Origin of the sequence: Thiomonas sp. FB-6 (assembly GCF_000377645.1) — a bacterium.
In the GTDB taxonomy this organism is placed as follows: domain Bacteria; phylum Pseudomonadota; class Gammaproteobacteria; order Burkholderiales; family Burkholderiaceae_C; genus Thiomonas_A.
On the sequence record NZ_KB898471.1, the window covers coordinates 714610 to 771986 of the forward strand.

Annotated in this window: 46 protein-coding genes and 1 tRNA gene (2 of these 47 only partly in view); 28 read left to right on the top strand and 19 right to left on the bottom strand. The window is 72.2% G+C overall.

What is annotated here, in order from left to right; translation table 11 throughout:
• The 5 genes from D466_RS0103380 to D466_RS0103400 all read right to left on the bottom strand — a co-directional run.
• Window positions 1-1276, bottom strand: partial view of an adenosylcobalamin-dependent ribonucleoside-diphosphate reductase gene (locus tag D466_RS0103380; RefSeq protein ID WP_018912294.1) — the 5' portion only. Its footprint begins 1154 nt before the window's first position; 1276 of the gene's 2430 nt are visible here — the first part of the coding sequence; its start codon is at window positions 1274-1276; its stop codon lies off the left edge, out of view.
• 66 nt (window positions 1277-1342) lie between these two features.
• The gene (gene rmuC, locus D466_RS0103385) at window positions 1343-2779 is read right to left on the bottom strand and encodes a DNA recombination protein RmuC (protein WP_051083659.1); all 1437 of its coding nucleotides are present in this window, start codon (window positions 2777-2779) and stop codon (window positions 1343-1345) included.
• Entirely contained in the window at window positions 2776-3768 is a 993-nt protein-coding gene (locus D466_RS0103390; RefSeq protein WP_026284839.1) for a D-glycerate dehydrogenase, read from the bottom strand. Before D466_RS0103390 ends, rmuC begins: the two co-directional genes overlap by 4 nt.
• Window positions 3769-3770: 2 nt before the next feature.
• Window positions 3771-4964 carry a nicotinate phosphoribosyltransferase gene (gene pncB / locus D466_RS0103395; protein WP_018912297.1) on the bottom strand — a complete coding sequence of 398 codons (1194 nt, stop codon included), beginning with the start codon at window positions 4962-4964 and terminating at the stop codon, window positions 3771-3773.
• Window positions 4961-5665 carry a nitroreductase gene (locus D466_RS0103400; RefSeq protein ID WP_018912298.1) on the bottom strand — a complete coding sequence of 235 codons (705 nt, stop codon included), beginning with the start codon at window positions 5663-5665 and terminating at the stop codon, window positions 4961-4963. Before D466_RS0103400 ends, pncB begins: the two co-directional genes overlap by 4 nt.
• A gap of 235 nt (window positions 5666-5900) precedes the next feature.
• Between D466_RS0103400 and D466_RS20415 the strand changes: the two genes are divergently transcribed.
• Both D466_RS20415 and D466_RS0103410 read left to right on the top strand, forming a co-directional pair.
• Entirely contained in the window at window positions 5901-8057 is a 2157-nt protein-coding gene (locus D466_RS20415) for a bifunctional diguanylate cyclase/phosphodiesterase (RefSeq protein WP_196803404.1), read from the top strand.
• A gap of 329 nt (window positions 8058-8386) precedes the next feature.
• On the top strand, window positions 8387-8947 hold the full coding sequence (locus D466_RS0103410; protein ID WP_018912300.1) for a TIGR01841 family phasin: 561 nt from the start codon (window positions 8387-8389) through the stop codon (window positions 8945-8947).
• Between the two features lie 172 nt (window positions 8948-9119).
• Here the strand turns inward: D466_RS0103410 and D466_RS20420 are convergent, their stop codons facing one another.
• On the bottom strand, window positions 9120-9917 hold the full coding sequence (locus D466_RS20420) for an alpha/beta fold hydrolase (protein ID WP_018912301.1): 798 nt from the start codon (window positions 9915-9917) through the stop codon (window positions 9120-9122).
• Window positions 9918-10022: 105 nt separating this feature from the next.
• Here D466_RS20420 and D466_RS0103420 point away from each other — a divergent pair, with 105 nt between their 5' ends.
• From D466_RS0103420 to mtgA, 6 genes are all read left to right on the top strand, one after another.
• A complete protein-coding gene (locus D466_RS0103420; protein WP_018912302.1) occupies window positions 10023-10481 on the top strand; it encodes a CBS domain-containing protein in 459 nt (152 codons plus the stop codon).
• Between the two features lie 156 nt (window positions 10482-10637).
• Window positions 10638-11276: a YqiA/YcfP family alpha/beta fold hydrolase gene (locus D466_RS0103425; protein WP_018912303.1), complete on the top strand. Its 639-nt coding sequence runs from the start codon at window positions 10638-10640 to the stop codon at window positions 11274-11276.
• Between the two features lie 70 nt (window positions 11277-11346).
• Entirely contained in the window at window positions 11347-13467 is a 2121-nt protein-coding gene (locus D466_RS0103430) for an RNB domain-containing ribonuclease (RefSeq protein ID WP_156003982.1), read from the top strand.
• Window positions 13468-13491: 24 nt separating this feature from the next.
• Entirely contained in the window at window positions 13492-14436 is a 945-nt protein-coding gene (locus tag D466_RS20425; protein ID WP_018912305.1) for an energy transducer TonB, read from the top strand.
• Window positions 14433-15299, top strand: coding sequence for a shikimate dehydrogenase (aroE, locus tag D466_RS0103440; RefSeq protein WP_026284841.1), 867 nt, complete (start codon window positions 14433-14435; stop codon window positions 15297-15299). Before D466_RS20425 ends, aroE begins: the two co-directional genes overlap by 4 nt.
• Window positions 15300-15316: 17 nt before the next feature.
• Entirely contained in the window at window positions 15317-16054 is a 738-nt protein-coding gene (gene mtgA / locus D466_RS0103445) for a monofunctional biosynthetic peptidoglycan transglycosylase (protein WP_051083660.1), read from the top strand.
• Window positions 16055-16056: 2 nt separating this feature from the next.
• Here mtgA and hemL read toward each other — a convergent pair whose 3' ends face one another.
• Together hemL and D466_RS0103455 are read right to left on the bottom strand one after the other, a co-directional pair.
• Complete coding sequence (gene hemL / locus D466_RS0103450; protein WP_018912308.1) at window positions 16057-17352, bottom strand: glutamate-1-semialdehyde 2,1-aminomutase; 1296 nt, start codon at window positions 17350-17352, stop codon at window positions 16057-16059.
• An 87-nt stretch (window positions 17353-17439) separates the two neighbouring features.
• Window positions 17440-18306 (bottom strand): bifunctional hydroxymethylpyrimidine kinase/phosphomethylpyrimidine kinase, encoded by an 867-nt coding sequence (locus D466_RS0103455; protein WP_156003939.1) that lies wholly within the window; start codon window positions 18304-18306, stop codon window positions 17440-17442.
• A gap of 187 nt (window positions 18307-18493) precedes the next feature.
• Here D466_RS0103455 and D466_RS0103460 point away from each other — a divergent pair, with 187 nt between their 5' ends.
• Genes D466_RS0103460 through D466_RS20430 form a run of 6 tightly spaced genes read left to right on the top strand, consistent with a single transcriptional unit; the run spans window position 18494 to window position 28823 of the window.
• Window positions 18494-18646 (top strand): rubredoxin, encoded by a 153-nt coding sequence (locus D466_RS0103460; protein WP_018912310.1) that lies wholly within the window; start codon window positions 18494-18496, stop codon window positions 18644-18646.
• Between the two features lie 34 nt (window positions 18647-18680).
• Complete coding sequence (locus D466_RS0103465) at window positions 18681-19112, top strand: PleD family two-component system response regulator (protein ID WP_018912311.1); 432 nt, start codon at window positions 18681-18683, stop codon at window positions 19110-19112.
• Window positions 19109-19474: a PleD family two-component system response regulator gene (locus D466_RS0103470; protein WP_018912312.1), complete on the top strand. Its 366-nt coding sequence runs from the start codon at window positions 19109-19111 to the stop codon at window positions 19472-19474. Before D466_RS0103465 ends, D466_RS0103470 begins: the two co-directional genes overlap by 4 nt.
• A gap of 12 nt (window positions 19475-19486) precedes the next feature.
• Window positions 19487-20008: a chemotaxis protein CheW gene (locus D466_RS0103475; RefSeq protein ID WP_018912313.1), complete on the top strand. Its 522-nt coding sequence runs from the start codon at window positions 19487-19489 to the stop codon at window positions 20006-20008.
• A 54-nt stretch (window positions 20009-20062) separates the two neighbouring features.
• Complete coding sequence (locus D466_RS0103480) at window positions 20063-22249, top strand: methyl-accepting chemotaxis protein (protein ID WP_018912314.1); 2187 nt, start codon at window positions 20063-20065, stop codon at window positions 22247-22249.
• Between the two features lie 55 nt (window positions 22250-22304).
• Complete coding sequence (locus tag D466_RS20430) at window positions 22305-28823, top strand: Hpt domain-containing protein (RefSeq protein ID WP_018912315.1); 6519 nt, start codon at window positions 22305-22307, stop codon at window positions 28821-28823.
• Between the two features lie 192 nt (window positions 28824-29015).
• On the opposite strand, the gene D466_RS0103490 is transcribed toward D466_RS20430, so the two are convergent.
• Complete coding sequence (locus D466_RS0103490; protein ID WP_018912316.1) at window positions 29016-30581, bottom strand: deoxyribodipyrimidine photo-lyase; 1566 nt, start codon at window positions 30579-30581, stop codon at window positions 29016-29018.
• 53 nt (window positions 30582-30634) lie between these two features.
• Here D466_RS0103490 and D466_RS0103495 point away from each other — a divergent pair, with 53 nt between their 5' ends.
• Genes D466_RS0103495 through D466_RS0103520 form a run of 6 tightly spaced genes read left to right on the top strand, consistent with a single transcriptional unit; the run spans window position 30635 to window position 35187 of the window.
• Window positions 30635-31210 (top strand): YqgE/AlgH family protein, encoded by a 576-nt coding sequence (locus tag D466_RS0103495; protein WP_018912317.1) that lies wholly within the window; start codon window positions 30635-30637, stop codon window positions 31208-31210.
• Complete coding sequence (ruvX, locus tag D466_RS0103500; RefSeq protein WP_038164808.1) at window positions 31203-31634, top strand: Holliday junction resolvase RuvX; 432 nt, start codon at window positions 31203-31205, stop codon at window positions 31632-31634. The genes D466_RS0103495 and ruvX overlap by 8 nt, the downstream gene beginning before the upstream one ends.
• Window positions 31631-32158: a bifunctional pyr operon transcriptional regulator/uracil phosphoribosyltransferase PyrR gene (pyrR, locus tag D466_RS0103505; protein ID WP_018912319.1), complete on the top strand. Its 528-nt coding sequence runs from the start codon at window positions 31631-31633 to the stop codon at window positions 32156-32158. Before ruvX ends, pyrR begins: the two co-directional genes overlap by 4 nt.
• On the top strand, window positions 32158-33114 hold the full coding sequence (locus D466_RS0103510) for an aspartate carbamoyltransferase catalytic subunit (protein ID WP_018912320.1): 957 nt from the start codon (window positions 32158-32160) through the stop codon (window positions 33112-33114). Before pyrR ends, D466_RS0103510 begins: the two co-directional genes overlap by 1 nt.
• Window positions 33115-33122: 8 nt before the next feature.
• Window positions 33123-34421, top strand: a complete 1299-nt coding sequence (locus D466_RS0103515; RefSeq protein ID WP_018912321.1) for a dihydroorotase — start codon at window positions 33123-33125, stop codon at window positions 34419-34421.
• A 22-nt stretch (window positions 34422-34443) separates the two neighbouring features.
• Entirely contained in the window at window positions 34444-35187 is a 744-nt protein-coding gene (locus tag D466_RS0103520; protein ID WP_018912322.1) for a 1-acyl-sn-glycerol-3-phosphate acyltransferase, read from the top strand.
• A gap of 31 nt (window positions 35188-35218) precedes the next feature.
• Here the strand turns inward: D466_RS0103520 and D466_RS0103525 are convergent, their stop codons facing one another.
• Window positions 35219-37537, bottom strand: a complete 2319-nt coding sequence (locus tag D466_RS0103525) for a heavy metal translocating P-type ATPase (protein ID WP_018912323.1) — start codon at window positions 37535-37537, stop codon at window positions 35219-35221.
• A 228-nt stretch (window positions 37538-37765) separates the two neighbouring features.
• Here D466_RS0103525 and D466_RS0103530 point away from each other — a divergent pair.
• The 5 genes from D466_RS0103530 to D466_RS0103550 all read left to right on the top strand — a co-directional run bounded on the left by D466_RS0103530 (window position 37766) and on the right by D466_RS0103550 (window position 42869).
• Window positions 37766-37840: transfer RNA gene (locus D466_RS0103530), tRNA-Arg, on the top strand.
• Window positions 37841-37957: 117 nt separating this feature from the next.
• Window positions 37958-38944 (top strand): sulfurtransferase, encoded by a 987-nt coding sequence (locus D466_RS0103535; RefSeq protein WP_018912324.1) that lies wholly within the window; start codon window positions 37958-37960, stop codon window positions 38942-38944.
• 186 nt (window positions 38945-39130) lie between these two features.
• Window positions 39131-39940 (top strand): SDR family NAD(P)-dependent oxidoreductase, encoded by an 810-nt coding sequence (locus D466_RS0103540; RefSeq protein ID WP_018912325.1) that lies wholly within the window; start codon window positions 39131-39133, stop codon window positions 39938-39940.
• Window positions 39941-39999: 59 nt separating this feature from the next.
• Complete coding sequence (locus D466_RS0103545; RefSeq protein WP_018912326.1) at window positions 40000-41019, top strand: TRAP transporter substrate-binding protein; 1020 nt, start codon at window positions 40000-40002, stop codon at window positions 41017-41019.
• Window positions 41016-42869, top strand: a complete 1854-nt coding sequence (locus D466_RS0103550; RefSeq protein ID WP_018912327.1) for a TRAP transporter large permease subunit — start codon at window positions 41016-41018, stop codon at window positions 42867-42869. Before D466_RS0103545 ends, D466_RS0103550 begins: the two co-directional genes overlap by 4 nt.
• Before the next feature lie 54 nt (window positions 42870-42923).
• Here D466_RS0103550 and D466_RS0103555 read toward each other — a convergent pair whose 3' ends face one another.
• The 3 genes from D466_RS0103555 to D466_RS0103565 form a co-directional block, all read right to left on the bottom strand.
• On the bottom strand, window positions 42924-46079 hold the full coding sequence (locus D466_RS0103555; protein WP_018912328.1) for an efflux RND transporter permease subunit: 3156 nt from the start codon (window positions 46077-46079) through the stop codon (window positions 42924-42926).
• 10 nt (window positions 46080-46089) lie between these two features.
• Window positions 46090-47250 carry an efflux RND transporter periplasmic adaptor subunit gene (locus D466_RS0103560; RefSeq protein ID WP_018912329.1) on the bottom strand — a complete coding sequence of 387 codons (1161 nt, stop codon included), beginning with the start codon at window positions 47248-47250 and terminating at the stop codon, window positions 46090-46092.
• A 120-nt stretch (window positions 47251-47370) separates the two neighbouring features.
• On the bottom strand, window positions 47371-48192 hold the full coding sequence (locus D466_RS0103565; protein WP_018912330.1) for a helix-turn-helix transcriptional regulator: 822 nt from the start codon (window positions 48190-48192) through the stop codon (window positions 47371-47373).
• A gap of 115 nt (window positions 48193-48307) precedes the next feature.
• On the opposite strand from D466_RS0103565, the gene D466_RS0103570 reads away from it, so the two are divergent.
• The 3 genes from D466_RS0103570 to D466_RS0103580 all read left to right on the top strand — a co-directional run bounded on the left by D466_RS0103570 (window position 48308) and on the right by D466_RS0103580 (window position 51247).
• Window positions 48308-49078 (top strand): class I SAM-dependent methyltransferase, encoded by a 771-nt coding sequence (locus tag D466_RS0103570; RefSeq protein ID WP_018912331.1) that lies wholly within the window; start codon window positions 48308-48310, stop codon window positions 49076-49078.
• 107 nt (window positions 49079-49185) lie between these two features.
• Window positions 49186-50307, top strand: a complete 1122-nt coding sequence (locus D466_RS0103575) for an alkene reductase (RefSeq protein ID WP_026284845.1) — start codon at window positions 49186-49188, stop codon at window positions 50305-50307.
• 37 nt (window positions 50308-50344) lie between these two features.
• On the top strand, window positions 50345-51247 hold the full coding sequence (locus D466_RS0103580; protein WP_018912333.1) for an NAD(P)-dependent oxidoreductase: 903 nt from the start codon (window positions 50345-50347) through the stop codon (window positions 51245-51247).
• A gap of 39 nt (window positions 51248-51286) precedes the next feature.
• On the opposite strand, the gene D466_RS0103585 is transcribed toward D466_RS0103580, so the two are convergent.
• The 6 genes from D466_RS0103585 to mpl all read right to left on the bottom strand — a co-directional run.
• Window positions 51287-52714, bottom strand: a complete 1428-nt coding sequence (locus D466_RS0103585; RefSeq protein ID WP_026284846.1) for a DUF3300 domain-containing protein — start codon at window positions 52712-52714, stop codon at window positions 51287-51289.
• A 91-nt stretch (window positions 52715-52805) separates the two neighbouring features.
• The gene (locus tag D466_RS0103590; protein ID WP_018912334.1) at window positions 52806-53573 is read right to left on the bottom strand and encodes a ferritin-like domain-containing protein; all 768 of its coding nucleotides are present in this window, start codon (window positions 53571-53573) and stop codon (window positions 52806-52808) included.
• Between the two features lie 56 nt (window positions 53574-53629).
• Entirely contained in the window at window positions 53630-54802 is a 1173-nt protein-coding gene (locus D466_RS0103595) for a hypothetical protein (protein WP_018912335.1), read from the bottom strand.
• 59 nt (window positions 54803-54861) lie between these two features.
• Window positions 54862-55326, bottom strand: coding sequence for a CBS domain-containing protein (locus tag D466_RS0103600; protein WP_018912336.1), 465 nt, complete (start codon window positions 55324-55326; stop codon window positions 54862-54864).
• A 216-nt stretch (window positions 55327-55542) separates the two neighbouring features.
• Window positions 55543-56640: a chorismate synthase gene (aroC, locus tag D466_RS0103605; RefSeq protein WP_026284847.1), complete on the bottom strand. Its 1098-nt coding sequence runs from the start codon at window positions 56638-56640 to the stop codon at window positions 55543-55545.
• A gap of 62 nt (window positions 56641-56702) precedes the next feature.
• On the bottom strand, window positions 56703-57377 hold the final stretch of the coding sequence (gene mpl, locus D466_RS0103610) for a UDP-N-acetylmuramate:L-alanyl-gamma-D-glutamyl-meso-diaminopimelate ligase (protein ID WP_026284848.1). It continues 774 nt past the right edge of the window; only the last 675 of its 1449 coding nucleotides appear in the window; its start codon lies beyond the right edge, outside the window; the stop codon is at window positions 56703-56705.

Consider the following 57377-nt stretch of genomic DNA (forward strand, 5'->3'; position numbering starts at 1 on the left):
CCTGCGGCAGGCGGCTGGCGAAGCCGCCGGCCAGGTAGGCGTCGGCGTCGAACCTGGGAAAGGCACCCTTTTCCCGCGCGAGATCCACCGAGGCCTCGTAGGCGGCGTCGCGCAGGTTGCGCGCCATCTCGGCGGCGAAGGCGCGGGCCTGCGCGCTGTCGTAGCGCAGGCCGAGTTCGATGCAGGCGTCGCCCAGGCCCAGGAAACCCAGGCCCACGCGGCGCTTGTCGCGCGCCTCGGCGGCCTGCTGGGGCAGCGGCCAGAAGGTGATGTCGAGCACGTTGTCGAGCATGCGCACGGCGGTGCGCGCCACCTCGCGCATGCCGGCCATGTCGAAGCGCGCGCCGGGCTCGAAGGGGTCGACGACGAAACGGGTCAGGTCCAGCGAGCCCAGGCAGCAGCAGCCGTAGTCGGGCAGGAATTCCTCGGCGCAGGGGTTGGTGGCCTCGAAGGTCTCGCAGTAATGCAGGTTGTTGTCGCGGTTGGCGGCGTCCAGGAACAGGATGCCGGGCTCGGCGTGGTCGTAGGTGCACTGCATGATCTGTTCCCACAGCGCGCGCGCGCGCACCGTGCGGTAGACCCACAGGCCGTCGTCGCGCCGGCGGGCGCCGCGGGCGATCTGCTCGTCGCCGGGGCGCGCGCGGTGCACCAGTTCCACCTCGGCGTCGTCGCGCACGGCCTGCATGAAAGCGTCGCCCACGCCGACCGAGAGGTTGAAGTTGCGGAAGGCGCCGCCGTCCTTGGCGTGGATGAAGGCCTCGATGTCGGGGTGGTCGATGCGCAGCACGCCCATCTGCGCACCGCGGCGCGCGCCGGCCGACTCCACCGTCTGGCAGGAGGCGTCGAACACGCGCATGAAGGACAGCGGGCCGCTGGCGCGGCTCTGGGTGGCGCCCACCAGCGCGCCGGCCGGGCGGATGCGGCTGAAGTCGTAGCCCACGCCCCCGCCGCGGCGCATGGTCTCGGCGGCCTCGGCGAGCGCGCGGTAGATGCCGGGCTTGCCCTCGCTGTCCTCGGATACCGAATCGCCCACCGGCTGCACGAAACAATTGATCAGCGTGGCCTGGATGCCGCTGCCGGCGGCCGACATGATGCGCCCGGCGGGAATGAAGCCGCGTTGCATGGCGTCGAGGAAACGCGCCTGCGCGGCGGCGGGGTCGGGCTCCAACGCGGCCAGTGCGCGCGCGACGCGCTGCTGGATATCCTCGGCGTTGCGCTCGCCGTCCTTGGCGTATTTCTCCGCCAGAACGTCGAGGCTGATGTCTTGTGCCTGCATGGGGGCTCCTGCGTTGCGGGAATGGCGATTCCCTGGGTAGCCCGGGACGGGCTCCCATGCCCCCTTTTATAGCTCGGCTTCCCCGTCCTCGGGGTTGACCGGGGGCAAACCAAGCACGGTCTGCGCCTGCTCCACGGGCAGCGCCTCCACCGCCTTGAGCTGGCGGCCCATGACCCGGGTGCGGGTCTCGGCGGCGCCCAGGGTGCTGCCGGCCTCGTCCAGCTTCTTGCGCACCTTGGCCAGCACGTCGCCGAACTTGCCGAATTCGGTCTTCACCGCCCCCAGCACCTTCCACACCTCGGTGGAGCGCTGCTGCAACGCCAGGGTGCGGAAACCCATCTGCAGGCTGTTCAGCAAGGCCAGCAGCGTGGTCGGCCCGGCCAGCATCACGCGCTGCTCGCGCTGCAGCACTTCCACCAGGCCGGGGCGGCGCAGGGCCTCGGCGTACAGGCCCTCGGTGGGCAGGAACAGGATCGCGAAGTCCGTCGTGTAGGGCGCCGCCACGTACTTGGCGCGGATGGTCTTCGCCTCCTCGCGCAGGCGCAGCTCCAGCGCCTTGGCGGCCGCCTCGGCCGCCGCCTTGTCGGCGCTTTCCTGGGCTTCGAGCAGGCGTTCGTAGTCCTCGCGCGGGAACTTGGCGTCGATGGGCAGCCACAGCGGGCCCTCGCCGTCGCCGGGCAGGCGGATGGCGTATTCCACGCGCGCGCCGCTGCCCGGCACGGTCTCCACGTTCACGCCGTACTGCTCGGGGGTGAACACCTGGTCGATCAGCCCGGCCAGCTGGATCTCGCCGAACATGCCGCGAGACTTCACGTTGGAGAACACGCGCTGCAGGTCGCCCACGCCTTGCGCCAGCTTGCGCATCTCGCCCAGGCCGCTGTGCACCTGCTCCAGGCGCTCGGCCACCTGCCGGAAGCTCTCGCCCAGGCGCTGCTCCAGCGTGGCGTGCAGCTTCTCGTCCACGGTCTGGCGCATCTGCTCGAGCTTTTTCTCGTTGTCGCCCTGCAGCTCGCGCAGGCGCTGCTCCACCGTGGCGCGCAACTCGCCCTGGCGCTGCTCGGAGCTCGCGCGCAGCGCCTCGAAACGCTCGCCCAGCTGCTGCTGCAGGCTCTGCAGGGCCTGGGTGTTGCCCTGGTTCAACGCGGCCACCTGCTGCACCAGGGTGTCGGCGACTCCCTTCTGCAGGCTGTGCAACTGCTGCACCACGGCGCCGAGCTGGTCGTTGCCGGTGCGCGCCGCCTCGGCCTGCTGGGTCAGCAGGGTCTGCTGGAAACGGGCGAACTGGTCGGCCTGCTCGCTGCGCAGGCTCTGGCCGCTGCCCTGCACGGCGGCGCGCAATTCGCGCTCCAGGCGCTCCAGCGCCGGCCCCAGGGTGTCGTCCTGCCCGCGCTGCGCCTCGGCCAGGCGGCGCAGGCGAGCGAGCAGCACGGCCCCGCCGGCCACCAGCACCGCCAGCAGCAGCACCACCAGCCACAGGGCCAGGGTTTCCAGGCTCAACGTCATGCTCCCGGCGCGGGCACGGGGGTCAGCGCGGCGCCGCCGCCCAGCACCGCCAGCAGGTTGTCCACCGCCAGGCGCACCATGGCCCGCCGTGTGGGCAGCGAGGCGCTGGCGATGTGCGGGGTGATCAGCAGGCGCGGCGCATCCAGCAGCACCGGGTTGGGCGTGGGCTCGCCCTCGAACACGTCCAGTCCGGCGGCGCCCAGGTGCCCGGAGTGCAGCGCCGCGGCCAGCGCCGGCTCGTCCACCAGGCCGCCGCGGCCGATGTTCACCAGCGTGGAGCCGGGGCGCATGTGCGCGAGTTCGGCCGCGCCGATCAGGTGCCGCGCCTCGGCGCTGTAGGGCAGCGCCAGCAGCACGTGGTCGCTCTGGCGCAGCAACTCGTCCAGGCCGCGGTATTCGGCGCCGCTCTCGCGCTCCAGCGCGGGGTCGAGCCGGCGCCGGTTGTGGTACAGGATGCGCACGCCTAAGCCCAGCGCCGCGCGGCGCGCCACCGCGCGCCCGATGCGCCCCATGCCCACGATGCCCAGCGTGCTGCCGTGCAGGTCGGCGCCGGCGAACAGCTCGGCGCTCCAGCGCTTCCACAACCCCTCGCGCAGGTAGCGCTCGGCGGCGCCGATCTGGCGCACGGCGCCCAGCAGCAGGGCCATGCCGAAGTCGGCGGTGGTCTCGTCCAGCACGTCGGGGGCGTGGGTGACCACCACGCCACGCGCGGCGCAGGCCGGCACGTCGACATGGTCGTAGCCCACCGTCATGGTGGCCACCACGCGCAGCTCCGGGCAGGCGTCGAGCAGCGCGCCGTCGATGCGCTCGCTGCCGGTGATCAGCGCGCCCTGCTTGTCGCGCAGCCAGGCGCGCAGCTGCTGCGGCGTGGCGCTGTCGTCGCTCTCGTTGTACTGCAGCTCGCAGGCCTCGCGCAGCGGTTGCAGCACGTCGTCGAACAGCTTGCGCGCCACCAGCACGCGGGGGCGTCGGCTCGGATCGTGGGTCATGGTCAGGGAGTCGGAGCGGAAATCTGGAACACCTCGCGCAGGTAGGCGAGGTAGGCCGGGTCGTCGCACATGTTCTTGCCCGGGTCGTCGGTGATCTTGGCCACCGGCTGGCCGTTGCAGCGCACCATCTTGATCACCATCTGCGGCGCCGCGTGGCCGACGTCGTGCATCAGGTGGGTGCCGATGCCGAAGGCCAGGCCCACGCGTTCGTGGAATCGCCGGTACAGGGCCTCCACCTTGTCGGTGGTCAGGGAGTCGCTGTACACCAGGGTCTTGCCGCGCGGGTCGACGCGGTGGCGGCTGTAATGCGCGATCATCTGCTCGGTCCACGCGAAGGGGTCGCCGGAGTCGTGGCGCGCGCCGTCGAACAGCTTGCAGAAATACAGGTCGAAATCCCGCAGGAAGGCCTGCAGGCCGTACACGTCGGCCAGCGCGATCCCCAGGTCCCCGCGGTACTCGCGCGCCCAGGTCTCGAAGCCGAACACCTGGGTGTCGCGCAGGCGCGGGCCCAGCGCCTGGCAGGCCTGCAGGTACTCGTGGGCCATGGTGCCCAGCGGCACCAGGTCCATCTCGCGCGCCAGCGCCACGTTGCTGGTGCCCGCCAGCTGCTCGCCCAGGCCGTGGCGCAAGCGCTCCAGCACGCGGCGCTGCCAGTCCCCCGAGTAGCGCCGCCGCGTGCCGTAGTCGGCGATGCGGCAGCCCTCCAGGCCGGGCTGGCGCAATTGCGCGATCTTGCCGTCCAGGCGGCTCATCGCCGCGCGCTGGTCGGCGTGCGCGTGCACGTGGGTGGCCCACACCTCGCCGACGATGGCCAGCACCGGCACCTCGAACAGGATGGTGTGCAGCCAGGGGCCGCGGATGGTGATGTCGATCTCGCCGCGCGCGCGGGCCTGCGGGTCGTCCGCCGGGCGCGCGTGGATGCGCGAGCGGTTGAGCCGGAACAGTTCCAGGAAGTCGATGAAGTCGCTCTTGATGAACCGCAGGCCCCGCAGGTAATCCAGCTCCTGCGGCGTGAAGCGCAGGCTGCACAGCGCGTCGAGCTCGGCGTCGATGCGCGGCAGCAACGGCGCCAGCTCGACGCCCGGCGTGCGGCAACGAAAGCGGTACTCGACCTCGGCGGCCGGAAAGTGATGCAGGACCACCTGCATCATGGTGAATTTGTACAGATCCGTGTCGAGCAGCGAATCGATGATCATCGGTCGACGAAGGTGGTGAACTCGGCCACGTCGGCACGCTGCGTATGCAGGGTGTTCTCCACCGCCTCGGGGTCGGCCCAGCCCAGCGACATGCCGCACACCACCTGCTGCGTGGGCCGCAGGCCCAGTTCCTCCTCGATGATGCGGTGGAACTGCGTGAAGGCCGCCTGCGGGCAGGTGTCCAGCCCGCGAGCGCGCGCGGCGACCATGATGTTCTGCAGGAACATGCCGTAGTCCAGCCAGCTGCCCTGCTCCATCACGCGGTCGATGCTGAACAGCAGGCCCACCGGGGCGTCGAAAAACAGGAAATTGCGCCGGTGCTGCGCATGCATGCCCGCCTTGTCGGTCTTGGCGATGCCCAGCAGTCCGTACAGGTCCCAGCCCACCTTGCGCCTGCGCTCCAGGTAAGGGCTTTGCCACTGGCGCGGGTAGTAGGCGTACTCCTCGGTGTGGGCAGCCGCCTGCGCCGGGTCGTCGTAGGCCTGGACGATGCGCCGGCTCATGCGCTGCAGCGCCTCGCCGCTGAGCACGTGCACCTGCCAGGGCTGGGTGTTGGTGCCCGAAGGGGCTCGCGCGGCCACGCGCAGGATCTGTTCGAGGACGTCGCGCGGCACGGGGCGCGGCAGGAAGCGGCGGATCGAGCGACGCGAGGTGATGGCCGCGTCCACCGCCTGGACGCTGGGGTCGGAGGCTGCTGACATGATGGACCCGAAGTGTAGGGCGAGGGGCGCCCCCGCGCCCGCCGGGTTCCCGCGGGCGGCGCCCCCGGCGCCCGCACCGCGACGGGGCGGGACGCACCCGCGGGCGGCACCCGCGCGGTCCCGCGCCCCGGCACGGTGCGCACGGCCATGGAGCGCGTGCCGCGGGATCCCGGCGCCGATGGGAAGCCTCTGGCATGCGCCTTGCTGCTGCGAAGGTGTCAACCCTGGGCCTTCGATGCGACACCTGGATTCCCCTCTTCTTCCCGGCGGGCCTGCCGCCGCGCAGGCCCAGGTGGGCACCGAAGTCATCCGGCGCCTGGCCGCGCAGCGCGACCTGGAGCGCTTTTTCGAGCTGGCGGCGGCGGAGGCGGCGCGCGTGTTGCACGCCGACGGCGCGGCGATGATCGAGATCGACGGGCCGGCGCACCTGCGCTACCGCTTTTTCCAGGGGCTGCCGGAGGATTACAGGCGCCTGGCCGCCGGCTACCGCTTCGAGATGGCCGACGGCACCGCGGGCCTGGCCTTGCGTTGCGGCGAGCCGGTGTTCACCGCGGATTACCCGGCCAGCGACCATGCGATGCCGGATTTCGTGCGTTGCGGCCTTCGCGCCAACCTGATCGTGCCGGTGGGCCCGCCCGAGGACCGCCGGGGAGTCATCGCGCTGGCCTGGTTCGGACGGGCGCCGGCGCGCGCGCCCGACGCCGAACAGCTGGCCGTGGTGGCCATGGTGGCCGACCTGATGTACTGGGCGCTGCACCGCCAGCACCTGGAGCACAGCCTGCAGCAGCAGGCGCGGCACGACGCGCTGACCGGGCTTCCCAACCGGCGCTACCTGCTGGGCCAGCTCGAGACCATGCTGCGCCACCAGAGCCCGGGGGCTCCGCTGGCGGTGGCCTGGCTGGACCTGGACGGCTTCAAGCCGGTCAACGACCAGCACGGCCACGAACAGGGCGACGCGGTGCTGGGCATGTTCGCCGAACGCCTGCGCGGCGCGGTGCGCGAGAACGACTTCGTGGCGCGCCTGGGGGGCGACGAGTTCGCCGTGGTGTTCGCCGAGGTGCACGGCGAGCCCGAACTGCACGCCCTGCTGGACCGGCTCGGCGAGCGCCTGAACCGCCCCTACCGGCTGCGCGAGGGCCTGGTCGCGGAATGCCCGGCGAGCATCGGGGCCGCCTGGGCGGGGGCCGGATCGCTGGACGCCGAGGCGCTGTTGCGCGACGCCGACCGCGCCATGTACCTGGCCAAGGGGCGCCACCGCCCCGGCCAGGCGGCCTGGCGCGTGTTCTCGGTACCCCCGCCCGCGCCCGGCACGGACGGCGGCGCGCAGCTGCCGGGCGAACTGGAACTGCATTACCAGCCGGTGTTCGACCTGGACCGCCGCCGCGTGCTGCGCCTGGAAAGCCTGGCCCGGCTGCGCCGCGACGGCGAGTTGCTGGCCCCGGCGGAATTCCTGGGCCAGCTGGACCGGCGCCAGCACCGGCAGTTGCTGCACGGCGTGCTCGACGCCAGCCTGCACCAGCTGGCGCAATGGGAGCTGCAGGGCCTGGGCGACCTGGGCGTATCGGTCAACGTGGAGCCGCACTCGCTGGGCGAGGCGGACCTGGCGCAGCGCGTGGCCGAGCGCCTGCAGCACCACGGCCTGCACCCCAGCCGGCTGACGCTGGAAATCCTCGAGCGCGGCGAGCTGCTCAGCCGCGACGCCGCGCTGCGCCAGCTCACGCTGCTGCGCGCCATGGGCGTGCGCCTGGCCGTCGACGACCTGGGCGCCGGACATTCCAGCCTGCTGCGCCTGCGCAGCCTGCCCATGGACGAGATCAAGCTCGACCAGGCCTTCGTGCGCGACATCGCGCGCAACCTGCAGGACATCGCCTTCGTGCGCAGCGTGCGCGAGCTGGCGCACGGGCTGCACGTGGAACTGGTGGCCGAGGGCGCCGAGAACGCCGAGATCCTGGAAATCCTGCGCGCCCTGGGCATCCGCCAGGTCCAGGGCTGGGGCATCGCGCGCGCGGTACCGGCGAGGGACCTTCCGCAGCTGGTGGCACGCCTGAGCCGCTGGCAACCGCCGCGGGTGGACAGCCCGCTGGCGCTGGCCTACACCCGGCACCTGAACCTGGATTCGCACATCCTGGGGCTGCTGCACAACGCACCGGCCCAGCTGCGCGCCTTCCACCCCGGCGAGCCGATGCCGGCCGAGCTCGACCTGGCCTTGCGCGAAGTGCCCGCCGCGCGCGAGCTGTACCGCCAGCAACGCGTGCTGCTGGCCGACATGGCGCGCCACCACGAACTCGACCTGCGCCTGCCCATGCGCCGCTACCGCCAGCTCGGCGAGCGCCTGCGCGAACTGCTGGCGCTGGCCGCGCGCATGGGCCCGCGCACGTCCGAAGCGGCTTGATGCGGCACAACATGTCCCTGCGCGCAGGGGCACGCGCCGCTGCCCGGCCGTGGTTCAATGACAGCCTTGTCCGGGCTCCGAAGCCCCTTCATAACTTGTTGTCATGAAAGGATTTTTTCCTGGGGCCAAAAATTTGTTGCGCCGCACCAAAAAACTTCTTGACAGCCGGCCATCCCGGCCTAGAATTCGTCTTGTGCGCTGCACAAAAAGCTTCCCGGACCGAAGGCGTGAATGTCACGGCACGGACTTGTTGGTAGAGCACGATCGAGCAAGGCTGGGCTCAACTCCGGCCTCCTTGGAATCCATAACGAACGCCCCCTTTGGAGCCGATGATGATGACCCCCGAACAAATGATCGCCGCGCAAAAATCCCAACTGGAAGCCCTGTTCGCCCTGTCGGGCAAGGCGGTGGACGGTTTCGAGCGCATGGTTGAACTCAACCTGCAGACCCTGAAGACCGCGCTGCACGAGGGCTCGGAAGCCACGCTGGCCGCGCTGTCGGTCAAGGACCTGCAAGAATTCAGCTCGCTGCAGCCCAACCTGGCGCAGCCGCTGACCGAGAAGGCCCTGGCCTACGCGCAGCACGTGTATGAAATCGCCTCCGGCACCCAGGCCGAGTTCGCCAAGGCGGTGGAAGCCAACGCCAGCGAAATGAACAAGAAGGTCCAGGCCCTGGTCGAGACCGCCACCAAGAACGCGCCGGCCGGCACCGAGACCGCCGTGGCCATGTTCAAGACCGCGATGAGCGCCGCGAACAACGCCTACGACTCGCTGCACAAGGCCAGCAAGCAGGCCGCCGAAGTCGTGGAAGCCAACATCAACACCGTGACCAGCACCGCCATGAAGGCGGCGCAGACCAACGGCGGCAGCCGCGCCAAGCGCGCCGCCTGAGCCCGGGTCACGCAAACCAGGCCGCGCAGACGGCCGTACCCTTTGTCTCCTCGGTACTTTCCCAAGTACCTTCAGCAGGCCGATCGGCAACGATCGGCCTCTTTTTTTGTCCCTGCGAAGCCTGTTGCCCGGGCCTGGCGCCGCCGGGACCCAGGCAGCGGGACGCCACTCCTCAGGACCGCCCGAGCAACTCCAGCAGCGCCTGCGCCAGCTCCCGCGGGCGCTCCTGCATCAGCGCGTGGCCGGCGTCGAGCAGGCTCAGGCCGGCCTGGGGCAGCGCCTGGCGCAGTTCCTCGGTGGCGCGCACCGGGGTCATGCGGTCGGACTCGCCCAGCACCAGGTGCACCGGCATGCGCAGGCGCCGGGCCATCTCCAGCCCGTGCGCGTAGGCGTTGCAGGCGCCCAGGTCGGTGGCCAGCAGGTCGCCGGCCGGCCAGCGCGCCTGCACCGAGCGCATGAGCTGCAGGCTGGCCTCCACCAGTGCCGGATCGGGCGGCTCGGCGCGCGAACCCTTGTGGGACCACAGGGCCATGTCCCGCATGGCCGAGTCCGGGTCGCTGCGCGCGCGCTCCAGCAGCACCGGCGACACCGGCATGGGCACCGCGGTGCCCACCAGCGCCACGTGGCTGACGCGCTGCGGCGCCAGCGCCGCCACGTGCAGGGCGACCAGCGAACCCATGCTGTGGCCGCCCAGCGCGCAGCGGTCGATGCCCAGCGCGTCCAGCAGTTCCAGCAGCCAGGAGGCCAGCTCCGGCACCCCCGCGCAGGGCGGCCCGGCGCTGGCCGAGTGGCCGGGCAGGTCGGGCGCATGGACGGCGTGTCCGGCGCGCGCGAGGGCGCCCGCCACCGGCAGCCAGGCGCGGTGGTCCTGGCAGGCGCCGTGCAGCAGCACAACCGGAGCTTGCTCGGCCCCGGACGCGGCGGGCAGGCAATGCACATGCACTTCGCGCGAATCGACCAGACATTGCATGGGGAAAACTCCAGTTGGCCCGGCGGACCCGACGCGGCCGCGTGGAATCCTGCCGATGCCTGGACTATATTGGCTCCATGCGGTTGACACCGAACGGAGACGACGATGCAAGTCAGTGACATTTTGCGCATCAAGGGCACCGCGCTGTTCACGGTGTCGTCGAGCACGCCGCTGCACGAGGCCGCGCGCACGATGGCCCTGCACGACGTGGGCTCTCTGGTGGTCATGGACGATGGACGCCTGGCCGGCATGCTCACCTTTCGGGAGGTGCTGGGCGCGATGTCCTCGGACCACGGCGCACGCCCCGACGTGGGCCAGCTGATGCAGCGCGACCCTGTGCACTGCGCCCCGTCCACCAGCCTGGACGAACTGCGGCGCCTGCTGCTGGACAGCGGCACGCGCTACATCCCGGTGATGGACGGCACCACGCTGCTCGGGGTCATTTCCTTCCGCGACGTGGCGCGCGCCGTGGTGCAGGAGCAGGACTTCGAGAACCGCATGCTCAAGGCCTACATCCGCGACTGGCCGCCCGAGACCGCGCAGCCTTCGGGCAACGCGTCCTGAACCCCGGCGGGCAGCGCCCGCGTCGAGGCCGGCCGCGCCCCGCACGCGCACCGGCGGGGCCCGCGATGCCCCCGACGCAGTCGACTAGGATTGGGCCTGTCGAGACGCCGCGCCCCCGGGCGCGGCGCCCGGCTTCCCACGCCCTCGCCCGCGAGCATGCCCGCCCACGTCCCGCCCCCGCGTCCCAGCCACCTGCTGTACCTGCACGGATTCCGCTCCTCGCCGGCCTCGGCGAAGGCGCGCCTGACCCTGCAGGGCCTTCGGGAACTGCAGCGCGGGGACGCGCCGCCGGTGGCCTGGATCTGCCCGCAGCTTCCCCCGTCGCCGCGCGAGGCCATGGAACGATGCCTGGCACTGGTGCGCGAGGCGGCGCCCTCGCGCCTGGTGCTCATCGGCTCCTCGCTGGGGGGCTTCTACGCGACCTGGCTGGCCGAGCGCCTGGACTGCCGCGCCGCGCTGCTCAACCCGGCGGTGAACCCGGCCCGCGACCTGCGGGCGCAGATCGGCGAACTGGACAGCTGGCACGACCCCTCGCTGCGCTTTCGCTTCACCGCCGAGCATGTGCGCGAGCTGCATGCCTATGAGGTCGGCGACCTGGGCTGCGCGCTGCCCCACCCCGAACGCTACCTGGCGGTGATTGCGCGCGACGACGAAGTGCTCGACTGGCGTGAAATGAGCCAGCGCTACCGCGGCTGCGAGCTGCGCCTGGCCGAGCACGGCGGACACGCGCTGGACGACTACGCGCAGGCCCACCGTGACGCCGTGCTGGCCTTTCTCGGCCTGCGCGCGGACTGAATCTTTCCTGGATGTGCACGTGACCTACCTTGTGTTCGAAGAAGCCGGCAAACTGGCGACCGCACGCCTGATGAGCCAGGCCGACGCCTCGATGCAGATCGAGCTGTCCAGCGGCAAGCGCCAGAAGATCAAGCTGCAGCAGGCGCTGCTGCGCTTCGAATCCCCCGAGCCGCAGGAACTGATGGACTGGGCGCAGGCGCAGCAGGACGGCATCGAGCTGGACCTGCTGTGGGAGTTCGCCCCCGACGACGAGTTCGGCTTCGAGCACCTGGCCGCCGAGTACTACGGCAGCTGCACCGACGCGCGCCAGCAGGCCGCGGTGCTGCTGCGCCTGTACGGCGCGCCGCACTATTTCTCGCGCCGCGGCAAGGGGCGCTTCCGCAAGGCGGCGCCCGAGGTGCTGCAGGCGGCGCTGGCCGGCATCGCCCGGCGCCAGGAACTGGAGCGGCGCATCGACGCCGACGCGCTGGAGCTCGAACAGGGGCGCTGCCCGCCGGCCATCGCCGAGCGCATCTACGCGCTGCTGTTCAAGCCCGACAAGAACGGCGCCGAGTACAAGTCGCTGGCGCTGGCGATGCGGCGCAGCGGCAAGGGCGCGCTGCAGCTGCTGCGCGAGGCCGGGGCCATCGCCTCGCCGTGGCGCTTCCACATGCAGCGCTTCCTGCTCGAATATTTTCCGCGCGGCACCGGCTTCGCGGAGCAGGCCCTGCCGCGCCCGACAGCCGAGGAACTGCCGCTGGCCGAGGTGCGCGCCTTCAGCATCGACGACTCGGCCACCACCGAGATCGACGACGCGCTGTCGTTGCGCGCGCTGCCGGACGGCGGCACGCTCGTGGGCATCCACATCGCGGCCCCGGCGCTGGCGCTGGAGCGCGACAGCGCCTGGGACCTGGCGGCGCGCCAGCGCATGTCCACCGTGTACATGCCGGGCGACAAGATCACCATGCTGCCCGAGGCCCTGGTGCAGGCCTTCACGCTGGCCGAGGGCAGCCAGCCGCCCGCGCTGAGCCTGTACGTCGATTTCGACCCGCAGTGGCGCATGCGCGGGCACGACACCCGCGTGGAACGGGTGCCGATCGTGGCCAACCTGCGCCACGACCTGCTCGACGCGGCGGTCACCGAGGAGTCACTGACGGCCGACCCCGCCGCGCAGCCCTACCCCTGCGCGGCCGAACTGGCGCAGCTGTGGCGTCTGGCGCAGGTGCTCAAGGCGGGGCGCGAGCAGGTGCGCGGGCGCCCGGAACGCAACGCCGGCGTGGACTACAGCTTCCGCGTCGACGGCCTCGAGCAGGGCGAGGAACACGCCCGCGTGGACATCGTGCCGCGGCGCCGCGGCGCGCCGCTGGACCTGATCGTGGCCGAGATGATGATCCTGGCCAACGCCACCTGGGGCGGCTGGCTGGCCGAACTGGGCCTGCCGGCCATCTACCGCAGCCAGAGCGGCATGGGCGCCAACCTGCGCACGCGCATGGGCACGCGCGCCGCGCCCCACCAGGGACTGGGCGTGGCGCAGTACGCCTGGTGCACCTCGCCGCTGCGGCGCTACGCCGACCTGGTCAACCAGGGCCAGCTGATCGCCGCCGCGCGCCACGGCCGCACCGCCGCGCTGGCCGCGCCCTACCGCCCGAAGGACGCGCAGCTGTTCGCGGTGGTCGGCGCCTTCGAGGAGGCCTACAAGGCCTACGCGGACTTCCAGCGCGGCATGGAGCGCTACTGGACCCTGCGCTACCTGCGCCAGCAGGGCATCGCGCAGGCCGACGCCAGCGTGCTGCGCGAGGGCCTGGTGCGGGTGGACGGCATGCCGCTGGTGCTCGCGGCGCTGGGCGCGCAGGATCTGCCTCGCGGCACGCGCGTGCGCCTGGGCTTCGGCGAGGCGGACCTGGTCACGCTGGAGCAACCCTGCCACGTGCTGCAGTTGCTGCAGGACACCGCGGCGCCCGAGCAGGCGCCCGAGGCCGCCGAGGCCGACGAGGAGGAAAGCCTGGCCGGGGGCCTGCAACTGGCGGTGGACGCCGCCGAGGCCCCCGAGGCTGCCGATGCCGCGCAGTCCGGCGCCGAGGCCGGCGGTTCCGCCGCCGCGGACGCGACCTCGCAGGCGGCCTCCGGCGAGGACGATGCTCCCGCCGAGCAACCCGCGCAGCATGCCGCGCCCCACCTGCACGCCGGCATGCCGGCCGCGGACGGCAACTGAAGCCCCCCTTCGACCCGCCGCGCGATGTCCGCCGCCCCCCGCCCGCGCCTGCGCCTGAGCCCGCTGCAATGGGCGCTGGGCATTTCCGTGGCCGCGCACCTGGTGCTGCTGGGGGTGCATCTGGGCGTGCCGCAGGCGATGGAGCGCGCCTTCCAGAGCCCGCCGCTGTCGGTGGTACTGGTCAACAGCGCGAGCCCCACGCCCCCCGACAAGCCGCAGGCGCTGGCGCAGGCCGACCTGAACGGCGGCGGCACCGCCCGCGCCGGCCTGGCCGCCACGCCGCTGCCGGCCGCCCCGCGGCTGCAGCCGGGGGACGCCGCGCACGACGCGCAGACCATGATGCAACGCCTGGAACAGCGTGAACGCGAGATCCTCAGCGCCGCGCGCAGCCAGATCGTGACCCTGCAGCACGCGCTGCAAGCCCACCAGACCTCGGAGCAGGAACGCAGCAGCCTGGAGGACCAGCATCGCGAGCTGCTGGATCTGATCGGGGCCATCCAGCGGCGCATCGAGCTGAACAACGCCAGCCCGCGCACCCGCTTCGTCGGCCCCAGCACGCGCAGCGTGCCCTACGCGCTGTACTACGACCGTATGCGCGAGAAGATCGAGCGCCTGGGCACGGCCGATTTTCCGCAGCGCGACGGGCACAAGCTCTACGGGCGCCTGATCATGGCCATCACCGTGGACGCTTCCGGCCACGTGCTGGGCGCCGAGGTGGAGCACGGCTCCGGCGACGCGCTGCTCGACCGCATGGCACGCGCCATCGTGCAGGCGGCGCAGCCCTTCGGGACCTTCGACCCGGCGATGCGCCGCGACGCCGACCGCATCGTGGTGGTCGCCGGCTTCGACTTCACCCGCGAGGGTGCGCTGAACACCGATCTGCGCGCGCAGGCGCCGTCCGCGCAGGCGCCTCCCGCGGCTCCCGCCGCGCCCGCCCCTTCGCGTCAAACCAGCGCCAGAGCTTCCTGATGTCCGCCCCCGACCTGTACGCCGTGCTCGGCAACCCGGTGCAGCACAGCCGTTCGCCGCGCATCCACGAGCTGTTCGCCGCGCAGAGCGGGCAGCGCCTGCGCTACGAACGCCGGCTGGTGCCGCTGGGCGGCTTCGAGCCGGCGCTGGCGGCCTTGCGCGCCGAGGGCGGCGCGGGCTGCAACGTCACCGTGCCCTTCAAGTTCGACGCGGCGCGCGCGGCGTCGAGGCTGTCGCCGCGCGCCGAGCTGGCGGGTGCGGCCAACACCCTGGGCTGGGACGAGGACGGACGCCTGTGGGGGGACAACACCGACGGCGTCGGCCTGGTGCGCGACCTGGCGCGCCTGCTGCAGCGGCCGCCGCAGGCCGCGCTGCGCGGGCTCGACCTGCTGCTGCTGGGCGCCGGCGGCGCGGCCAGCGGGGTGCTGGGGGCCCTGCTCGAAGCCGGAGCGCGCTCGGTGGAGGTGTGGAACCGCAGCCCGGAACGCGCGCAGCAGCTGGTGCGGCGCCACGCCGAGGCGGCGGCGGCGCAGGGTTGCGAGCTGCGCGCCAGCGAGGCGCCGCGGCGCGGACATGCACTGGTGATCCACGCCACCGCGGGCTCGCTGGGCGGTGAGTTGCCCCAGTTGCCCGACGGGGTGCTGCACGCTGAGACGCTGGCCTACGACATGATGTACGGCGCGCGCCCCACGCCCTTCGTGCTGCTGGCGCGCGAGGCCGGCGCGCAGGGCCACGACGGCCTGGGCATGCTGGTGGAGCAGGCGGCGGAAAGCTTCTGGCTGTGGCGCGGCGTGCGCGTGCACACGGAGCCGGTGCTGCGCCAGCTGCGCGCCGAGCTCGACGCGCAGGCCGCCGCGGCCTGAACCCGGGGCGCCGTACGATGCCCGCGAGCCCCTCCACGCGCCGCCCGCCGCGAAACCGCCCGTCGGTGGGCCGGCTGCTGTTGCTGGCGCTGAGCGCGCTGCTGGTGCTGCAGCTGTACTTCGCGCTGCGCATCGCGCTGTGGTCGGTGCTGCCGGTCCGCGACACCGCCTTCATGCGCGCCGCGCAGATGCGCATGCTGCACGGGCGCGAAAACGTGGAGTGGCACCACGAATGGGTGCCCTACGAGCGCCTGAGCCCGTGGATCAAGCGCGCGGTGGTGGCCTCGGAAGACGCCACCTTCCTGGACAACCCGGGCGTGGACTGGCAGGCACTGCGCAAGGCCTGGATCCGCGACCACTCCCGGCGCGTGGAGCGCGACCACCGCATCGTCGGCGGCTCCACGATCACCCAGCAACTGGCCAAGAACCTGTTCCTGTCGCCGGAGCGCAGCTACCTGCGCAAGGGCCAGGAACTGGTGATCACGGGCATGCTCGAACTGCTGCTGGACAAGCGGCGCATCCTGGAGATGTACCTGAACAGCGTCGAGTGGGGCGACGGCGTGTACGGAGCGCAGGCGGCGGCGCAGCAGTATTTCCACATGCCGGCGGCACGCCTGTCGCCGCTGCAGGCGGCGCGCCTGGCGGTGATGCTGCCGGCGCCCCACTTCTTCCAGCACCACCTGTACGGCCCCTACATCGACCGCCGCAGTTTCACCATCGCGGCCCGCGCCCGCGACGCGCAGATCCCGAAATAATCCTAGCCCTTGGCCAGCACGGCGAAGGCGGCGTCGGCGGCGTTCAGCGTGGCCTCGATCACCGCGTCGTCGTGGGTGCTGGAGACGAAGCCGGCCTCGAACATGCTCGGCGCCAGGTACACGCCGCGCTCCAGCATGGCGTGGAAAAAGCGCTTGAAGGCCTCCAGGTCGGCGCGCGCCACCTCGGAGTAGGTAGACGGCAGGGCGTCGGCGAAATACAGGCCGAACATGCCGCCCTCGCAGTCGGTGCGCAGGCTCACGCCGCGATGCGCGGCCGCGCGCTCCAGACCCTGCATCAGACGCCGCGTGGCGGCCCCCAGGGCTTCGTAGAAGCCGGGACGGCGCACGATGCGCAACTGGGCCATGCCGGCGGCCACCGCCACCGGGTTGCCCGACAGCGTGCCCGCCTGGTAGACCGCGCCCAGCGGCGACAGGCGCTGCATGATCTCGGCGCGCCCGCCGAAGGCGGCCATGGGCATGCCGCCGCCGATCACCTTGCCCAGCACCACCAGGTCGGGGCGGATGCCGTAGAGCTGCTGCGCGCCGCCCAGCGCCACGCGCAGGCCGGTCATGACCTCGTCCCACACCAGCAGCGCGCCATGCTCGGTGCACAGCTCGCGCAGGCGCCGGTGCCACTGCGCGCTGCCCCGCACGAAGTTCATGTTGCCGGCGATGGGCTCGACGATCACGCAGGCGATCTGCGAGCCCCTGGACGCGAAAAGCTGCTCGATCTGCTCGACGTTGTTGTATTCCAGCACCAGCGTGTGGGCCGCCACGTCGGCCGGCACCCCCGCCGAGCTGGGGTTGCCGAAGGTCAGCAGGCCCGAGCCGGCCTTGACCAGCAGGCTGTCGGCGTGGCCGTGGTAGCAGCCCTCGAACTTGACCATGGCGTCGCGCCCGGTGAAGCCGCGCGCCAGGCGCAGCGCGCTCATGGCCGCCTCGGTGCCGCTGGAGACCAGGCGCACCATCTCGACCGCGGGCATGACCTCGCGCAGCACCTCGGCGATCTCGACCTCGTCCGCGGTGGGCGCGCCGAAGGACAGCGAGCGCGTGGCCGCGCGCTGCACGGCCTCGATCACCTCGGGATGGGCGTGCCCGGCGATCATCGGCCCCCAGGAGCCGATGTAGTCGATGTAGCGCCGCCCCTCGACGTCGAACATGTAGGGCCCCTGCGCGCGCTCGATGAAACAGGGCACCCCGCCGACCTGGCGGAAGGCCCGCACGGGCGAGTTCACGCCGCCGGGAATGCTGCGCTGCGCGCGCTCGAACAGGGACTGGTTGGTGACGGGAGCGGACATGGACTTGGGACGACGGGGTGACGCGCGCGCCGCGGCGGCGTGCTGCGGCGCAACACGAACATCAGGGAAGCAGGGGCCGGTACCCGACTATTGCAGGCCGACCGGGGAAATCGAATCGCCCTCGCCTTCGGGACCGGTCTGCGCCCAGAAGAAGCGGTCGGGAACCAGGTTGCCCATGCCGGGGCGGTAGGCGAAATCCAGGCTCTGGTCGAGGAATTCCAGGGCCTCGTGCACCGCCTGGTCGAGCTTGGCCCCGGTGCCCAGCAGCGAGGCCACGGCCGCCGACAGCGTGTCGCCGGCGCCGGAGAAGCCGGCGTCGAACATCTCGAAGCGCTCGCGCAGCAGTTGGCGCCGCGGGCTCAGCAGCACGTTCTCGACGTGGTTCTCGGGCACCAGCACACCGCTGACCAGCAGGTACTGCACCCCCATGGTCTGCGCCTGCTGCATCAGCACGTCGGGGGTGGGCGGGGTCTCGCGCTCGACCTCGGGGAACAGGAACTGGCTCAGCGCGGTGAGGTTGCCGCACAGCACGCGGGTCTGCGGCAGCACCAGCTCCTGCATGGCTTTGATGTATTCCTCGACCTGGGATTCCTCCAGCGCCTGCAGGTTGCCCACGTAGGTCACCAGGGGCAGCTGGGCGTAGTCGGCCAGCAGCTCGGCCACCGCGCTGACCACCTCGACATTGCCCAGGAAGCCGACCTTCCAGGCCGCCAGTTCGACGTCCTGCAGCACGGCGCGGGCCTGCTCCACCACGGCGTCGGCATCGACCTCGACGATGTCGAACACCTCGGCGGTGTCGCACACCCAGATGGAGGTGGTCACCGGCAGCGCGTGGCAGCCCACCGCCGCGCACACCGCCTGGTCGGCGCTGAGGCCCGCCGCGCCGCTGGGGTCGGCCGCGTTGAGGAACATCACTGCGGGGGGGGATTCCGGGGCTTCGCTGGATGGGGGCATGATGCGCTTCGCGAGAGGGAGCTGCGGGAGAAACGACACGAATTCGATGCAAGGCCGGCCGGAACGGTCAAGCCCTCGGCCGTCCGGTCGGCTCGATGCCACAGATGCGGCAGCGCCGTTTCTTAGAATGATTGAATCTTATGCCAGAGGACGATACGCTGTGACGCAACCTGACTTCAAGACCTGGATGTGCCTGATCTGCGGGTTCGTGTACCAGGAGGAGCTGGGCCATCCGGAAAGCGGTCTCGCCGCCGGAACGCGCTGGGCCGACGTACCGATGAACTGGACCTGTCCGGAATGCGGCGCCCGCAAGGACGATTTCGAAATGGTGCAGATCTGAACCGACCGCACCCTTTTCCTCACGGAGATAGCGCTTGAGCACGGCACCCGCTTCGTTCAAGGTCCTGGTGATCGACGACAGCAACACGATCCGACGCAGCGCGGAGATCTTCCTCAAGCAAGCCGGATTCGAGGTATTGTTGTCCGAGGACGGATTCGACGCGTTGTCCAAGGTCAACGACACGATGCCGGACCTGATCTTCTGCGACGTGCTGATGCCGCGCCTGGACGGTTACCAGACGGTGGCCATCATCAAGCGCAGCCCGCGGCATGCGGCGATCCCGGTGGTCATGCTGTCGTCCAAGGACGGCGTGTTCGACAAGGCGCGCGGCCGCATGGTGGGCGCCGAGGCCTACCTGACCAAACCCTTCACCAAAGACCAGTTGCTGCAGGCGGTGAACGTGCACCGCCAGAGCGCGCATGCGCCCGCGTCGGGCGCGCACAGCGTCAAACCGGCCCAATCATGAGCATCCGCAAGATCCTGATCGTCGACGACTCCCGCACCGAGTTGTACTTCCTGTCCGACCTGCTGAACAAGAACGGCTACGTGGTGCGCACCGCCGAGAACGGCGAGCAGGCGCTGGCCGCGATCGAGCAGGAACGCCCGGACCTGGTGCTGATGGACATCGTGATGCCGGGGCTCAACGGCTTTCAGCTCACGCGCCAGATCACGCGCAACCCGGCCTACCGGGAACTGCCCATCATCGTGTGCACCAGCAAGAACCAGGAAACCGACAAGCTGTGGGCGATGCGCCAGGGAGCGCGCGACTACGTCACGAAGCCGGTCGATCCGCACGACCTGCTGAGCAAGATCATGGCGCTGAACTGATCGATCCGGCCCATGGCAAAGAGCTCGCTGATCGAATTCCAGAGCCGCCTGGCCGCGCGCCTGCAGGGCGCGCAGCAAACCCGCAGCGAATCGCGCTGGCTGGCGGTGGTCGCCGGCTCGCATCACCTGCTGCTGCCGCTGGGCCAGTCGGGCGAGATCTCGAGCTGGGAGGCGCCCACCCCGCTGCCCCACGCGCAGCCCTGGTTCGCCGGGCTGCTGAACCTGCGCGGGGTGCTGTGCGGGGTCGTGGACCTGGCCGGCTTCCTGGGCGAGGCCACGAGCGACGCGCTGTCGCGCGCCGGCGCGCACAGCCGGCTGGTGCAGTTCTCGCCGCGCCTGGAGATCAACTGCGCGCTGCTGGTGGACCAGCTCGCCGGCCTGCGCATGCCTTCGCAGTTCACGCCCGAGACCGGCGCGGCTGCGCCCGCCCCGCCCTGGCTGGGCGCGCAGCAGCGCGACGCCGGCGGCCAGGTCTGGCGCGAACTCAACCTGGCCCTGCTCGCGCAGGACCGACGCTTCCTGCAGGTGGCCTGAGGCCTCCCGCATCCGCCGCTTCCATTCCATCCCTTCGATTCCGTCGGAGCAGTCATGGCCTTGTTTCCCCTGTTTTCCTCCAAGCGCCCCGCGGCGGAGGCCACCGCCTTCGCCGCCAGCGACGCCACCGTGGGCGGCGTCACGCTGTCGGCGGCGATGCAGGACCAGCGCGACGTCGAGGAAAGCACCGGCGACGAATCCATCCGGCGCCTGCCGCTGATCGGACACCTGCCGCTGCAGGGCCAGCAGCGCCTGCTGGTGGTGCTGCTGGTGGTGGCGGTGCTGCTGGTGGGGGTGAGCCTGACGGCCACGCTGCGCATCACCTCCTCGTCGGCGGGCCTGCTCAACACCTCGGGCGACGCGCTGATGCAGTCGCAGCGCGTGGCCAAGTCGGTCAGCGCGGCGCTGCTGGGCTCGAAGGAAGGCTTCGGCGAACTGCAGGCCAGCGCCGACGCGCTGGAAGGCGACCTGCGGCGCCTGCACGAGGGCGACACGCTGCACGCCGGCGGCTCGCGGCTGGCCGCGGTGACGCCGATGGTCGACGCCACCGTGAAGAACGCGCGCGTGGTGGTGAAGATGCAGTCGGTGCTCACGCAGACCAACGATGCGCTGCGCACCATCAGCCGGCAATCGGATTCGCTGCTGCAAGGCGCGCAGACCCTGACCTCGCTGCTGCTGCAGCAAGGCGCCGGCGGCTCCGACGTGGCCGCGGCGGCGCAGCTGGAGATGCTCACCCAGCGCATCGGCAAGTCGGCCAACGAGTTCCTTTCCTACCAGGGCATCAGCCCGGAGGCGGTGTTCGCGCTGGGCCGCGACCTGCAGACCTTCGAGCAGCTGGCCAACGGGCTGCAGCAGGGCGACGCCAACCTGCAGCTCAGCCCCGTGCGCGGCGAGGCCCGCACCCAGGTCGAGGGCATGATCAAGGCCTTCGCCGGCGTCTCCGCGCTGTCCCGGCAGATCCTCGGCAACCTGCAGAGCCTGAGCAGCGCGCGCCTGGCGCAGACCGCGGTGCTGCACGATTCGGTGCCCCTGCTGGGCGGCCTGCAGGAGCTGCAGGCGCACTACTCCTCGCAGGCCGGCGTGGGCAGCGTGGAGCTGTGGGTGCTGGTGGCGGCCGCGCTGCTGGCCGTGCTGGCGCTGCTCGGACTGGGGCGTCTGTACGTGCAGGCCTCGCGTGAACGCGCGGGGCAGTCCGAACGCGAACGCCGCCGCGCCGAGCGCCAGGAACAGGAAGCGCGGCGCAGCAACGAGGCCAACCAGGCGGCCATTCTTCGCCTGATGAACGAACTGCAGAACGTGGCCGAGGGCGACCTGACCCAGGAGGCCACGGTGACCGAGGACATCACCGGCGCCATCGCCGACTCGGTGAACTACACGGTGGAGGAACTTCGCAGCCTGGTGGCGCAGGTGCAGAAGACGGCCGAACAGGTGCGCCGCTCTTCCGGCCAGGCGCAGACCACCGCCGGCGACCTGCTGCGCTCCTCCGAGCAGCAGCTGATCGAGATCCGCGAGACCGGGCGTTCGGTGCTGGACATGGCCGAGCGCATCAACTCGGTGTCGGCGCAGGCGCAGCAGTCCTCGACCGTGGCGCGCCAGTCCCTGGACGCCGCCGAGCAGGGCCTGCTGGCGGTGCGCAACTCCATCGAGGGCATGAACTCGATCCGCAGCCAGATCCAGGACACCTCCAAGCGCATCAAGCGCCTGGGCGAATCCTCGCAGGAGATCGGGGAGATCACCGAGCTGATTTCCGACCTGACCGAACAGACCAACGTGCTGGCGCTGAACGCGGCCATCCAGGCCGCCTCCGCGGGCGACGCGGGGCGCGGCTTCTCGGTGGTGGCCGAGGAAGTGCAACGCCTGGCCGAACGCTCGGCCGAGGCGACCAAGCAGATCGCCGCGCTGGTGCGCACCATCCAGACCGACACCCAGGACGCGGTGGCGGCCATGGAAAAGAGCACGCAGGGGGTGGTCGAGGGGGCGCGCCTGTCGGACAGCGCCGGCGCCGCGCTGTCGGAGATCGACCGCGTGTCGCGCCAGCTGGCCGAGCTGATCGAGCGCATCTCGCACCAGGCACTGACCGAGGCGCAGGCCGCCAACCAGGTGGCCACCAGCATTCAGCACATCTTCGCGGTGACCGAGCAGACCGGCGACGGCACGCGCTCCACCGCCGAACTGGTGGCCGAGCTGGCGCGCGTGGCCGAGGTGCTGCGCGAGTCGGTGTCGCGGTTCAAGATCGCCTGAGCCGCGCAGCCCCCTTTCCACGCCCGCCCCCGCGCAATCCACACCCCGACCCGGCATGAACGACGTCGCCCCGACCACGCAGTCCTCCACGCCGCCCGATACCGCGGGCCTGGCCTGGGTCCTGGAGCAGGTTCGCGACAACCTGCTGGCCGCGCTCGCCGCGGTGCGGCGCCAGGCCCAGCTGGGCCAGGCGCAGGATGCGGCCTCGGAGATGGCGAGCGCGCTGATGCAGGCCCGCACCCACGTGCACCAGGCGGCCGGGGCGCTGGAGTTGATGGGCCAGGCAGGCTGCGCGCGCGTGCTGCAGACCGCCGAGCGCGTGCTGATGCGCGCGCTGGAGCAGCCGCAGCGCCTGGACGCGCCGATGGTGGAGGCGCTGGAGTCGGGCCTGCACGCGGTGCTGGACTACCTGGAGGCACGCGCCAGCGGCCGCGACGAACCGGCGGTCAAGCTGTTCCGCCAGTACCGCGGCCTGGCCGACCTGGCCGGCGGCGAGCCCGCGCACCCCGCGGACCTGTGGGACTTCGCCTGGGAATGGCCGCGCGCCACCGAGGACGGCACGCCCGCGCAAGCCCTGGGCGTGCAGGCGCGCAGCGACTACGAGCGCGCGCTGCTGGAGGTGCTGCGCGCCGGCGACCTGCGCGGAGCCAGCGCCACCATGCAGGCCGTGGCGCGTCAGGCCCAGGGCGCCAGCGCCGGCGACGAGCGCTCGCTGTGGTGGATCGCCGAAGCCTTCTTCGGAGCGCTCGGCGACGACCTGATCGAAGCCGACATCTACGCCAAGCGCCTGTGCAACCGTCTGAACCTGCAACTGCGCCAGATGCTGGCCGGCCAGGCGCAGGTGTCGCGGCGCCTGGCGCACGAGCTGCTGTTCTTCTGCGACCAGGCGCTCGCCCGGGCGCGCGAGCACGGCCGCGAGGCCCCGGCCACCCTGCGCGCGGTGGCAGCCGCCGCCGCACTTCGTCCACGGGCCGTGGTCGACTGGCAGCAGGCCCATTTCGGCCTGGTCGACCCCGCCCTCGTGCAGCAGGCGCGCAAGCGCATGGTGCAGGTCAAGGACGGCTGGGCGCATATCGGCAACGGAGACTTCAGCCGCATCGCGCGCCTGCAGGAGCACCTGCAGCAGCTGGGGCTGGTGCTGCGCCAGCTCAGCGCCGGCACCGAGGTGCTTCCGGCGGCCGTGGAGCGCATGCTGCAGGTGGTCGGCGAGCAGCGCTCGCTGCTCACCCCGGAGCGAGTGCTGGAGGTCGCCACCGCGCTGCTGTTCCTGGAAGCCTCGCTGGTGCATTTCCGCGCCGACGACGCCGACTTCCTGCCGCGCGCACGCGAACTGGCGCAACGCCTGCAGCGCAGCGCGCAGGGTTATGCCAGCGAGGCCTTCGCGCCGTGGATGGAACAGCTGTACCGCCAGGTCTCGGAGAACCAGACCCTGGGCACGGTGGTGCAGGAGCTGCGCCACGACATGGGCACGGTCGAGCGCCTGCTCGACGCCTATTTCCGCGATCCGCAGACCCTCGGCGACCTGGAGCCGGTTCCGCGCCTGCTCGGGCAGATGCGCGGGGTGCTGTCGGTGCTGGGCATGGACGTGGGCTCGCAGGCTCTGGGGCATATCCGCCACAGCGTGGAGAACCTGATGGCCGCGCCGCCCGAGCAAGGCGCCGCTCGCCAGCCCGGAGGAAGTTTCGAACACCTGGCTGCCAACATCGGCACGCTGGGATTCATGGTCGACATGCTGGGCTACCAGCCCGAACTGGCGAGGATTTCCTTCCAGTTCGACGCCCACAGCGGCGAGCTGCGCCCGGTGGTGCCGCCGTCGCGCCAGGCGGCCCCCGCCGCGCCGGCACCGTCCGCCGAAGCCGCCACCGCGGAGGCAGCCGGCCGCGCCGCAGCCCCGCAAGCCGCTGGGCCCGAGGCCGATGCGCTGTCCGCCGCGCCGCCGGCAGCTCCGGGCGGCGCCGCGGCCGCGGCGCCCGCCCTGCCCTCGCTGCCGCTCGAGGAAGCCGATACGCTGCTGCCACCGCTGGAAGCCGAGGCCGGCGGCGGCGCGGCGGCCGAGGCGACGCCCGGGATCCCCGAGCCGTCCACACTGTCCACGGGCTCCGCAGCCGTCGACGAGGCCGCGGCGCTGGACGCGCTGCTGCTGGGCACGCCAGGCGCCACCGCGCAACCGCCCCTGGAAAGCGTCACGGAGCCGGCGCCGGCAACTGTCGCGCCGGCGGCGGCCGAGCCCGAGGAGGCCGTCGACCCCGAGTTGGTGGAGATCTTCCTGGACGAAGCCGACGAAGTCGCCGCGCAGGGGCGCGAGCGCATCGCCGACCTGCGCGGCAGCGATCCGGCCGACGATTCCATGACCGCGCTGCGGCGCTGCTTCCACACTCTCAAGGGCAGCGCGCGCATGGTGGGCATGCGCGACTTCGCCGAGGGGGCGTGGGGGCTGGAACAGTGCTTCAACCAGACCCTGGCCGAGGCCGCCGCGCCTCGGTCGGAATTGCTCGAACTTTCCGAACACGCGCTGAACCTGCTCGAGGCGTGGGCGCATGCACTGCGCGCCGGCGACGCCAGCGCCTACTCCAGCGAGGCGCTGGTGCAGGCCGCCCTTGCGCTGCGCGAAGGGCGCACGCCTGCGTTCGGTGCCCTCGCGCCGCCGCATGCCGAGGCAAGGCCCGAAGCGCCTTCCGAGCCGATTTTGGAAGCGCCTTCCGAGCCGATTTCTGAGCCGATTTCCGAAGCGCCTGCGCAAGCGCCTGCCGAGGCATTTGCCGAGCTGCACTTGGAGCCGCATTTCGAGCCCCTCGCGGCTTCGCTCGACGAAGCCCTCGACGAAGCATCCGAAGCAACACACGAAGAAGCATTCGAAGCAGCGTTCGAAGCAGCGCCCGAGCCGCTTGCCGAGACCATGCCGGAGCCGATTCCCGCCGGGCAGCCTGCGCCGGCACCTCGCGAGGAGCCCGTGGACGATTCCTGGGAAGCCGCGCTGCGAGCTCCGGCGCCGGGACCCGAGGAATTCTTCGGCTGGGAGCCCGGCTCCGACGGCCAGGCGCCGCAGGCGGCCGAGGCGGCCGAGGAGGCCGAGGAGGCCGAGGCGGCCGAGGCGGCACCCGGCATGCCTGCGCCCGAGCCCTCTGCGCAAGCGCAGTCCGCGCCGGCCTCCGCCGAAGCCTGGACCCCGCCGCCGCCGGCCTTCACCCCGCCGGCCTGGCCCGACGCCTCGCTGCTGGACCTGGGCGCTCCCGAGCCAGGCCCGGCCGAGGCGGCGGAGCCCGCGCTGCCGAAGGCCAGCCTGCTGGAGCCCGCGGGCGAGCTGCCCCTGGCGCAACCCGAAGCGCTCGAGCAGGAACCGGCCCCGCCGTCCGCGGACGAATCCGTGGACGCATCCGTGGACGCATCCGTGGACGAATCGGCGCCGCCGCCCGACGATGGCGTGAAGGTGATCGACGAACTGCGCATCCCGCAGACCCTGCACACCATCTACCTGAACGAAGCCGACGAGCTGGTGCGCCGCCTGGACCAGGAGGTCACGGGCTGGGCCCCGCATCCGCAGGCGCCCATCGGCGAGCACGCGACGGCTCTGGCGCACCAGTTGCGCGGCAGCTCGGCCACGGTGGGACTGCACAGCGTGCAGCAACTGGCCGAACTGCTGGAACAGGCGATGCAGGGCCAGTCGGAGCACCCGCAGGCGCTGGACGAGGCGCAGCAGGCGCTGCTGCCGCGCGCCATGGAGGACATGCGCCGGGTGCTGCACCAGTTCGCCGCCGGCTTCCTGCGCCCGGCGCAGCCGGATCTGCTGGAACAGTTGCAGGCGCTGGTGCGCCATCTGGAGGACCTGCGCACCGCCGCCGCGCTCGCCGCCAGCGAGGGCTTCGACGCGGGCGCGCTGGCGCCGCCGGAAGCCCAAGCGGCTGCCGAGCCGGAGCCTGTCGCCGCATGGCTGTGGGCGCCGCGGGAAAGCGCCCCCGAGCAGGCTGCTGCCGAGGCCGGCGGCGCCGAGCCGGAGGCGGGCGAACCGGCGGCGGCGCCGGGCGCCCAGGCCTCGACGACCGCCGACGAGCTGGAACTGCAGGAAGTCGTCGAGCTGCACGAGCAATGGGACGAGGAGCTGCAAGCGCGGACGCCCTCCGGGCCGGAGGCCGAAGCCGCCGCCCAGCCCCCGGCGACTCCGGCCGCCGGGCAGGCAGGCAGCTTCCAGGCGCTGCCCACGGCCGGGCTGGAAGCCGAACCCGCGGCAGCCGCGTCAGGAACCGGCGCGCGCGACGCCATCGACCCCGAGCTGTTCCCGATTTTCGAGTTCGAGGCGGCCGAGCTGCTGCCCCAGCTCGCGCGCGCGCTGCGCGAATGGGAGTCTCGCCCGGCCGAGACCTCGGCCGCGCGCCAGGCCATGCGCCTGCTGCACACCTTCAAGGGCAGCGCGCGCATGGCCGGCACCATGGCGCTGGGCGACATGGCCCATGCGCTGGAGTCGGACATCGAGACCCTGGCCGGGCGAGAAGATACGCGGCCGGACGAACAGGCTCTGCTGGAACTGATCGCGCGTTTCGACGCCATCAACACACGCTTCGAGCGCCTGCGCGAGGCCAGCGGCCGCGGCGACACCGAGCTCGGCGAGATCCACCCGGAACGCGCGCTGCTGGAGGCGCAGGCGCAACCCGCGGCGGCCGCCGGCGCGGCCGAGCCGGCCCCTGGAGCCGCTTTGGCCGTGGATGCCGCGCAGGCCTTCGGTCGCGCGCAGCCGGTGCGCGTGCAGGCGGCGCTGCTGGACCGCCTGGTCAACCAGGTCGGCGAGGTGAGCATCGCGCGGGCGCGCCTGGACAGCGAATTCGACGTCATCCGCTCCGGCGTGCGCGACCTCGGCGACAACCTGTCGCGCCTGCGCGCGCAGGTGCGCGACATCGAGCTGCAGGCCGATGCGCAGACGGCCGCGCGCACCCAGGCCACGCGCGACGACGGGCGCGACTTCGACCCGCTGGAATTCGACCGTTTCACGCGCTTCCAGGAACTCACGCGCATGATGGCCGAGTCGGTCAACGACCTGGCGCTGGTGCAGGGCTCGCTGGGACGCGCGCTGCAGTCCACCGAGGACAGCCTGCTGCGCCAGTCGCGCCTGACCCGCGAGCTGCAGCGCGACCTGCTGCGCACGCGCATGGTCGAGTTCGACAGCATCTCCGAGCGCCTGTACAGAACGGTACGCCAGGCCAGCAAGGACGCCGGCAAGGCGGTGCGCCTGGACATCCAGGGCGGCACCATCGAACTCGACCGCGGCGTGCTGGACCGCATGGCGCCGGCCTTCGAGCACCTGCTGCGCAACGCGGTCGCGCACGGGCTGGAAAGCCCCACCGAGCGCGAAGGCGTGGGCAAGCCCGCGGTGGGCACGATCACGCTGGCGCTGCGCCATGACGGCAGCGAAGTGGTGGTGTCGATCAGCGACGACGGCGGCGGGCTGCACTATGCCGAGATCGCCGCGAAGGCGCGCGCGCAGGGCCTGCTGGCCGAGGGCGAGCACCCGAGCCAGGCGCAGTTGCGCGAGATCATTTTCCTGCCGGGTTTTTCCAGCGCCTCCGAGACCACCGAGATGGCCGGCCGCGGCGTCGGCCTGGACGTGGTGCGCACCGACACGCGCGCGCTGGGCGGGCGCGTGGAACTGGATTCGGTGCCTGGGCGCGGCACCACCTTCACGCTGGTGCTGCCGCTGACCACGGCGGTCACGCAGGTCGTGCTGCTGCGCGCCGGCGAGCGCATCCACGCGGTGCCCTCCAGCCTGGTCGACCTGGTGCTGCGCCTGCGCCCGGCGGAACTGGAGCCGGCGCTGCGCGAGCGTCAGCTCGAACACGCCGGGCAGCAGCTGCCGCTGTACTGGCTGGGCGCGCTCACCGACGAGTCGGGGGCCAGCGGCGAAACCCCCGGGCGCACGGTGCCGGTGGTGCTGGTGCGCAGCGCGGCACAGCGCCTGGCCCTTCATGTCGACGAAGTCCTGGGCAACCAGGAAGTGGTGGTGAAGAACCTGGGGCCGCAGCTCTCCCGCGTGCCCGGCCTGGCCGGCATCTCGGTGCTGCCCGACGGCGGCGTGGTGCTGATCTACAACCCGGTGGCGCTGGCCGCGGTCTACGGCGACAAGGCGGCCGAGCGCATGCGCTCGCAGGCGGGCGTGCCGCGGAGCGACTCCGCCCTGCTGCTGTCGCAGGCGCCGATGCCCAGCGCCAACACCGTGCTGGTGGTGGACGACTCGATCACCGTGCGCCGCGTGACCCAGCGCTTCCTGACCCGCAACGGCTACACGGTGATGCTGGCCAAGGACGGACTGGACGCGCTGGAGCAATTGCAGCAGACCCTGCCCGACGTGGTGCTCACCGACATCGAGATGCCGCGCATGGATGGTTTCGACCTCACGCGCAACATCCGCGCCGACGAGCGCACGCGCCACCTGCCGGTGATCATGATCACCTCGCGCATCGCCGACAAGCACCGCAACTACGCACAGGAGCTGGGGGTCAACCACTACCTGGGCAAGCCCTACTCCGAGGACGAACTGCTGGGCCTGCTGCGCGAGTACGTGCTGGAAACGACCAGCGTCGACGCCTGAGACCGGGGCGCAGCCCGGCCCTGGGGGCGCTCTCAAGAAAACGCCGGGCCGCCCCAAGTTTTCTTGACCCCCACGGGGGGCGGGCCGGGCGCAGCCCGGCCCTGGGGGCGCTCTCAAGAAAACGCCGGGCCGCCCCAAGTTTTCTTGACCCCCACGGGGGGCGGGCTGGGCGCAGCCCGGCCCTGGGGGCGCTCAGTACAAGCCGCCCTGGCTGCCGGGGCCGGGCCGGCGCGGGGGGGCCTCGGCGCCCGGGCGCCGCGCCGCCTGCTGCGCGTCGTCGCGCACGACGGCGTAGCGCTGCAGCGTGCGCTGGCGCGCCTGCGCGTGGTCGACCACGGGAAGCGCATAGTCCTCCCCCAGGCGCACTCCGGCGGCGCGCAACTGCGCGGGCCCGGCCAGCCAGGGTGCGTGGATGGACGACGCATCCAGCGCCGCGAGTTCGGGCACCCAGCGGCGGATGTAGTGCCCGTCGGGGTCGAACCTGCGGCTTTGTTCCACCGGATTGAAGATGCGGAACCAGGGCTGCGCGTCGCAACCGCTGGACGAGGCCCATTGCCAGCCGCCGTTGTTGGAGGCGAGGTCGAAATCCAGCAGCCAGCGCGCGAAATGGGCCTCCCCCAGGCGCCAGTCCAGCCCCAGGTCCTTGCACAGGAAACTGGCCACCACCATGCGCAGGCGGTTGTGCATGCGCCCGCTGTCCAGCAGCTCGCGCATCGCCGCGTCCACCAGCGGATAGCCGGTGCGCCCTTCGCACCAGGCCCGCAGCCGTTCGGGCGCCTGCTCCCACTCGATGCGGTCGTAGGCGGGACGGAAGGAACGTCCCTGCGCCACCTGCGGGTGGTGGAACAGCACCTGGGCGTAGAAATCGCGCCACACCAGCTCGGACAGCCAGCTCGCGGCGCCTTCGCTGCCCTGCTGCACGGCCTGCCAGGCATGGCGCCCGAGTTCGCGCACACTGAGGGTGCCGAAGCGCAGGTGCACGGACAGTCCGCTGGTGGCCTCGCGCGCCGGGAAATCGCGCGAGGCGGCGTAGTCGTGCAGCCGCGCCTGGAAGGCCTCCCAGGCGCGGCGAGCACCGCGGCTTCCCGGCTCCACCCCTTGCGGCAGCGGTGCCGGGGCGGCGAAACCCAATTGCGCGGGCTCGGGCAGCCGCGCCAGCCCCTCGGGCACGGCCAGCAGGCGCCCGGGCTCCAGGGGGCAGCTCCGTTCGTCCAGCTCGGCGCCCCCGCTGGCGCGCAGGCGCGCCAGCCAGGCGTTGCGGTAGGGCGTAAACACGCCGTAGGGCCGCCCCTGGCCGGTGCGCAAGGCGGGCGGCGGCAGCATGACCTGATCGTCGAAGGCCAGGAACTCGATGCCGGCGCCCGCAAGCTCGCCCGCCACGCAGGCATCGCGGCGCTGCGCCGAGGGCTCGTAATCGCGGTTGGTGAACACCGCCTGCGCCCCCAGGCGCCGCGCCAGCGCCGGCAGCGCGGCGGCGGCGCTGGCGTGCTCCACCCACAGCGCGCCGCCGAGCCGGCGCAGCCGGGCGTCCAGCTCGAGCAGGCTGGCGTGGATGAACGTGACCCGGCGGTCGCCGCGGATGCCCTGATCCAGCAGCGGCTGCAGGATGTCGGTGTCGAACACGAAGGCAAGTTGCACGCGCCGGCAGCGGCTCAGCGCATGATGCAGCGCGGCATGGTCGTGCAGGCGCAGGTCGCGGCGCAGCCAGACCAGTCCGAGCTCGAACTCGGGGCCGGGCGGAGCGGGGTCGGGAGTCATGGCGAAGGGTGGAATCGGGCGGGAAGGGGCGCGGCACGATAATATGTTTCGCCATGAACCCCCGCAGCGACGCCTCGAACCTGAGCAACCAGTTCCTGATCGCGATGCCCGGCATGGTCGATTCGTCCTTCGCCGGCAGCGTGATCTACGTGTGCGAGCACTCCGCGCGCGGGGCGCTGGGGCTGGTCATCAACCGCCCCACGGACATCGTGCTGAAGGATCTGTTCGACCGCATCGAGCTGCCTCTGGAGCAGCCGGAGCTGGCCGCGCGCACGGTCTACTACGGCGGCCCGGTGCAGACCGAGCGCGGCTTCGTGCTGCACGACCCGACCGACCGCGCCTACGCCTCCACGCTGCAGGTGGCGGGCGGGCTGCAGATGACCACCTCCAAGGACGTGCTGGAGCATATTTCCGCCTCCGACGGGCCCAAGCGCTTTTTCGTCGCCCTGGGCTACTCGGGCTGGAGCGCCGGGCAGCTCGAGGACGAGATCTCGCGCAACGGCTGGCTGACCGTCGAGGCCGACTCGAACATCGTGTTCGAGGTGGCGGTGGAGCAGCGCTTCGACGCGGCCATGTCCCTCATGGGCATCAGTGCGATGAGCCTGTCCAACACCGCCGGCCATGCCTGAGCCCGGCGTCGCGCCTGGCGACCCGGCCGTTCTCATGGGTTTCGATTTCGGCACGCACCTCATCGGCGTGGCCGTGGGCAACACCATCACCGGCACCGCCAGCGCCCTGTGCAGCGTGGCGGCCGAGCGCCGCCAGCAGCGCTTCGAGGCCATCGCGCGCCTGCTGGCGCAGTGGAGTCCCTCGCGCCTGGTGGTGGGCCTGCCCCTGTCGCGCGACGAGGGCGCCGAGCAGGAACGCAGCGCCCAGGCGCGGCGCTTCGCCAACCAGCTGCACGGGCGCTTCGGGCTGCCGGTGGCGATGATCGACGAACGCTACACCTCGCGCGCCGCGGAAGACTCCGGTGCCGCGGACGTGGACGCGGAATCGGCGCGCCTGATTCTGGAACAATACCTGCGAGATCCCGCCGCGAGCCGCGCCCCATGACCCATTCCCCCCCACCCGACGCCGAGGCGCTGTACGCGCGCCTGCGCGAAATCGTGCGAGCCTGGCTGGCCGCGCAGGACACGCCTCCCACCCTGGTGGGGGTGTACTCCGGCGGAGCCTGGCTGGCCGAACGCCTGCACGAGGACCTGGCCCTGCCCACCCCTCTGGGAGTCGTCTCGTCGACCCTGCACCGCGACGACTTCGGTACCCGCGGCCTGCACCCCAGCGGCAACCGCACCGAACTGCCCTTCGAGGTCAACGGCCGCTCGATCCTGCTGGTCGACGACGTGCTCTACACCGGGCGCACCATCCGCGCCGCGATCAACGAGCTGTACGACTTCGGTCGCCCCGCGCGCATCGACCTTGCCGTGCTGATCGACCGCGGCGGGCGCGAGCTGCCGATCTGCGCCGGCCTGGTCGGCGCCGCCGTGGAGCTGCCGCCGCGCACCATGCTGGCGCTGGAACGCGACCCCGCGGCCGGGCCGCGGGCCATGCGCCTGGCCTACCTGGAGTCCGAATCCTGATGGCCGCCCATCCCCAACTCAACCGCCACGGCGAACTGCGCCACCTGCTGTCCATCGAGGGCCTGCCGCGCGACGTGCTGCTGCACATCATGGACACTGCGCAGGGCTTCATGAGCTTCGGCGAGCGCGAGGTCAAGAAGGTGCCGCTGCTGCGCGGCAAGAGCGTGTTCAACCTGTTCTTCGAGAACTCCACGCGTACCCGCACGACCTTCGAGATCGCCGCGCAGCGGCTTTCCGCCGACGTGTTCAACCTGGACATCCAGCGCTCGAGCACCTCCAAGGGCGAATCCCTGCTGGACACCATCGCCAACCTGGAGGCGATGGACGCCGACATCTTCGTCGTGCGCCACAGCCAGAGCGGCGCTCCCTTCCTGATCGCCTCGCACACGCCCGAGCACGTGCACGTGGTCAACGCGGGCGACGGGCGCCACGCCCACCCGACCCAGGGCCTGCTGGACATGATGACCATCCGCCACTACAAGCGCGACTTCCACGCGCTGACGGTGGCCATCGTCGGCGACATCGTGCACTCGCGCGTGGCGCGCTCGGACATCCACGCGCTGACCACGCTGGGGGTTCCCGAGGTGCGCGCGGTGGGCCCCAAGACCCTGGTGCCCGGCGACCTGCGCGACATGGGAGTGCGCGTGTGCCACGACATCGAGGAAGGCCTGCGCGGGGCCGACGTGGTGATCGCGCTGCGCCTGCAGAACGAACGCATGGCCGGCGGCCTGCTGCCCTCGGCGAGCGAATTCCACATGATGTACGGCCTCACTCCCGAGCGCATGCGCCTGGCCCGCGAGGACGCCATCGTCATGCACCCGGGCCCGATCAACCGCGGCGTGGAGCTGGACTCGGCGGTGGCCGACGGGCCTCAGAGCGTGATCCTGCCGCAGGTGCGATTCGGCATCGCGGTGCGCATGGCCGTGCTGTCCATCGTCGCCAACACCTCCGCCTGAGCGCCCCCATGAACGAGCCCAAGACCCTCCTGGTGCGCGGAGGTGCGCTGGTCGACCCGGCCAGCGGCACCCAGCACCCCGGCGACATCGCCATCGCCGGCGAACGCATCCATGCCGTCGGCCCCGCCGCCGCCGGTTTCTCCGCCGAGCGCGTGATCGACGCCGAAGGCTGCCTGGTGATGCCCGGCCTGATCGACCTGTGCGCGCGCCTGGGAGAGCCCGGCGGCGAGGCCGAGGGGCTGCTCGATTCGGAGCTGGCCGCGGCCGGCGCCGGCGGCGTCACGCGCGTGGTGTGCCCGCCCGACACCGACCCCGTGCTCGACGAGCCCAGCCTGGTCGAGATGCTGCGCTGGCGCGCGCGGCGCATCAAGCGCTCTCGCGTGTATCCCCTGGGCGCGCTGACCACGGGGCTCAAGGGCGAGCGCCTGGCGGAGATGGCCTCACTGGTGAAGTCCAGCTGCATCGGCCTGTCGCAGGCCGGCACGCCGATCACCGACACGCAGATGCTGCTGCGCGCGATGCAGTACGCCAGCACCTTCGGCTACAAGGTCTGGCTGCCCGCGCAGGACCCGCACCTCGGGCGCGGCGTGGCCGCCAGCGGCCCTTACGCGCAGCGCCTGGGCCTGCCCGGCGTGCCGGTGGTGGCCGAGACCATCGCGCTGCACACCATCTTCGAGCTGGTGCGTGCCACCGGTTGCGCGGTGCACGTGGGCCGCCTGTCCAGCGCGGCCGGAGTCGCGCTGCTGCGCCGCGCGAAGGACGAGGGCCTGCCGGTCACCGCCGACGTGTCCATGCACAACCTCCTGCTCACCGACGTGGACATCGGATGGTTCGATGCGCGCATGCGCCTGGACCCGCCGCTGCGCCAGCAGGCGGACCGCGACGCGCTGCTGGCGGGGCTGGCCGACGGCACCATCGACGCGCTGGTCTCCGACCACACGCCGCTGGGCAGCGACGACAAGGTCCTGCCCTTCGGCGAGGCGGAGCCGGGCGCCACCGGGCTGGAGCTGCTGCTGCCGGCAGTGCTGGAATTCGCGCGCCGCGCGGGGCTGGACCTGCCGCGCGCGCTGGGCTGCGTCACCACGCGCGCGGCGGCCGCCGCCGGCGTGGGCATGCCCAGCCTGGCGGCCGGCGCCGCCGCGGAGCTGATCGTGGTCGACCCGCGCGCAAGCTGGAGGCCCACCGCGCGCAACCTGCGCAGCCGCGCCAAGCTGAGCCCGCTGGGCGACGTCGAGCTGCAGGGCCGGGTGCGCACGACCATCATCGACGGGCGCGTGATCCACGAGTACGACGCCGCGCGGGCATGAGCGCGGCGGGAAAGCTCCTTCGATGATGCCGGGGCTGCGCCTGGCCGGCATCCTGCTGCGCCTGGGCATCGAGCTGGCGCGCGGGCTGTGGCGCATGCGCGCCTGGCCGCGCCTGAGCGCGCAGCAGCGCCAGGCGGCGATCCGAGCCTGGTCGAGGCGCATGCTGGGCGCCACGCGCACGCGCCTGCAGGTGCTGGGCCGGCCGCACGAAGGCGCCTGCCTGATGGCCGCGAACCATGTCTCCTGGCTGGACATCATGGCCCTCAACGCCGCCCACCCCACGCGCTTCGTGTCCAAGGCCGAAGTGCGCCACTGGCCGGTGCTGGGCCGGCTGGTCGCCGGTGCCGGCACGCTGTTCATCGAACGCGAACGCGCGCGCGACGCGATGCGGGTGATGCACGACATGGCGCAATGCCTGCGCAATGGCGAGCATGTCAGCGTGTTTCCCGAAGGCACCACCTCGGACGGCACCCATGTGCTGGCACTGCACGCGAACCTGTTCCAGGCCGCGCTCAGCGCCGACACCCCCGTGCAGCCGGTGCTGCTGCGCTACGTGGACGACGCCACCGGCGCACCCAGCCGCGCCCCCGTGTACGTGGGCGAGGACACGGTGATGGACACGCTGCGCCTGATCGCCGCAGGCGGCTCGCTGCGCGTGGTCGTGCACTACCTGCCCGCGCTGCGCGGCCAGGACCGCCGGCAACTCGCCGCGGCGGTGCACGAAGCGCTGAGCCGCGCGCTGCAGGAGCCGCTGAGCGCGCGCTGAAGCCGCGGCCGCGCCGGGCGCGCGCAGCCGCTCAGGCCCGTGCCGCCCGGGGCGACCCGGCGCCCTCCCCGCCCAGCGCGTGGAACAACTCGTCTTCCTGCTCCATGTGCAGGCGCACGATGGCCTCCAGCGCGTACAGCAGGCGCTGCCATTGCGCGACCGCGGCGGCGTCGGGCCCGCCCGGCGGCAGTTGCGCCACACCGTGGCCGATCAGGCGCAGCAGGCGGAAGATCTCCCGGTGGCTGCTGCTCAACGCGGCCATCGGGTCCTCGCCGCCGACCAGCCTGCCCATGCGCGGAAGCAATTCGCGCTCGTCGAGGCGCTCGTGGGGCAGCAGGCGCTCGTTCAGGCTGCGGTCCAGGCGCTGCAACGCGGCCACGGCCTCGAGCCCCTGCTGCCGCGGCAGGCCCTCGGCCACCGCGCGCAGCGACTCCAGCACCTGCTCCAGTTGCACGTGCTCCTCGCGCAGGCGCCGGGCATCCTCCGGCGCGAGCAGCCCGCGGATGGCCAGCCTGCCCGGGCGCAGGGCCCGCAAGGCATTCGCGATGGCCGCCAGGTCGATGAGTTCCTGCAGCAGGGCTCCCGCCAGCGGCGGCAGGTAGCCGAGGGCGGCGACCCCCATCGCGGCCAGCGACAGTCCCATGCCCAGCGCCACGCTCTGCACCGCGATGCGCCGGCTGCGCCGCGCGATGCGCAGCGCATCCACCAGCTTGTCCAGGCGGTCCACCAGCAGCACCACGTCGGCCGCCTGCGCCGAGGCCGCGGCCCCGCGCGCGCCCATGGCCACGCCGACGTCGGCCGCCGCCAGCGCCGGCGCATCGTTGACCCCGTCGCCGACCATCACCACCCGCGCATGGGCGCGTGCGCCGCCGATGGCCGCGAGCTTGTCCGCCGGGCTCTGCCCGGCCAGCACCTCCAGCCCGCCCAGGCTGTTGCCCACGGCCTGCGCCACCTCCGCGCGGTCGCCCGTCAGCATGACCACCCTGCGAATGCCCTCGGCGCGCAGCAGGCGCAGCGCCCTGGGCGTCTCGACGCGGATGCGGTCGGCCAGCAGGATGGCGCCGGCCAGCGCCCCGTCGACCGCGACGAACACGCTGGCCGAGCCGTCGGCGGCCGTGCGCGCCAGCACCGAGCGCGCCCAGGCGGGGGGTTCGGCCCCCCGTGCGACATGCCCGAAAGCGCCGATCTCGACCCTGCTCGCGCCGACCCTGCCGCTGACGCCCGCGCCCGGGGTTTCGAGCACGCCGGAGGGCAGCGGCAGCTCGAGGCGTCGCTCGCGCGCGGCCAGCACCACGGCCTCGGAGATCGCGTGATGCGAGGCCTGCGCCACGGCGGCCGCCGAGCGCAGCAGCTCGTCGGCACTCCACGGCGCGGGGGCGACGATCTCGGCCAGGCGGGGCCGGCCGCCGGTGAGGGTGCCCGTCTTGTCGAAGAACAGCACCTCGGCCTGGGCCAGCCGTTCCAGCGCACCGCCGCCCTTGACCAGGATGCCGTGGCGCGCGCAACTGGACAGCCCCGAGACCACGGCCACCGGCACCGCCAGGATCAGGGGACAGGGCGTGGCCACCACCAGCACCGCCAGCGCCCGCATGGAGTCGCCCGAGGCGGCCCAGGCCGCGCCGGCAGCCGCAAGCGCCAACACGATGAGCCAGCCCGCGTAGCGGTCGGCCAGGCGCACCCCCGGCCCGCGTTCGGCGTGCGCCGCCTGCACCATGCGCACGATGCCGGCGTAGGTGCTCTGCGCGGCCGTGCGCGCGGCCAGGATTTCGACCGCCGGCCCCAGGTTCAGGACCCCGCTGGCCACGCCCTCCCCGGCCTCGCGCAGGCGCGGCAGCGACTCTCCGCTGAGCATCGACTCGTCGAATGGCGCCGGCCCCAGCAGCGTGGCGTCGACCGGCACCAGTTCGCCGTGGCGCACCAGCAGGCGATCCGCCTGGCGCACCTGCTCCAGCGGTACGGGGCGCCATTCGCCCGCCTCGAAACGCAGCGCGCCGCGCGGCGCGTGGCGCAGCAAGGCGGTCATCTCGCGCTCCGCGCGCGCCGCGGCGTAATCCTCCAGAACCCTGCCGCCCGCCAGCATGACGGCGATCACCGCCGCGGTGAGCGCCTGGCCCAGGACCAGGGCGAACACCAGGGCCAGCAGCGCCAGCAGGTCCACGCCGGCCTGGCGCCGCCACAGCGCGCGCGCCACCGAGACCGCCAGCACGACGGCCACCGGCAGCGCCGCCGCCGCCCACGCCGCGTCGGCCGCGCCGCGCCGCCCCAGGCCCTGCAGCAGCAGTCCGCCCGCCAGCGCGCCGAGCGCGAGCACGAGCAGGGCCAGGTGGATACTGCGCAGGTGGCGCGTCATGGAGGGAGCGAGGCGAGCACGGAGTCGGGACGGCGGCCCCTCATTGTCCGCCGTGCGCGCCGGCGCGGCCGCGCGCGCGCGGCGAAAGCTTGCGTGAACGGGGGGTGCGCTTCAGGCGCGCTCGACCGCAGGGGTCGCGGCGTTCCGGTCGCCCGGGCATCGAGCAGCCCGCGGGCCTTCGCCCTGGCTTCGCCGCCGGCTGCGGGAGCGGCTAGACTGCGGGGTTGCCTCGCCATAGTTCAATGGATAGAACAAGCCCCTCCTAAGGGTTAGATGCAGGTTCGATTCCTGCTGGCGGGACCACGACCGGCTCCTCCCGCCGGGCCCAATATCCGTCATTCGTGATATTGCGAAATAGCCTTGGACGCCCGCGCGGCCCCCGGCTACAAAGCTCCAGTCCCGTTCCCCCTGGAGATTCCCGTGGTCCTGAAGCGAAGCCCCGCAAGGTTCCTGCTGGCCGGCCTGCTTGCCCTGTCGGCCTGCGCCGCCGCGCAGGCTTCGGAGCTGCCCGGCCCCGTGGTCGACGTGCAGTGGCTGCACGCCCACGCCGCGCAGGTGCAGATCGTCGACATCCGCGACGACGTGGGTTCGCTGACCAACGATCCCAGGTTCCGCACCGTGGACGGCCGCAAGGTGGTCGAACAGGTCGGCGGCTACATCCCCGACGCGCTCTCGGTGAACTTCTGGGCGCTGCGCGAAAAGCGCAGGATCGGCGGCAAGGACGTGGACTTCCTGCTGCCCACGGCCGAGGAGTTCCAGCAGGTCATGCGCGCCTCGGTGCTGCAGCCCGGCAAGCCCGTCGTGCTGGTGCCCACGGGGGATGACGCCACCTCGCTGCAGGAGGCCGCCTTCCTGGCCTGGGAACTGCAATTATTCGGTGAACCGGCCTCCGACGTGGCCATCCTGGACGGCGGCACCCACGCCTGGCTGGCCGCCGGCTACCCGGTGGATACCGACGCCATCGCGCCGATGGAGTCGGGCAAGTGGAGTGCCTCGCCCCCGCGCGCCGACATGCTGGCGCACGTGGACCAGGTGCGCGCGGCGCAGCGCCGCCACGCCGCGCTGCTCGACGCGCGCCCGCTGGCGCAGTTCGCCGGCCTCGAACGCACCCCGGTGATTCCCGAGGACGGGCGCCTGCAGGGCTCGCGCCCGCTGCCGGCCGAACTGCTGTACCGCGCCGCCGCCGACGGCTCGTGGCATTTCCTGACGCCCGCCCGGTACCGCGCCGTGCTGGCGCTGGACGGCGTCCGCCTGCCGGCCCGGGGCATCGTGTACTGCAACACCGGCCAGTACGCGGCCGGCGCCTGGTTCGTGGTGGACCGCATCCTCGGCCGCCACGGCCTGCGCGAATACCCGGGCGGCATGAACGAGTGGCTGGCGTTGGGCCTGCCGGTCAAGGGGCTGTGAGCCTGGCCCGGGGGCGCCCGCGAGGCGGCCCCGGGAGCCCCGGCGGGCATGCGCCGGCCGGGCGGATGGTCATGGATCGACCGCCACGGCAACTGCGGGGAACCCGGGTGCGCGCCGCCGCGGGCTTGGGCTAGTCTGGCGCCACGAGGCGCCGGGTCCCCGGCCCGGACTCCACGATCGACAACCATGAGTACCCTGCAACACGACACCGCGGTGGCGGTGGTCACCGGCGGCGCGCGCGGCATCGGCCTGGGCATCGCACGCTGGTTCCTGCGCCACGGCCATCGCGTGGCGCTGCTGGACATCGACGCGGCCACGCTCGAGCGCACCGAGCGTGAGCTGGCCCAGCCCGAACAGGTGCTGGCGCTGCACTGCGACGTCTCCGACGAGTCCCGCGTGGCCGCCGCCGCCGATGCGGTGTGGCGGCGTTTCGGGCGCGTGGACGCGCTGATCAACAACGCCGGCGTGGCCGTGTTCAAGCCTATCGGCGAGACCAGTTTCGCGGACTGGCGCCACGTGCTGGGCACCAACCTCGACGGCGCCTTCCTGTGCACCCAGGCCTTCGCCCCGCTGATGCTGCGCGGCGGACGCGGCGGCGCGGTGGTCAACATCGCCTCCATCTCGGCGGTGCGCGCCAGCACGCTGCGCGTGGCCTACGGCACCAGCAAGGCGGCCCTCGTGCACCTGACGCGCCAGCAGGCGGTGGAACTGGGGGACCAGGGCATCCGCTGCAACGTCATCGCCCCGGGCCCGGTGGAGACCGAGATGGCCAAGCTGGTGCACAGCGTGGCCGTGCGCACGGACTACCACGACGCCATCCCGCTCGGGCGCTACGGCACGGTGGAGGAGATGGCCGAGACCGTGGGCTTCCTGTGCAGCCCGGCGGCCAGTTTCATCAACGGCCAGCTGCTGGCCGTCGACGGCGGCTTCGAGGCCGCGGGCGTCGGCCTGCCCACGCTGCGGCGGCGCCGCCAGGAGCAGGCCGACCCGCATTGAAGGCCCCGGGTCCCCGGGGCACGCATTTTCATTCCACAACACGCAGGAGGAGACCCAGCATGAGCATCACCCGTCGTGAATTCCTCGCCGGCGCCACGGCGCTGGCACCCATGGCGCTGGCCGCCAGTCCAGTGCGCGCGCTGGCCGCCGAGTCCGAGTTCCAGTTCAAGTACGCCAACAACCTGCCGGTCACGCACCCGATGAACGTGCGTGCGCGCGAGATGGCCGAGGCCATCCACAAGGAGACCCACGGCCGCGTCACCCTGCAGATCTTCCCCAACAACCAGCTCGGTTCGGACACCAGCATGCTCAGCCAGCTGCGCGCCGGCGGCATCGACTTCTTCACCCTGTCGGGCCTGATCCTGTCCACCCTGGTGCCGGCCGCGTCGATCACCGGCATCGGCTTCGCCTTCCCCGACTACGACGCGGTCTGGAAGGCGGTGGACGGCGAGCTGGGCGCCTACGTGCGCGGCCAGATCGAGAAGGCCAACCTGGTCGTGATGGACAAGATCTGGGACAACGGTTTCCGCGAGATCACCTCGTCGACCAAGCCCATCCGCACCGCGGCCGACCTCAAGGGATTCAAGATCCGCGTGCCGGTGTCTCCGCTGTGGACCTCGATGTTCCAGGCCTTCGGCGCCTCGCCTACCTCGATCAACTTCGACGAGGTCTACTCCGCGCTGCAGACCCACCTGGTCGACGGCGAGGAGAACCCGCTGGCCATCATCGCCACGGCCAAGCTGTACGAGGTGCAGAAGTACTGCTCGCTGACCAACCACATGTGGGACGGCTTCTGGTTCCTCGGCAATCCGCAGTCGTGGAAGCGCCTGCCGCCGGACCTGCAGGCCATCGTGGCGCGCAACATCAACGCCGCCGGCATGAAGGAGCGCAGCGACGTGGCGGCGCTGAACGCCTCGCTGGAAGGCCAGCTCAAGGCCAAGGGCATGGTGTTCAACGCCACCAGCCCCGACAGCTTCCGCGCGCAGCTGCGCAAGGCCGGCTTCTACGCCCAGTGGAAGGCCAAGTACGGCGAGCAGGCCTGGGGCATCCTGGAGCACAGCACGGGCAAGCTGGCGTGACACAGGCCGGGGAGGTCGCGCCGCGGGCCGGCCCCGCGGCGCGCGTGGACGCGCTGCTCGGCCGCCCGGTCGAGTTCGCGGCGGCGGCGCTGGTGCTGCTGGAGGTGCTGGTGCTGCTGGCCGGCATCGTCGCGCGCAGTCTCGGCCACCCGCTGGTGTGGTCGGACGAGCTCGCCTCCATGCTGTTCCTGTGGCTGGCCATGCTCGGGGCGGTGGTGGCGCTGCGCCGCGACGAACACATGCGCATGAGCGCGCTGGCGGCGCGCTGGGGCGGCGCCGGGCGCGCCCGGCTGCACGCGCTCAGCCTGGGCGCCAGCCTGGCGCTGCTGCTGCTGCTCGCATGGCCGGCCTGGCAGTTCGCGCAGAACCAGCAGATCATCACCACCCCCGCCATGGGCCTGTCGGACCTGTGGCGCGCGGCCGCGATGCCGGCGGGCATCGTGCTGATGGCGCTGGTGGCGCTGTCGCGCCTGCTGCGCGAATGCACCCCGCGCCGCGCCGTCGGCGCGCTGGCGCTGCCGGCGCTGGCGGGCCTGGCGCTGTGGTGGGCGCGCCCGGCCTTCGAATCCCTGGGCCAGCTCGACCTGCTGATCTTCCTCGTGGGCCTCGGCGCGGCCTGCGTGCTGGCGGGCATTCCCATCGCCTTTTCCTTCGGCCTGGCCGCCTTCAGCTACCTGGCGCTGTCCACGCAGACTCCGCTACAGATCCTGGTGGGGCGCATGGACGAAGGCATGTCGCACCTGATCCTGCTGGCGGTTCCGCTGTTCGTGTTCCTCGGGCTGCTCATCGAGATGACCGGCATGGCGCGCGCCATGGTGGATTTCCTCGCCGGGCTGCTGGGCCACGTGGGCGGCGGGCTGTCCTACGTGCTGGTGGGGGCGATGTACCTGGTATCGGGCATTTCCGGCTCCAAGGCCGCCGACATGGCGGCCATCGCTCCGGCGCTGTTCCCGGAAATGCAGCGCCTGGGGACCGCGCGGGGCGAACTGGTCGCGCTGCTGGCGGCCACCGGCGCGCAGACCGAGACCGTGCCTCCCAGCCTGGTGCTGATCACCATCGGCTCGGTCACCGGGGTGTCGATCTCAGCGCTGTTCACCGGCGGCCTGCTGCCGGCGCTGGTCACCGGCCTGGGCCTGTGCCTGGTGATCGGCTGGCGCAATCGCGGGCGCGGCTCGGGACGCGAGCGCGCGCCGCGCGCCGAGGTGCTGCGCCTGGGGCTGGTGGCCGCGCCCGCGCTGGCGCTGCCCTTCGTGATCCGCGCCGCCGTGGTCGACGGCATCGCCACCGCCACCGAGGTGTCCACGCTGGGCATCGTCTACGCCACCGCCATCGGGCTGCTGGTGTACCGGCGCTTCGACTGGCGCAGGCTGCTGCCCATGCTGGTGGAGACGGCCAGCCTGTCGGGCGCCATCCTGTTCATCATCGGCACCGCCACCGCCATCGCCTGGGGCCTGACCCAGTCCGGCTTCTCGGGCTCGCTGGCGCAGGCGATGGCCTCGCTGCCCGGCGGCGGCCCGGTGTACCTGGCCGTGTCCATCCCGCTGTTCATCCTGCTGGGCTCGGTGCTCGAGGGCATCCCCGCGATGGTGCTGTTCGGCCCGCTGCTGTTCCCCATCGCGCGCCAGCTGGGCATCCACGAAGTGCACTACGCCATGGTCGTGGTGCTGTCGATGGGCCTGGGCCTGTTCATGCCGCCGCTGGGGGTGGGCTATTACGCCGCCTGCGCGATCGGCCGCGTGGCGCCGGAGGAAGGCGTGCGCCCGCTGCTGGGCTACCTGGCCGCGCTGCTGGCGGGCATCGTCGTGGTGGCCGCGGTGCCCTGGCTGTCCACCGGTTTCCTGGCGCGCTGATGCGGGCGGGCTGGCGGCCGCGCGCCCCGCCCTGTCCCGGCGCGGCGTCCTGCCTCAGTGCGGCGCCGCCGCCGCGCGCGCGGCACGGCGCCCGGCACGTGCCTGCTTCGCGCGCATGTACCAGGCGTGCGCGCGGTCCAGGTACAGGTAGACCACCGGCGTGGTGAACAGGGTCATCGCCTGCGACACCAGCAGTCCGCCCACCATCGCATAGCCCAGCGGGCGCCGCAGCTCGGAGCCGGCGCCGTAGTCGAGCATCAGCGGCAAGCCCGCCAGGATCGCGCAGGCGGTGGTCATCATGATGGGCCTAAAGCGCAGCAGGCAGGCCTCGCGGATGGCCTCGCGCGGGCTCAAGCCGCGCCGCCGTTCGGCATCGAGGGCGAAGTCGATCATCATGATGCCGTTCTTCTTGACGATGCCGATGAGCAGGATGATGCCGATGATCGCGATCACGCTGAGGTCGTAGCCCCCGGCGCGCAGGATCAGCAGGGCCCCCAGGCCGGCCGACGGCAGCGTGGACAGGATGGTCAGCGGGTGGATGTAGCTCTCGTACAGCAGGCCCAGCACGATGTACACGCACACCAGCGCCGCGGCGATCAGGTAGGGCTGGGTGCGCAGCGACTGCTGGAAGGCCTGCGCGGTGCCCTGGAAACTGCCGCGCACGGTGGCCGGCATGCGCATGTCGGCCTCCACCTTGCGCACCTGGTCCACGGCCTCGCCCAGCGCCACGCCGGGTGCGAGGTTGAAGGACAGCGTGACGGCCGGGAACTGCCCCTGGTGGCTGATCATCAGGTAGGCGGTCTTCGAGGTGTCCACCTTCACCAGCGCCGACAGGGGCACCTGCGCTCCGGTCAGCGGCGACAGCAGGAAGATCCTGTCGAACAGGTCGGCATCCTTCTGCTCCGAGGGCGCGACTTCCTCGATCACGTGGTAACTGTTGGTCTGGGTGAAGTACTGCGCCACCTGCGCCTGACCCACCGCGTCGTCCAGGGTCTGGTCGATCAGCGCCGGGCTGATGCCGAAACTGGCCGCATGCTCGCGGTCCACCGTGACCACCGCCGAGTTCGCGCGGTTCTGCTGGTCGGAGGCCACGTCGGTGAGCTGGGGCAGCTTCTTCAGGCGTGCCAGCAGGCGCGGCGCCCAGGTGTTGAGCTCGTCGATGTCGCTGTCCTGCAGGGTGTACTGGTACTGGGTGCGCGCCAGGCGCCCGCCCACGTTGATGTCCTGCGGCGCCTGCATGAACAGGTTGATGCCAGGCACCTGCGCGATGCGCGGCCGCAGCCGGTCGATGACCTGCTGCGCGCTGGCCTTGCGCCCGTCGGCCTTCGGGCGCAGCGCGATGAAGAACACCCCGGTGTTGGCGGTGGTGCCGCCGGCGAACACCCCCATGCCGTTGACGTCCGGGTCGGCGGCCACGACCTTGGCCAGCGCGCGGATGCGCCGGCGCATCGCGGGGAAGGAGGCATCCTGCGAGGTCTGGGCGAAGCCGTAGATGGAGCCGATGTCCTGCTGCGGGAAAAAGCCCTTGGGGCTGAGCACGAACATCAGCACCGTGGCGATCAGCGTGGCGAAGAACACGCACAGGGTGAGCAGCGGATGCTGCAGCACGTGGTCCAGGCCCCGGCGGTAGGCGTCACGCATGGCGTCGAAGCCGCGCTCGAAGGCGCGGTACAGCCGGCCGTGGCCGCGCGCATGCTCGTCGCGCAGGAAACGCGAACACATCATCGGCGTGAGGGTCAGCGACACCAGCACCGAGAGGACGATGGTCATGCTCACCGTGACCGCGAACTCGCGGAACAGGCGCCCGACGATTCCCCCCATCAGCAGCAAGGGGATAAACACGGCGATCAGCGACACCGAGATGGACACGATGGTGAAGCCGATCTCCTGCGCCCCCTGCAGCGCCGCCTGCATCGGCGCCATGCCCTCCTCGACGTGGCGGTAGATGTTCTCGAGCATCACGATGGCATCGTCGACCACGAAACCCACCGAGATGGTCAGGGCCATCAGCGAGAGGTTGTCCAGGCTGTAGTGCAGCAGGTACATGGCGCCCGCGGTGCCCAGCAGCGCCAGCGGCACGGTCAGCCCGGGGATCAGCGTCGACCACAGGCTGCGCAGGAACACGAAAATCACCAGCACCACGGCGCAGATGGTGATGAGCAGCGTGCGTTCGACGTCGTGCATCGAGGCGCGGATGTTCTGCGTGCGGTCGATCAGGGTGTTGACCTGCATGCCCGGCGGGATGGCCGCGCGCAGGCGGGGCAACGCGGCCCGGATGCGCTCGACGGTGTCGATGGCGTTGGCGCCGGGCTGCTTGTGCACGAACAGGATGATGGCGCGGCCGTTGCTCAGGCGGTCGCCCGCGGGGGCCGCGGCGCCGCGGAAGCCCCAGGCGCCGGTGAGCACGTTCTCCGGGCCGTCCACCGCGCGGCCGATGTCGCGCACGCGCACCGGCGAACCGTGACGCCAGGCGATCACCGTGTCGTTCCACGCCGCGGCATGGGTGATCTGGTCGTTGGTGTAGATGGCCGCGCTGCTGTGCTCGCCGTTGAGGCTGCCGGCAGCCTGGCTCACCGAGGCCTGCCCGATGGCCGCGCGCACGTCCTCCAGGCTCAGGCCCATGGCGGCCAGGCGCGCCGGGTCCACCTGAATGCGGATGGCCGGCTTCTGGCGCCCGCCGATGTCCACGCTGCCCACGCCGGGAATCTGGGAGATCTGCTGCGCCAGCACCACCTCGGCGTAGTCGTCGACCTGGGTGATCGGCAGGGTCGAAGACTGCGCCGCCAACACCAGCACGGCGAATTCCGCCGGGTTGATCTTGCGGAAGGTCGGCGGTGCCGGAAGGCTCTTCGGAAGCTGGCCGGCCGCGGCGTTGATGGCCGACTGCACGTCCATCGCGGCGGCGTCGATGTCGCGCTTGAGGTCGAACTGCAGGGTGATCTGGGTGCTGCCCAGCGCGCTGGTCGACGTCATCTGCGCCAGCCCGGGTATGCCCGCGAACTGGGTCTCCAGCGGCTGGGCCACGGTGGAGGCCATGACCTGCGGATTGGCTCCCGGCAGGTTGGCGCTGACCTGGATCGTGGGGTATTCCACGTCGGGCAGCGAGGCCACCGGCAGCAGCGGCAGCGCCACCGCGCCCGCCAGCAGCAGCGCCAGCGCCAGCAGCGAGGTGCCGATGGGGCGGCGGATGAAACCCGTCGAGATGCTCATGGAGTCGCGCTCACCGGGGTGCCAGCTCGCGCACCAGCGCGCCCGGGCTGAGCTTGTACTGCCCGTCCACCACCACCCGCTCGCCGGCCTTCAGGCCTTCGGTGATCACGGCCACGCCGTCCTGCTCCTGGCCCACCCGCACCGGCCGCACCTGGGCGCGGTGCCGGGCGTCCACCACGTAGACGTAGGTCCCCGTCTGGCCGCGCTGCACGGCGGAGTCGGGCACCGTCACGGCGTCGTGCCAATGCCCCAGCACCAGGCGTACGCGCAGGTACTGTCCGGGCCACAGCAGATGCCGGGGATTGGCGAAGCGCGCCTTCAGCGCGATGGTGCCGCTGGCCGCGTCGATCTGGTTGTTCACCAGCACCAGGGTGCCGCTGGCCTCGGGCCGCGCCTGCCCCGGCGCATAGGCCAGCACCTGCAGCGGGCCGCCGGCGCGCGCCTGGTTGATGGACTGCACCGACTGGCCCGGCAGGCTGAAGGCCACGTCGATGGGGTCGATCTGGTTGATCACCACCAGGCCGGCGGGATCGCTGGCGTGCACGATGTTGCCGGGGTCGACCAGGCGCGCGCCCGCCAGGCCGGCGATGGGCGCCCGGATGGTGGCGTAGCCCAGTTGCACCCGCGCGTAGTCGGCCTGCGCGGAGTCCGCCTGCACCGCCGCGCTCAACTGCGCGACCAGCGCGCGCTGGGTGTCCAGGCTCTGGCGCGAGGCGGCCCCCGCGCTCACCAGCCCGCTGGCGCGCCGCAGCTCCAGCCGGGCGTCGGCCAGTTGAGCCTGGTCGCGCGCCATCGCGGCGCGCGCCTGCTCGAGCTGGGCGTTCAGCGCGCGCGGGTCGATGCGCGCGAGCACCTGCCCGGCGCGCACGTCCTGCCCTTCGCTGAAGCCGATGGAATCCAGCCTGCCGTCGACCTGGGTGCGCACCGTCACCGTGCGCCGTGCCTGCACCGTGCCCACGCCCAGCAGCACGCGGGGCACGTCGGCCAGCTGCGCCGGCTGCACGGTGGCCGGCACGGCCACGGGCGCGGGCGCCGCCAGCGCGATCTGCCCCGTCGGCTGCGCCGCACGCTGCACCAGGCGCCAGCCCAGCAGCGCGGCCGTGCCCAGCAGCAACAGCACGATCACCCGCCGCGTGCGCGCGGCGGGCCAAGCGGACGAAACTTCGGGCATGACCGGTGGTCCGGATTCGAAATGGGGTGTCGCCGGTCCGGAGGCCCCCTGCCCCCGAACCTTGTCTCGCCCGGGATGTTAGAGCCAGAGCTCCCCGCGTGCCGGAACTGGAGCCGGGGCTCAGAGCGCCTGCAAGGCGATCAGCTTGACGGCCCCCGCCGCGCCGCCGCGCAGGGTGAACTGGCGGTACTCGCGCGGGCCCTGCGCGGTCGCGAAGGCGCGCAGCCCTCCTTCGCGTTCGAGCACCTGCTGGGAGCGCCAGGCCTGCTCGAACTCGGGGCTCTGCAGGCACAGCGTGGCGACGAAACGCCGGTGCCGCGGGTCGTCGCGCAACGCGGCCGTGTCGGCGCGGAACTCCGCGGCCAGCCTGCGGGCCCGCAGCTCCCAGTCGACGATCCAATCGCGCGCCAGCGGGTCCAGATACACCCAGCGCAACAGGTTGGGTTCCGCGGGACCCGACTCGCCCAGCCAGGGCGCGAACAGGCGCCGGGCCTCGGGATTGCAGGCCAGCAGGTCCCAGTGCGCGTCCAGCGCGTAGGCCGGGCAGCGCATGAGGCCGACCAGGCGCGCGCAGTCCTGGTCCTCCGGCTCGCCCGCGGGCTGGCGCGCCGCCGACGCGGCACGCGGATCGGCACGCCGCGCCAGCCCGAACAGGTAGGAGCGCTCGGCCGGGCTCAGGCGCAGGCCCTGCGCCAGGGCATCCAGCGTGGCCACGGACACCGCCTGGGTACGTCCCTGCTCGATCCAGGTGTACCAGGTGGGGCTGATGCCGCACAGCGCCGCCACCTCCTCGCGGCGCAGGCCGCGGGTGCGCCGGCGCCGCCCGGCGGGCAGGCCCAGCGCCTCGGGCTGCAGGCGTTCGCGCGCGGCGCGCAGGAAGGCACCGAGCTGCTCGGTCGCGCCGGCGGCCTCCGGCTGGGGCTCGGTCTCGGGGCTGGGCATGAGTCGGGTAGTCCTTATACCAGGATGAGCAACGGTCTTGTTCCATGACCGGGCCTGGGCCTATGGTAGATCCCGGCAGGCCCGCCCCATCCCAGTCCCTCACCGGAGAAGCCGCATGAAGTCCCATCTCGATGCCGTCAACGCCCGTTTCGACCCCCGCGCCCAGGCCTACCTGAGCAGCGCGGTGCATGCCGCGGGGCCCGACCTGCAGTGCGCGCGTGAACTGCTCGCCTCCCTCGCGACGCGGCCGGCCCGCGCGCTGGACCTGGGCACCGGCGCCGGCCACCTCGCCTACGCGCTGGCCGAGGCCGCGGCCGAGGTGATCGCCTTCGACGCCTCCGAGTCCATGCTGGGCGTGGTGCGCGGCGCGGCCGCCGAGCGCGGCCTGGACAACCTGCAGTGCCAGGCCGGCGACGTGCACCGGCTGCCCTTCCCTGACGCCAGCTTCGACCTCGTGGCCACGCGCTACAGCGCCCACCACTGGGTGGATCTCGTGGCCGCCATGTCGGAACTGCGCCGGGTGCTGCGCCCGGGCGGCCACGTGCTGGTGATCGACCTCGAGGGGGCGGATCAGGTGCTGGTCGACACCCACCTGCAGTGCATCGAACTGCTGCGCGACACCTCGCACGTGCGCAACCGCTCCCGCGCGCAATGGCTGGCGCTGCTGCGCGGCATCGGGGTCGAGGTGCTGCACGAACAGCGCTGGCCCACGCGTCTGCAGTTCGACACCTGGGTGCAGCGCATGCGCACGCCCGAGACCATGGTGCGCGCGATCCGCGAACTGCTGCAGGGAGCTCCGCGGGAAGTGCGCGAGGCGCTGCAGGTGGAAGCCGACAGAAGCTTCACGCCGTCGACCGGCCTGTGGTGGGGGCGCCGCGCGGCCTGACAGCCGCCGGGGCGAGCCCCGGCGGCGGAGCCTGCGCTGCAGGATCCGCGGGAAGCCGCAATAATTTCAGGGTTTTCACCAAGAACCCCGAGATCAAGGATCCGCGCATGAACGCCCCCGACAACCACGATTCCAAGCTGTTCCAGCCCGGCCGCATCGGCTGCATCGACATCGCCAACCGCATCGTCATGGCTCCGCTGACCCGCTGCCGCGCCGACGAGGCCGCGGGCGACGTGCCGGGCAGCGACATCAACGTCGAGTACTACCGCCAGCGCGCAGGCGCCGGGCTGATCGTCAGCGAAGGCACCCAGGTGTCGCCCCGCGGCAAGGGCTACATGGCCACGCCGGGCATCTATTCCGAGGCCCAGGTGGAGGGCTGGAAGGCGATCACCGGCGCCGTGCACGAGGCAGGCTCGAAAATGCTGGCCCAGATCTGGCACGTCGGGCGCGTCAGCCACCCCGAACTCAGCGGCGGGCTGCAGCCCTACGCTCCTTCCGCGCTGGCGCCCGAGGGCGTGGCCGCCTACACCCATCAAGGCAAGCGCGACATCCCGGTGCCCCTGGCCATGAGCACGGAACAGATCGCCGAGGTGGTCGCCGAGTTCCGGCGCGCCGCGGCCAACGCGCTGCGCGCGGGCTTCGACGGCGTGGAGATCCACGGTGCCAACGGCTACCTGATCGACCAGTTCCTGCGTGACGGCACCAACCGGCGCGACGACGCCTACGGCGGCTCGGTGGCCGCGCGCTGCCGCTTCGCGCTGGAGATCGTCGACGCCGTGGTGGCCGAGATCGGGGCCGCGCGCGTGGGCATCCGCCTGTCGCCGCTGACCCCCTTCAATGCGATTTCCGACAGCCATCCGCAGGCCACCTTCGGGCACCTGATCGAACAGCTGGACCGGCGCGCGATCGCCTTCATCCACATGATCGAAGGCGCCACCGGCGGCGCGCGCGACCTGCCCGGCTTCGACTACGCAGCGGCGCGCAAGTCCTTCCGCGGCGCCTACATCGCCAACAACGGCTACGACCGTGCCCTGGCCGTCGATGCGGTCGAATCGGGCCGTGCCGACGCGGTAGCCTTCGGCCGTGCCTTCCTCGCCAACCCGGACCTGCCGCTGCGCCTGCGCCGCGGCGCGCCGCTCAACCAGCCGGATGCGCAAAGCTTCTACACCCCGGGGCCGGCCGGCTACACCGACTACCCCGCGCTGGACCTGGACGAACAGGCCGCCTGAGGCCACGAGGCCACGACGCAACAACGGAGCACACACCATGGACATCGGATTCATCGGCCTGGGCAGCATGGGACGCGGCATGGCCGCCAACCTGCTGCGCGCGGGCTTCGGGCTCAGGCTGTGGAACCGCTCGCCCGGCAAGGCGCAGGACCTGGTGCGCGACGGCGCGCGCCTGATGGAGCATCCACGGGACGTGGCGGCGGCCTCGGGCATGGTCGTGACCATGCTGTCCGACGACGCGGCGCTGCGCGAGGTGGTGCAGGGCGAGCACGGCATCGGCCGGCAGCTGGGCGAGGGCGGCATCCACCTGTCGATGAGCACCGTCTCCCCGCAGACCGCGCAGGAACTGGCCGCGCTGCACGCCGCGCGCGGCACGCACTACGTGGCCGCGCCGGTGTTCGGGCGTCCCGACGCGGCCGCCGCGGCCAAGCTGTTCGTGCTGTGCGCGGGCCCGCAGGCCGCTCGCCAGGCCGTGATGCCCGCGCTGCAGGCGATGGGGCAGCGCGTGTTCGAACTCGGCGACGACGCGGCCGCGGCCAACGTGCTCAAGCTGTCGGGCAATTTCATGCTGATGGCGGCGATCGAAGCCCTCGCCGAGGCCATCACCCTGGGCGAGCGCTACGGCCTGCCGCGCGAGCGAACCGTCGAGGTGCTGACCCAGTCCATTCTTCCGGCTCCGGTGATGGTCAACTACGGGCGCCAGATCGCGCAGCACAGCTACCAGCCGGCCGGCTTCAAGCTGTCGCTGGGGCTGAAGGACGCCGACCTGGTGCTCGGCGCGGCACGCAAGGCCGCCATGCCCATGCCGCTTGCACAACTGGTGCAGGGCCGCCTGCTGTCGGCGCTGGCTTGCCAGCGCGGCGACATGGACTGGAGCGCCGCCGCGATCGGAGTCAGCGAGGACGCCGGCCTGAGCGTGCCGCCAGCCAAGCACGACTGAGCACGACCTTGCGCGACCTTGCGCGGCCGCGCAAGGTCCTCAGGACGCGCCCGGCGGCGATCGCTGCGACTGAGGCTCCTGCGGCCGAGGCTGGCCGGGCCGAGGCGCCTGCGCGGGTCGCGGCGCCTGTCGCGGGCCGGGCCCTTGCGCCGGCCGCGGCGCCTGCACGGGGCCGGGACCTTGCATCAGCCGCGGCTGCTGCACGTAGCCCGGTGCCGGTCGCGGCGCCTGCACGGGCCCGGGCCCCTGCATCGGGCGTCGCGGCTGGACGGGGCCGGGAGCTTGCGCGGGGCGTGGTTGCACGGGGCGCGCCGGCTCGACCCGGTATGGCGGCTCCACGTGACCCGGCTGCTGCACGGGGCGCGGCGCCTGGATGGGGGGCCGCGGCTGGCGGCGCTCGTCCGGAACGGTCAGCCGGCCAGCCGGGCCCTGGGGCGGCGGCACACCGGGTGGCCCGGGCGTGCGCGCCTGGCCCGGCGCCGGCATGCGCATGCCGGGCCCGCGGCGCAGCGGCTCCGGCCTCGTGCCCGGCGGCGGAACCGCGGGGGGAACCGCGGGGGGAAGCGCGGAGGGAACTGCGGGCGGCAAGGGCGGGGCCGGGGGCCGCGGCGGGCGCGGACTCCAGCCGGGCGGCAGCGGGTGCCCCGGAGCGCGGCGGCGCCACTGCTCGCGATCCACGAGCACCCGGCGGCTGCGCCAGTCGATGGAGCCCCAGACCCAACGCCCCGCCAGCAGCGGCACGGGCTCGACCAGCACCAACGCCTGGCCCGGGGTGAAGCCGCAATCCGCTGCGGGCGCCTGGTAGTCGAAGCCCTGCACGGGCGCGGCCGGCCAGGGCCCGTACACGCACCAGGGGTCGTATTCCGGCACGGCCATCCACCCCACCGCATGGATGGAAATGACCCCATCCGCGATCGTCACCAGGCGCTCGTCCGTCGGGTCGAGGGTCCCGGCGTCCAGCGCGCGCCAGCGCAGGCGCTGCACCGCATCCATCAAGTCCGGCCCCTGGCGCTCGTAGGCGCGGGCCAGGGCTTCGGCCCATGCCGGATGGTCGGCGAGCATGTCGAGCACCCTGGGCAGGCGCAGCAACTCGCGCACGCTGGGGGCCCAGGTCTGCGGGTCGGCCCCGGTTTCCTGGCGCGCGAAGCGCCTCGCCTGCAACACCTGCACGGGATGCAGGCTGGCGTCGAGCGTGTCCAGCAGCAGTTCGTCGTCGAACAAGGCGATGGGCGCCACCAGGCGCTCCAGTTGCGCCGGGTCCAGCCATCCGTCCTGCGGCAGGCCGGACGGCGCAGCGAGCGGGGGTGCGGCCTGCGGCAGCGGCTGCGCATCCGCCGGACGCGGCCCCGGCGCGCCCAGCCCCAGGTACAAGCCCAGGCAGCACAGTCCCAGGCGCAGCCAGCCGAAGCGGCCGGGGCTACGCAAGGGCGCGCGAGCGCGCGCCTTCGCACCGTGGCGATGATCCATCGCGACCTCCCGCGGGGCGTTCCAGGCCCCGCACCTGGAACATCATCGCGCAGATACGGGCGAGCTACCTTGACCCGCCGCAGCATGCGGCCTACCTGGAGTCTGGTGCGGTCCAGTGCGCGCCGCCCGGAACCTCCGGCGCCGCGGGTGCGCCCAGGGTGTGGCGCTCGAACCAGGCCTTCACGTACTGCAGGTGGGCGCGTTCGCGTTCCAGCGCCCGTTCGAATTCGCGCAACATCGCCGTGTGCTTGTGCGCCGCGGCGAGCGCGACCAGCATTTCCCAGCCGCTGTTGTCGGCCAGTTCGGAGATCAGCAGCGCGTGCAGCGACTGCGCGACACTGGTGCGGGGGTCGGCGACCGCCTGCAGCAGCCCGCTCGACTCCACGCCGGCCAGATCGCCCGCGGGGGTCTGCGCGGTGCTGTCGCCCCCGAGTTGCTCCACGCAGCGGGCCACCAGCGCGAAATGCTCGGCCTCCTGCTCGCGCATGCTCAGCAGGATGTCCAGCGGCACCAGCGCATCGCCGTCGTCGCCCTGGAGGGTGCGCACCTTGGTGATCAGCGCATCGCAGATCCGGGTCGCGGTGCGCTCGAAAGCCAGGCGTTCGCCCAGCCTATCCAGCAGCAATTGCGGGTTGTTGCCGCTGAGCATGGCCACTCCGGTGTTGAGCACGCCCTTGACGCTGCCGGGCGGGGGCACCGAGCCCACGGTGCCGGCGTCGGCGATGTAGCGGGCGCGCACGTCGGCACCGGCCGCGGCCGCCGGCAACTGCAGGACGGCGGGCGCGGCTTCCACATGCTGATCATGCATGCGCCTGGCATCCAGCGGGGACATCTGCACGCCGGTGCGGTTGCTTCCCATGCGAGGTTCCTGGTGTTTCATGTCCTTGGCTCCGGGTCGGGGCTTGGGGGTTGGGCTCAGGCGTTCGCCGGGTGCAGGCGTGCCAGTTCGGTACCTGGGCTCCAGGTGTAGCCGGCCGCGACGGCCTCGCTGGGCGAGCCCTCGGCATCCACCTGGGCGCGGTAGTCGCGGGTGGCCTGGCTCTCCTGACTGCGCGGCACGTAGCGCTGCGAGGCCACGCTGAGTTCGCGTTCCTCGCGCAGCACCTTGCGCACGAATTCGCGCTGGCTTCCGAAGGGAATGGCTTCGGGCAGCTCGCGCGGCACCAGGCGCTGCGGGTCCTGGCCCTGCTGGGTGCGCAGCAACCCGGCGACGAAATGGAACTGGCCGATCTCGTAGTCGAGCATCTGCTCCCACAGCGCCTTGATGCGCGATTCGCTTTCGTGCTGCACGCAGGCGTGGTAGCACCAGGCCTCGGCGGCCTCGTGCAGCAGCCACCGCTCCAGCCAGGTCTCGCGCGGGTCGATCAGGGATTCGAAGTGCGTGGCGTGCTGCTCCTCGATGGAGGCGATCTCGGCCAGAAGCTGGCGCACCACCGGGTCGGCCTGCGCGCCGCCGGCGTGCGCGAACACGTCGCGCATCTGCGAGGCGCCGGCCAGCATGCACAGCACATGCAGGCGGCTTTGCGCACGCACGCCGCTGCAGTCGTAGGGCACGAGCAGGTCGTCGTGGGGAGCGCGATGCTGCAGGATGCTCGGGCGCGAGGGCAGGATGTCGGTGTAGCTCTGCAGGATGTTGTTCGCATCCTTGCCCTCGACGCGGTCGAGCAGCGCGGCGAAGCGGTAGAGATGGTCCAGGTCCTCGAGCAGCACGAAGCGCAGCGCGCGAGCGATGGTCTCCTCCGGTTCGCGTTGCGCCAGCGCCGCGCCCACCTCGATCGCGCATTGCTTGTGGGCCAGCGCGAGCTCCAGCGGGGAATGGTCTGCGCCGAGCAGCGAGCGCACGGCGATGCCCTGGTGCAGTTCGATGCGCCGCACGCGGGCCAGGCCCTCGCGCAATTCGCCGCCGGCATGCGCGGCGCCGTGCCCGAGGTGCAGCGCCTGGTCTTCGAGGCCGGACATGAGCACGATGCGCACGCGGGTGAAGGCGTCGTCGTCGAGCTTGCTGATCGGCGAGCGCACCATGTCGTGCCAGTTCAGGTATTGCAATTCCACGGGCGTGCCGCGGGCGCTGTAGAGGTCCAAGGCCATGGGGGATCTCCTGGAATGGGGCGAGGGAACGAGAGAACGACGGGGCGGCCGCGGGCGGCTCAGTGCGCCGGCCGCGAGGGGTCGGACACCTGGCGCAGCACTTCGCCGGCACTGTCCGCGGCGCTGCCCTCCTGCCCGCCGGCCTCCCCGTCGCGCTGGGCGATGTCCCCGAGCGCGACGATGCCCACCAGCCTGCGTTCCTCGCCGCGCGTGACCACGGGGATGCGCCGCACCTGGCTGTCGGCCATCTGGCGCATCACCTCGTCCAGGGGCTCGTCCTCGAAGCACCAGCACACGCGCTCGGTCATCACGTCGGCCACGCAGGCCTCGGCGGGGGCGTGGCCGGCGGCGGTGCCGCGCACGATGATGTCGCGGTCGGTGACCATGCCGACCAGCCGGTTGCCGTCGCACACGGGCAGGGCGCCGACGTCGAGTTCGCTCATCATCTGCGCGGCGCGCTGCAGTTTCTCGCGCGGCGCGATGAAGCGCACGTCACGGGTCATGATGTCGGATACGTGGGGCATGACGATCTCCTTGCGGTTGCGGAAAACGGCCGCGCCCGGCCATGCCTGGCGCGGCCGGATGCGGGAGCAATGGATCGTCTGACACGCCGGATCCGGGCAAGTTCCCCGGTTCGGCGATTTTTTGTTGCGCTCCCGGGAAGGCCGGACGCAACGAACTGCAGGATTCCCGGGCCGTTCCGCCCGCCTCGGCAGACGAGGCGGCGCGGCGGCCCTGGCTCAGGCCTGGCCCGGGATGGGCGCCACCTCGTGGCGCACGTCGCCGCACTGCGCGCGGTTGCGCAGCGCATGGTCCATCAGCACCAGCGCGAGCAGCGCCTCGGCGATCGGCGCCGCGCGGATGCCCACGCAGGGGTCGTGGCGGCCCAGGGTCTCCACCGTCGCGGCCTGGCCGTCGCGGTCCACCGAGCGCCGCGGCAGGCGGATGCTGGACGTGGGCTTGAGGGCGATGGACACGGTCACCGGCTGGCCGCTGCTGATGCCTCCGAGCACGCCGCCCGCGTGGTTGCTGGCGAAGCCCTGAGGCGTGAGTTCGTCGCCGTGCTCGCTGCCCTTCTGGGCCACGCTGGCGAATCCTGCGCCGATCTCCACGCCCTTGACCGCGTTGAGTCCCATCATCGCGTGCGCGATGTCGGCGTCCAGGCGGTCGTACAAGGGCTCGCCCCAGCCCGCGGGCACGCCCAGGGCCTCGACGTACACCCGCGCGCCGCAGGAATCGCCCGACTTGCGCAGCGCGTCCATGTAGTCCTCCAGGCGCGGCACGACGTCGGCATTGGGGGCGAAGAAGGCGTTGTGCGCCACGTGCTCCCAGGACTGGAAGGCGATCGGCACCTCGCCCACCTGCTGCATGCAGCCGCGCACGACGATGCCGTGGTGCTCGCGCAGCCACTTGCGGGCCACCGCTCCGGCACCCACCAGCGGGGCCGTCAGGCGTGCCGAGGAACGCCCGCCGCCGCGCGGATCGCGCGTGCCGTACTTGCGCCAGTAGCTGTAGTCGGCGTGCCCCGGGCGGAAGGTCTCGGCGATGTTGGCGTAGTCCTTGCTGCGCTGGTCCTGGTTGCGGATGAGCAGCGCGATCGGCGTGCCGGTGGTGCGCCCCTCGTAGACCCCCGAGAGGATCTCCACCGTGTCGGGTTCGCGCCGCTGGGTGACGTGGCGCGAGGTGCCGGGGCGGCGGCGGTCGAGTTCGGGCTGGATGTCCGCCTCGGACAAGGCCATGCCCGGCGGGCAGCCGTCGATGACGCAGCCGATCGCGGGGCCGTGGGACTCGCCGAAGGTGGTGACGGCGAACAGCAGACCAAGGGTGTTTCCGGACATGCGCGCCATTGTAGGCAGCGCCATGCCGGATGCGCCGCGGCGCGCCGGCCGCGCGACGCCCCTCAGTTCCCCCGCGGGCCTTCGCGCAGCGCGCGCAGCAGGCGCTCGTGGATGCCGCCGAAGCCGCCGTTGCTCATCACCAGCACATGGTCGCCGGGGCGCGCGCTGGCGGCCACGTCGTCGACCAGGGCCTGCAAATCGCGGTGCGTGCGAGCCCGCTCGCCCAGCGGCGCCAGCGCCTGGGCCAGGTCCCAGTCGAGGCCGCCGGCGTAGCCGAAGCCGAGGTCGGCCCCGGCCAGCGCCGCGGGCAGCTGCTGTTTCATGGAACCCAGCTTCATGGTGTTGGAGCGCGGCTCGAACACCGCCAGGATGCGCCCGCCGGGGCGCGCCCGCCGCAGGCCGGCGATGGTGGTGGCGATGGCCGTCGGGTGGTGGGCGAAATCGTCGTACACCTCGACCCCGCCGGCACTGCCGCGCAGTTGCATGCGCCGGCGCACGCCCTGGAAGCGCCCCAGGGCCTCGCAGGCCAGTGCCGGGGCCACGCCGGCGTGCGCCGCGGCGGCCACCGCGGCCAGCGCATTGGCCCGGTTGTGCGCGCCCATCAGCTCCCAGCGCACGCGTCCGGCCACCCGGCCCTGTTCCAGGACCTCGAAATCCTGCTCGCCGCCCCGGGCAAGCCAGGCGGACGGGGTGGACGGGGTGGACGGGGTGGCGGAGCGGACCGCGGCGGATGCGCC

Excerpts from the sequence above, each read along its gene's own strand:
- rmuC (WP_051083659.1), bottom strand. The coding sequence starts at position 2,779 with ATGACGTTGAGCCTGGAAACCCTGGCCCTGTGGCTGGTGGTGCTGCTG.
- D466_RS0103390 (WP_026284839.1), bottom strand. The coding sequence starts at position 3,768 with ATGACCCACGATCCGAGCCGACGCCCCCGCGTGCTGGTGGCGCGCAAG.
- pncB (WP_018912297.1), bottom strand. The coding sequence starts at position 4,964 with ATGATCATCGATTCGCTGCTCGACACGGATCTGTACAAATTCACCATG.
- D466_RS0103400 (WP_018912298.1), bottom strand. The coding sequence starts at position 5,665 with ATGTCAGCAGCCTCCGACCCCAGCGTCCAGGCGGTGGACGCGGCCATC.
- D466_RS20415 (WP_196803404.1), top strand. The coding sequence starts at position 5,901 with ATGCGACACCTGGATTCCCCTCTTCTTCCCGGCGGGCCTGCCGCCGCG.
- D466_RS0103410 (WP_018912300.1), top strand. The coding sequence starts at position 8,387 with ATGATGATGACCCCCGAACAAATGATCGCCGCGCAAAAATCCCAACTG.
- D466_RS20420 (WP_018912301.1), bottom strand. The coding sequence starts at position 9,917 with ATGCAATGTCTGGTCGATTCGCGCGAAGTGCATGTGCATTGCCTGCCC.
- D466_RS0103420 (WP_018912302.1), top strand. The coding sequence starts at position 10,023 with ATGCAAGTCAGTGACATTTTGCGCATCAAGGGCACCGCGCTGTTCACG.
- D466_RS0103425 (WP_018912303.1), top strand. The coding sequence starts at position 10,638 with ATGCCCGCCCACGTCCCGCCCCCGCGTCCCAGCCACCTGCTGTACCTG.
- D466_RS0103430 (WP_156003982.1), top strand. The coding sequence starts at position 11,347 with ATGAGCCAGGCCGACGCCTCGATGCAGATCGAGCTGTCCAGCGGCAAG.
- D466_RS20425 (WP_018912305.1), top strand. The coding sequence starts at position 13,492 with ATGTCCGCCGCCCCCCGCCCGCGCCTGCGCCTGAGCCCGCTGCAATGG.
- mtgA (WP_051083660.1), top strand. The coding sequence starts at position 15,317 with ATGCCCGCGAGCCCCTCCACGCGCCGCCCGCCGCGAAACCGCCCGTCG.
- hemL (WP_018912308.1), bottom strand. The coding sequence starts at position 17,352 with ATGTCCGCTCCCGTCACCAACCAGTCCCTGTTCGAGCGCGCGCAGCGC.
- D466_RS0103455 (WP_156003939.1), bottom strand. The coding sequence starts at position 18,306 with ATGCCCCCATCCAGCGAAGCCCCGGAATCCCCCCCCGCAGTGATGTTC.
- D466_RS0103460 (WP_018912310.1), top strand. The coding sequence starts at position 18,494 with ATGTGCCTGATCTGCGGGTTCGTGTACCAGGAGGAGCTGGGCCATCCG.
- D466_RS0103470 (WP_018912312.1), top strand. The coding sequence starts at position 19,109 with ATGAGCATCCGCAAGATCCTGATCGTCGACGACTCCCGCACCGAGTTG.
- D466_RS0103475 (WP_018912313.1), top strand. The coding sequence starts at position 19,487 with ATGGCAAAGAGCTCGCTGATCGAATTCCAGAGCCGCCTGGCCGCGCGC.
- D466_RS0103480 (WP_018912314.1), top strand. The coding sequence starts at position 20,063 with ATGGCCTTGTTTCCCCTGTTTTCCTCCAAGCGCCCCGCGGCGGAGGCC.
- D466_RS20430 (WP_018912315.1), top strand. The coding sequence starts at position 22,305 with ATGAACGACGTCGCCCCGACCACGCAGTCCTCCACGCCGCCCGATACC.
- D466_RS0103490 (WP_018912316.1), bottom strand. The coding sequence starts at position 30,581 with ATGACTCCCGACCCCGCTCCGCCCGGCCCCGAGTTCGAGCTCGGACTG.
- D466_RS0103495 (WP_018912317.1), top strand. The coding sequence starts at position 30,635 with ATGAACCCCCGCAGCGACGCCTCGAACCTGAGCAACCAGTTCCTGATC.
- ruvX (WP_038164808.1), top strand. The coding sequence starts at position 31,203 with ATGCCTGAGCCCGGCGTCGCGCCTGGCGACCCGGCCGTTCTCATGGGT.
- pyrR (WP_018912319.1), top strand. The coding sequence starts at position 31,631 with ATGACCCATTCCCCCCCACCCGACGCCGAGGCGCTGTACGCGCGCCTG.
- D466_RS0103510 (WP_018912320.1), top strand. The coding sequence starts at position 32,158 with ATGGCCGCCCATCCCCAACTCAACCGCCACGGCGAACTGCGCCACCTG.
- D466_RS0103515 (WP_018912321.1), top strand. The coding sequence starts at position 33,123 with ATGAACGAGCCCAAGACCCTCCTGGTGCGCGGAGGTGCGCTGGTCGAC.
- D466_RS0103520 (WP_018912322.1), top strand. The coding sequence starts at position 34,444 with ATGATGCCGGGGCTGCGCCTGGCCGGCATCCTGCTGCGCCTGGGCATC.
- D466_RS0103525 (WP_018912323.1), bottom strand. The coding sequence starts at position 37,537 with ATGACGCGCCACCTGCGCAGTATCCACCTGGCCCTGCTCGTGCTCGCG.
- D466_RS0103540 (WP_018912325.1), top strand. The coding sequence starts at position 39,131 with ATGAGTACCCTGCAACACGACACCGCGGTGGCGGTGGTCACCGGCGGC.
- D466_RS0103545 (WP_018912326.1), top strand. The coding sequence starts at position 40,000 with ATGAGCATCACCCGTCGTGAATTCCTCGCCGGCGCCACGGCGCTGGCA.
- D466_RS0103555 (WP_018912328.1), bottom strand. The coding sequence starts at position 46,079 with ATGAGCATCTCGACGGGTTTCATCCGCCGCCCCATCGGCACCTCGCTG.
- D466_RS0103560 (WP_018912329.1), bottom strand. The coding sequence starts at position 47,250 with ATGCCCGAAGTTTCGTCCGCTTGGCCCGCCGCGCGCACGCGGCGGGTG.
- D466_RS0103565 (WP_018912330.1), bottom strand. The coding sequence starts at position 48,192 with ATGCCCAGCCCCGAGACCGAGCCCCAGCCGGAGGCCGCCGGCGCGACC.
- D466_RS0103570 (WP_018912331.1), top strand. The coding sequence starts at position 48,308 with ATGAAGTCCCATCTCGATGCCGTCAACGCCCGTTTCGACCCCCGCGCC.
- D466_RS0103575 (WP_026284845.1), top strand. The coding sequence starts at position 49,186 with ATGAACGCCCCCGACAACCACGATTCCAAGCTGTTCCAGCCCGGCCGC.
- D466_RS0103580 (WP_018912333.1), top strand. The coding sequence starts at position 50,345 with ATGGACATCGGATTCATCGGCCTGGGCAGCATGGGACGCGGCATGGCC.
- D466_RS0103585 (WP_026284846.1), bottom strand. The coding sequence starts at position 52,714 with ATGGATCATCGCCACGGTGCGAAGGCGCGCGCTCGCGCGCCCTTGCGT.
- D466_RS0103590 (WP_018912334.1), bottom strand. The coding sequence starts at position 53,573 with ATGGGAAGCAACCGCACCGGCGTGCAGATGTCCCCGCTGGATGCCAGG.
- D466_RS0103595 (WP_018912335.1), bottom strand. The coding sequence starts at position 54,802 with ATGGCCTTGGACCTCTACAGCGCCCGCGGCACGCCCGTGGAATTGCAA.
- D466_RS0103600 (WP_018912336.1), bottom strand. The coding sequence starts at position 55,326 with ATGCCCCACGTATCCGACATCATGACCCGTGACGTGCGCTTCATCGCG.
- aroC (WP_026284847.1), bottom strand. The coding sequence starts at position 56,640 with ATGTCCGGAAACACCCTTGGTCTGCTGTTCGCCGTCACCACCTTCGGC.